The following is a 56,603-nucleotide window of genomic DNA, read 5'->3' as shown; positions in this document are numbered from 1 at the left end:
GGGAACTATTCCGTATTTTGCGATCGCCCCAGCCCGCAACATCATTGAAGAAATCCTCACAGACTCCCCACTACCCGGTTTTTTCTGTTCCGCCACTTCCGCTAGTCGATCGTAAATTGCGGTTGCTACTTCTGCCCAAGTGCGATCGAACAAACCCGCATTATTTTCACCTTTTCGAGCCTTCGCAGAGGAAACATCGGCTAATAAAAGCCAGTTAAAGTCTTGCGGTGCGGTGGTTTGAGCCGATAATGTATTTTTGACCCAAGCCAGTGCGGATTCAGGATTTTGTTCGAGGATGCGATCAATATTTTCGGGGGAAATTGAGTCATAATCAAATAGGCGATCGGCATGAACTAGCAGTTTATATTTGCATTCACAATCTGACTGGCAATTTTTTTAGCAGTTCATTAACAATAATTTGAGCGATCGGACTGTTTTGAGAAAGAGTTTGCAAGCGTTTTAAAACATCAAGACTCAGATCTAAATTTTCTTTGGCTGCATCTATCGACCTTAAAGAATCTGCCGCCGTGAGAGTAAGCTCATCATCCGGTATCTCAAGCATTTCTAGCAACAACGGAATTGCTTGTTGAGAGTCAGCATCGGAAATAATTTCGGCACAGCGCAATTGCCATTCTTGGGAACGATTACACCAACAAGATTTCAGTTCTTCCCAATCAGCAGGTGTAAGTTTTTGCACTTGTTCAATAGCATATATAACAGCATGATCTGACCAATTATCCGGCGAAAATTCTTGATTTAAATATTCATCTAGCTGTGCGAAACTCATCTGAGTAATATTGTGGAAGCTGGCATCGGAATCATAATTTTTACCAGTGCAGTGCTGTCCCCGCTCGCGATCGTCGTCGTGACTTCCGGGAGATTATCCCGGTGCGTCGCTATTGAATCGTTGTCAATAGCCAAAATAGTCACAGCGACGCACCCTACTTTAATTATAAAGCATTATATTATAGAGGCTGTGTAAGTCCCGATCGTCCAATTTGTTCCTATATTTACTAAAAAAATAGCGCCTGAGTTCCCCCAGACGCATACCATAAAATCTACAAATTGTCAACCCTAACTTAACCGTTTAAGGCTTCAGCACCGCCGGAAACTTCCAGAATTTCCTGGGTAATTGCCGCTTGCCGCGCCTTGTTATAAGTCAACGTCAAACTACGGATCAAATCGCTAGCATTCTCACTAGCATTATTCATCGCCGTCATCCGTGCAGCCAACTCGCTAGCAGCAGATTCTTGCAAAGCCCGCAGCAATTGGTTGTTCAAATACAAAGGCAAAAGTGCCTCCAGAATTTGCGCCGGATCTTGCTCGAAAATCATGTCGCGTGGCAAACTCTTCATAGGTGTACCAACTTTCTCCCGCGATACTTGAAACTGTCCGCCTTGCGATGTCAAGCGGAAGATTTCATCATCTGGAGTTTCCAAACCTTGAGGATCGAGGGGTAACAAGGTTTGAATTACTGGACGCGAACTAATTAGTGACACAAACTTGGTGTAAATTAGCTCAACTCTGTCCACAGTTCCCGACAGGAACAAAGACAGCAATTCGTCAGCAATTAGCGCTGCTTCCGGTGCTGTTGGGATTTGTTCTAAGTTAGTGTAAGTAGCATCGATCGGCTGTTCGCGACGTTGGAAATACTGAGTAGCTTTGCGTCCTACTAACACGAATTTGTAGTTTAAGCCTTCAGCTTTGATTTCCTTAGCGCGATTTTCGGCGTATCTAATGATGTTACCGTTGTAGCCACCGCACAAACCCCGATCGCCCGAAACAACCAAAATTCCCACTGTTCTGACTTCGCGTTTTTTCAGCAGCGGTAAATCCTGGCTTTCAAACTTCAAGCGTTCTGCCAAACCGTATAATACTTCTGCCAAGCGATCGGCAAAAGGACGAGTAGCAGTCACCTGTTCTTGAGCGCGGCGCACCTTAGCAGCAGCCACCAAGCGCATTGCTTCTGTAATCTTTTTAGTGTTCTTGACCGACTTAATGCGATCGCGAATAGTTTTCAGATTTGCCATAACTTTCTCCTTTTTCCTTAGCTTTTATTTCTGAGTTCTTAGTTCCCAGCCATCAGTTTTTAAGTTTAGCTACGGTAGAGACACGGCATTTTCTATTGGTATCAATTTTCAGACTGAAACCAGATGTCTCTATCGTTTTTCTCAAAGTCTCGATCCCCCTAAATCCCCCTTAAGAAGGGGGACTTTGAACGATCTTGTCCCCCCCTTATTAAGGGGGGCTAGGGGGGATCTCCGGGTTTAAAACACGCCTAAGGGGGATCTGCGACTTAACTAATGACTAATCACTGATGACGGCAGGACTAATTACGCAGAAACCAAGAAAGTTTGCTTGTATTCTGTGATGCCTTCTTTCAGCAGCTTCTCAGCTTCATCAGTCAAAGCCTTACCGCCTTGAACGATTTCGCCGTACTTCGGCTTGCTAGTCCGCAAATAGTCGCGCAAACCAAGAGTAAACTTGGTTACTTTGTCTACATCGATGTCATCCATGTAGCCGTTAATACCGGCATAGATTACAGCAACTTGTTCGTTCATCGGCAGAGGAGAACTTTGCGCCTGTTTCAACAGTTCGCGCAAGCGTTGACCGCGGGCCAATTGATTTTGAGTAGCCTTATCCAAGTCAGAAGCAAACTGAGAAAATGCTGCCAGTTCTTCAAACTGCGCCAATTCCAATTTCACCTTACCGGCTACTTTTTTCATTGCCTTAGTTTGAGCCGCAGAACCTACCCGCGATACCGAAATACCGGGGTTTACAGCCGGACGCAAACCAGAGTTGAACAAGTCAGAAGAAAGGAAGATTTGACCGTCGGTAATCGAAATTACGTTGGTAGGAATGTAAGCAGAAACGTCGCCTGCTTGGGTTTCAATGATTGGCAAAGCTGTCATGCTGCCTTCGCCCAATTCATCGCTTAATTTAGCAGCGCGTTCTAGCAAGCGAGAGTGCAGATAGAAAACGTCTCCAGGATATGCTTCGCGACCGGGAGGACGGCGTAGCAACAAGGACATTTGGCGGTAGGCCTGTGCTTGCTTGGAAAGGTCATCATAAATGACCAAAGTGTGCTTGCCTTTGTACATGAAATACTCAGCTAAGCTGGCGCCTGTGTAAGGTGCCAAATATTGCAGGGTTGCGGGGTCGCTAGCGTTGGCTGCTACGACGATTGTGTAGGCCATCGCGCCCTTTTCTTGCAGGACGTTGACGATGTTAGCTACGGTAGAAGCTTTTTGACCGATCGCCACATACACGCAAATTACATCTTCCGATTTTTGGTTGATGATTGTGTCGATCGCGATCGCAGTTTTACCTGTTTGGCGGTCTCCAATAATCAATTCCCGCTGTCCTCTTCCCACAGGAATCATCGCATCAATAGCGGTAATCCCTGTTTGCATCGGTTCGTAAACAGAACGGCGAGAAACGATACCAGGTGCCGGAGATTCAATCAAGCGAGACTCAGTAGTTTTGATTTCGCCTTTACCGTCGATCGGACGGGCTAAAGCATCAACTACGCGGCCCAACATTGCTTCACCAACGGGGACTTCAGCAATTCTGCCAGTAGCAGTAACTGCCGAACCTTCTTGAATGCCTAGGCCTTGGCCCATCAACACTGCACCGACGTTATCTTGTTCGAGGTTCAGTGCGATACCCACAGTGCCGTCGGCAAATTCTAGCAATTCGCCGGACATAGCCTTATCCAAGCCATAAATCCGGGCAATGCCGTCGCCTACTTGCAAAACAGTACCGACGTTAGAGACTTTTACATCTTGGTCGTACTGTTCAATTTGCTGGCGAATAATGCTGCTAATTTCGTCAGGTCTGATTGCTGCCATGTCAGTTATTATTTGTCAGTTGTCAGTTGTCGGTCAGTCGATTTTAGATTTTAGATTTTAGATTTTAGATTTACTCGCAGCATTGAATCTGGGAGTTTGAACTCTTAGTCTAAAATTTTGATCTTTCCACGACTTTAAGTCTAGTGCTTGTACCCATTTTTGGGCGGGTGGATGTTTTTGGCAAGAAAGAATTGAGATTTGGCAGTAAGTATTTGGGACTAACAACTCAAAAACAGAAATTCATTGATTTCTGCCTCCTGTTTAATTCTTCCCTTATTCTTTCTTCCTTCTTCCTTCTTCCTTCTTCCTTAAATCAGGAACTCAAGCGAATTCCGAGACGGCGCAATTGTCCCCGCAGGCTAGCATCAATTACTTGAGAGCCTACTTTAATTACCACACCGCCGATTAAATCTGCGTCTATTTTTGTTTCAATTTCTACGCTACGAGCGCTGGTCATCGCCTGCACTTTCTCGCGAACAGTCTGCTGTTGAGCGTCTGAAAGTGGGACTGCCGATGTAACTTCAGCCAATACTGTTTGGTTGAGTTCTCGGAGCTTTGCCAAGTATTGTTGGCCAATCCCTTCTAAAAAAAGAATTCTTCCTTTGTCTACTAAAAGCTTCAGAAAGTTGTGCATCAAGGGGCTCATTTCTTCACCCGCTATTTGCTTAATTACAGCTTTTTTAGTATCCGGTTTAATCAGCGGATTGGCTAAAAATTGACGTAATTCTTCCGAACCTTCTAGCAGGCTAAGCAAAGAACGAATGTCTTCGCCGAACTTTTCTGAGAGATTGCTGGACTGAGCCAGTGACATCAAGGCAGATGAGTAAGGCTGTAAGACTGCTGTGCTAACGATACTCACTTTTTAGCCTCCCAGTAACGCAATGCTGCGATCGATTAAGTGGTTTTGGGCGTTGTCGTCCAAGCGAGTTTTCAACTCACCTTCCACTTTTGCTAATGCCAAAGATACAACCGTCGATCTCAGTTGGGCGATCGCTCTTTCCCGCTCCGCTTCCAACTCTTGACCTGCTGTTGCTTTCATGCGTTCAACTTCCTGCGCCGCTTGAGCTAGAATTGCTTCTTTTGCTACGATCGCATTTGCTTCAGCAGCGGAGCGAATTCGTTCCGCTTCTGCTTGAGCCTGAGTCAATTTTTGCTGTTGTTCTGCTAAAGCTGCCGCTGCATCTTTTTGGCGAGTTTCTGCATCTTTAATCGCCTCTTCAATGGCGGAGCGTCTTTCGCCTAGGATATTTCCTAAGAAGCCGCGCCCGAAGTAAAACAGCAATCCAATAACAATGCTCAGGTTAATCAGGTTGGTTTCTAAAATATCGAAATTTAAACCGAAACCACCTTCTGTGCTAGCTTCTGTGGCTAGCAATAAAACAGTCCCCATGATTCTCTTCCATAATTGCGCGTGCAGGTTGGATGAACCGATTTAAGATTTGAGAATTCACCCAAAATCTAAAACTGTTCGATCGAGCTATTTGGCCAGTGCTGTGCCCAATAGCTTTTCAAGAATTTGTCGGCTCAGAGTATCTACCTCTAGTTCTAGCGAGCGCATTGCCTCTTGTTTTTGCTGCTCAATTTCTTGGCCTGCCTTTTCTCGCGAAACTTGAGCTTCTTTTTGAGCCTCAGCTACTTTTGCCGACGCGATTTTTTTGGCATCCGCTTGAGCCGTAGCAATTACTGCCTGAGACTGTTTGCGAGTTTCTCCCAGTTTTTGGTCGTATTCCTGCGCTAATTTCTGGGCTTTTGCCAAGCGTTCCTGAGCTGACACTTGAGTGGTACGAATGTATTCGTCCCGATCGTCCAGAACCTTAGTCATGGGCTTATAGAAAACCGCATTGAGGACTACCGTCAAAACTAGGAACTGCAATGCCATAAATGGCAAAGTTGCATCAAAATCAAACACTTTTAGTTCCTCCTTGTTTTTGGGGCGGAAAGACATCCGCCCCTTTTTTGCAATCCTTCAATATTAAGCGAAGGGATTAGCAAACAGCAGCACCAATGCAATAACGAGACCGTAGATGGTCAAGGATTCCATGAATGCTAAGCTCAGCAGGAGAGTGCCGCGAATTTTGCCTTCTGCTTCCGGCTGACGCGCAATACCTTCTACTGCTTGACCTGCGGCATTACCTTGACCGATACCAGGTCCAATCGCGCCTAAACCAATAGCTAGACCGGCGGCGATAACAGAAGCAGCAGCAATTGTCGGATTCATGATAAATTTCCTTAATCTTTGTGTACAGAGTTCAAGAGAGATGTTGGGTAATTGGTCATTAGTCATTAGTCATTAGACCGCTGGCTTTTGACTGTTCGCTATTCGCCTTTACCCAATTTTAGAGAGTTAATCGTGATGTTCGTCGCCGTGTCCTTCCAATGCTTCGTGAATGTAAGCTCCTGCCAAGGTGGCAAATACCAAAGCTTGAATCGCACTGGTAAACAGACCCAACATCATTACGGGCAAAGGTACGAACAGGGGAACTAATAACACCAACACCGCCACCACTAATTCATCCGCTAAGATGTTACCAAATAAACGGAAGCTCAGGGAAAGAGGTTTGGTGAAATCTTCTAAAATCGCGATCGGTAACAAAATTGGGGTCGGTTCGATGTACTTACTAAAGTAACCCAAACCCCGCTTACTGAAACCTGCATAAAAATATGCCAAAGAAGTCAGCAATGCGAGTGCTACCGTCGTGTTGATGTCATTAGTCGGAGCAGCTAGTTCGCCCGCTGGCAACTTAATTAGCTTCCAAGGAACTAAAGCGCCCGACCAATTCGATACAAAAATAAACAGGAACAATGTGCCAATAAATGGCAGCCAAGGACGGTACTCTTTCTCGCCGAGTTGATTTCTAGCCAAGTCTCGAACGAATTCTAAGGCGTACTCCATGAAATTTTGCATTCCGCTCGGAATTCTCTGCACATTGCGAGTTGCCGCGAGGGAAGCTATCAGGAGGAGAGCAATCACAATCCAGGAGGTAATAAATACCTGTCCGTGAACTTTGAGACTGCCTATGTGCCAGTAGAAATGCTTTCCTACTTCCAACTCAGCGAGGGGAAAAGCATTAAAGGCATTTAAGACATTTAGCATTTCCATTCACAAGAAGTTCACACAGTGGAGGGTTCACCGACTGCCTGACCCATTGGCAGGGTCGGTAACAAACAGGCTTTGCAGCATATAAAAGACGATCGCGCCCTTATACGTCAGAAATCCCAAAAATATGGGCAAAATCTGTAGCTCTTTCAACTGAGTTGATACTACAATCAACCCAATAAATACAGCTAACCTATTTTTGCTCAGACTCGTTTTTTGCGGGCCGATGCGTTCAACGTCTTTAGCCAACATTCTCAAGTAAACCACACCGGCGATCGCCCCAAGCATATAATTTAGGGCAATGTTGAGTGAATAAAAAATCCACACCGAGATAAAAATTATTCCCGTGAAAGCGAGAGTGACCACAAACAACTGTTGTTGAAGTTTGTAGAAATCTTGCATAGTGTCGGTGGACTCCGGTTCGGACGAACCTGTCTGAGAGATGTCCCCCGTTTCAGCGATGGATGCGCGAGATTGATCTGACAAGGTTACTTGACTTTTAAAGCAGTCGGTGTTAGTTGACTCCCACTACAATTAATTCGGTTGAAACCGTCTTGTAGCGACAAGTGTGACAAAAGCTACAGCTCGTACACTTCAGATCGAATAATACCACGCGCAGGTAACATAACTTAAAAAAAAATGAATTTTTTGATTGGTTTCTGAGAAAAGTCTGGCTGAGTTACCGAACCCAGGTAAGCGTGCCGAACCTTTCCGAAACCAGAAGCTAGAAGGGTTTTATGCAGACAGCCGGAGATTCTCTGAATATTTATCATGTTGTCGTTGTCGAGCGACTCGGAAATCTTTTTGGTCGATCGACATAATTCTACATCTCCCACCGCCCGATCGCACCAACTCACACTTTATATCGCCTGAAGCGCACAAAATCTTTCTTACTTAGTATAAAAAAACGGGAGCTTTTTGGCGAATATAAAGATTTGTAACAAAGCCCAACATTTTGCATAAAAATCGAGTTTTGCACCAGATAGGTCAATAGAACAACAAATTTAACATCGATCTCGGTGCTTACTGTGAAAACTCAAAACCTAATTACATCAACGCTAACAGCCTTTGTGGCAGCAGCAGGTTTCAGTGGCAGCGCGATCGCCGGTACGATTCGGCACGATCGATCCGACGCCCAGTACACAAACTTCGCCAACCAAAACCAATTTGCCAGCGTCGGCCGCCTCGACATGAGATTTGCTAACAACACGTTCACCCTTTGTTCGGGAACCCTGATCAGTGCCAACTGGGTACTAACCGCAGCGCACTGTTTTGAAAACGGTCAACAAAGTCTTGCTGGTGCAGGTTTTTCAATTGGCGGGCGCAGCTATTCAATCAATTTGGGACTTCAGAACGGAGGATGGGCCAGTAGCAACCGGAACGCGAGTGCAGGCGCTGACATAGGCTTGTATCGGCTCAGCAGTTCAATCTCGAACATTAATCCGGCCACCCTGTACTCCGGTACTAACGAAGATTTGCAAGTCGGCAGCTACGTCGGGTTCGGAAATACAGGCAATGGCTTAAGTGGCGAAAATGTAGGAACATACAAAACAAAACGAGCTGGTCAGAATACGATCGGCCTGGGTAGTCGATTAGGTTATTCCAACGGAATACTCGTGTCAGATTTCGACGATCCTCGATCGGTCGATCCCTCACAGCCATTGACTCGCCCTCTCAACCTAGAATACCAATTAGCCCGGGGCGATAGCGGTGGAGCACTGTTCATCGGCGGACTCCTGGCCGGTGTCAACTCTTTTATTACCAGCCAGAACAACCAGAGGTTGGCTGACTACGGCGATATTTCTGCTACTACTCGCGTCTCGTCGCAATACAACTGGATTCGGAATGCCATCAGCGGATTAGCTGGAACAGGAGTGCTCAATAGCTTACCTAGAACTAGCTCAAACTTTGGCCCAACTACTCTCGCGGAGCTCGTAATCGATCAATCCGACAGTATCGGCGACTTGTCACAACCACTGGAAATAGTACAGGATACTTGGGACAACTCCGAACCCGTACCGGAACCGACAACTATAGTGGGTGGATTGCTTTCCTTGGGGGGTTTCATTTTAGCCCGCCGCCGCCAAAAGTTAGCTCAAAAACAAGCTTGAAGCTAGGAGTAGGTGGACGCAGTTAAACGTAAAATCCGCGGCTAGAACCTGCTAGAAGCCGGACTTATTCAATAATTCCGGCTTCTCATGCAACGAGGTGAAATTCTCGAACAGCGGGGAGAAAGTTTTTATTCTCGTGGCTCGATCGACTAAGTTTGATTAAAGCAAACCGCTGTAGCGGCTGCAAACCGCTCCACTGGGCATCGGTAACAGTCAATCCGAGCTCTTGCGCTTTTGCTGTGACGGATTCTGGTATGGTTGCAGCATCCATCCACGGGGGATTTTGGTCGATCGCCAAATCGGTTCCGCATTTTCCAGTATGTTGGATTAATATTTGGTTTAGCTGTTCTCGGTAATCTTGAATTTCTGGACTTGTCAAACAAGGAAGCTCTACAAGTGTTTGGCGTTCTGCTTGAGTAAAATGATTCCAATCTTGCAACTTGAGTTTGATGCCGCAAGTATCTAATTTGAGGCGTACTTGCATTGGGATGCAGCGCAGGGCTTCTACAAAATCGGCTTCAAATTTAAAAAATGTCATAGATATATGGATTTGCAAATTAGATTTTTTTTATTAACCGCAGAGGGCGCAGAGAGCGCAGAGTAAGAGATGAGGGAGAAATCGATGTCGTTTTTTTGCTTCTTGGGTGCATCTCATTTTTGCAAATATCTTCGTAGGGGCGAAGCATTCCGGCAGACGATTTATTAGCTATCGCCAGAGATTGACTACCGGAATGCTTCGCCCTTCCCAAATTGAGATGCACCCTTTTGCTTTCTATCAATAATTGCAGAAAATCGAGTCCGCATTTATAATTAAATAATATTACAAATCATTGACATGAATCCCGTAGACTACCTTCGGATTAGTTTGATAGACCGCTGCAATTTCCGCTGTCTCTATTGTATGCCGGAAGGTAGCGAGTTGGACTATGTGTTGCAGCAGCAGTTGCTAACTCACTCGGAATTGCTAACTTTGCTGCGGGAAGTTTTCATACCTGTGGGATTTACTAAGTTTCGGTTGACTGGTGGGGAACCGCTGCTGCGCCCTGGGGTGGTGGAGTTGGTTGGGTCGATCGCATCTTTGCCGGAAACGCGAGATTTGTCAATGACAACTAATGGCTTTTTGCTGGCGGGAATGGCCGAAAATCTCTACAATGCTGGTTTGCGCCGGATTAATATTAGTTTGGATTCGCTGGAACCGGAGACTTTTGATCAGATAATTGGTAGTCGGGGCCGATCGCGCTGGATGCAAGTTTGGGAAGGAATTCAAGCAGCTTATCAAGTTGGATTTGACCCGCTGAAGTTGAATGTGGTGGTGATTCCCGGTGTGAATGATGGGGAAATATTGGATTTAGCAGAATTAACTATTAACCGGAATTGGCACGTTCGTTTTATTGAGTTTATGCCGATCGGCAATGGCGATTTATTTGGCGATAAAGGTTGGGTAGCATCGGCAGAATTGCGGCAACAAATTAGCGATAAATATGGTTTAGCCGAGTCGGGAGTGCGGGGAAATGGGCCGGCGGATGTGTTTCAAATTCCGGGGGCGAAGGGGACTTTAGGATTTATCAGTCAGATGTCGGAGTGTTTTTGCGATCGGTGCAATCGGATGCGTTTGTCGGCTGACGGGTGGCTGCGGCCTTGTCTGCTGAACGAAACGGGGCAAATTGACTTAAAAACTGCTCTGCGGAATGGGGTGTCTACGGTTGAATTGCGCGATCGAGTGCAGCAGATATTGGAGATTAAACCGGAGATTAATTTCAAGCAGCGGGATTCGGGAACTACTCAAGGAAATTACAGCCGCACAATGTCTCAAATCGGCGGCTGAACTAACCGACATAGAGCGCTGAAGAAATAAAATACTTAAGGCAATACTTGAGTATAATTGTCACAGTATTCGATTCTCAACAAACTCGATGACCATCAAGCCGATTCGGTGGGTTGGCCCTGCCCGCGAAGAAATCCAATCTCTTCCTGAAGAGGCCCGAAAAGAAGCCGGTTTTTCACTTTGGACTCTCCAGCAGGGCATACAACCACCAGACTTTAAACCGATGTCGATCGTAGGTAAAGGCGTTGAAGAAATTCGGATTCGGACAGAAAATGCCTATCGGGTTTTCTATATTGCTAGATTTGAAGAAGCTATTTATGTGCTCCACGCCTTCCAAAAGAAAACTCAGAAAACAGCCAAGAAAAATATCGAAGTTGGGCAGAAACGCTACCAAGAGTTGTTACAAAATCGTTTAAACTCAAGAGAACCGGAACAATGAGCGAAAATACTATTACCCAAGCAGTCGATAATATCTTTCTAGACCTCGGATTCTCATCTGAAGAAGCTGATAACTTACTAATCCGATCGCAACTAATTCTCGCCCTGACTCATCAGATTAAAGAGCGCGGTTGGACTCTCGATCAAACGGCTCAACACCTCCAACAGTCCAACGATCGAATCAAAGCTCTAACTCAAGGTAAAATAGGGCAGTTTTCCGTTGACAGTCTGATTGCAATGCTCAATAAAGTAGGTATGACTGTCAAAGTCGAAATTTGCCCCAAGGTAGCTTAGGTGAAAATTATGCAATTTGGCGCATTCTACAACTAAAACTCTCCTCCCAAAACTTGTCCAGCCGTCAAGTTCAACTGCGGAAAAGTCGGCGATATCAGCGCTTGTTCCCCTTGAAAAAACCCAACTTCGACATACTCACCTGATTCTAGTCGTAGTACCGCTACTATCTGCTCTTGAGGGTCAACAATCCAATATTCAGGGATACCCCGCGCTGCATATTGAGCTCGTTTACTAATGTAATCGCGATCGCGCCCAACTCTACCTGGACTAACAACCTCGACAACCAACTGAGGAGGCGGCATATCAAGGGTGATAGTTAGCCTAGATGCTGTCAGCAAGATGTGTTCGGGGCGCAAAACCACTAAGTCGGGGTAGCGGTTAGCTGCGTCGCCCTCCCGCAGGATCGGAACTTGGATTTCGCACAGGTGAAGTTTGATACACCGCCAAGGGATGCCAGTATTAACAAGCACTAAAAACAGATAGCTGACAATGGCGTTGTTGGGTTCGGATTCTGGCGGCAATGTTACTAAGTCTCCGTTAATTAGTTCATAGCGGTTGTCGGTGTCGTCCTCGTAGGCGAGGTATTCTTCAAAGGTAAGTTTTGACTGGTGGACTTGTATCATCTTTTGCCTTCCAGGATTGCTAAAGTTTTTAAGGCCATGCTTAAGTATAATTGTGACATTATTCGATTCTAACTCAAGGTAAAATTGAGCTATTTTCCGTATCTTCATTTCCTGTCAAATTAATCGGGCCAAAATCATCAGGAACCTCATCAAAAGATTGAATCTGCAATAGGCGCATCATCAGTTTCCACTGACGGGGTGTTGGTTTTGCTTCCGTTTCACCCGAAATCCAACGCTGGTAAGTACGCAGCGGAATCCCGCAATGCACGGCAAATTCAGCCTGAGATAGCTTTGTTCGCTCAATTCTCAAAGCCTCGATCGGCGATGCGCTCTCTTGTGGTCTTGTATCTTTTTTCGTCAAATATTGGCGCGTCATATTGACGTATTCTCCGAAATAACTCTATCATATCGGGTACGCCTTGGCGCAGTGCTCGAATCACTACACCAAAGCGATTCCCCCAATGTTGTCAACTCAACACTCGGAGTAATATCAATAATGCCAAAAAAACCAACTTGGTTGCGTTATGACCCAGATGAGGATATTTCCCGTCACGCAGCCGCCGATGATGAATGCTGCTACGAAATGGAGGCTAAATATGGATGGACACTCAAGAGGATAGAAAAACTTCAGGGTGACACCTTGAGGGCCGATTGCGTGTTCGAGGGTAAGACAGAATTTCCTCAGCCGTTTCACGAACAGGAAGATGACGACGATGCGTAAATACATTGTTTTTAGAGCCGAAGGGCGGCAACCGGGATGGGAAGATAGAATGCTATCTCACACTCATTCTCTGACTCGCATTCTTGCTGAATACTTTGATTCGTCCGATCGCCCGATCCCGCAACCAGGATACAGGCCAACTGAGTTTGTCAGGGTTGAAGCCGAACACGAACCAAATTTCCACGGTTGGAGTACCCATTACAAAACCGGAGATTGGGAAGTTGCGAGAGTGGAAACCTACACCTCTGATACTGAAGGTAGTTCGAGCGAATTCGGCACTGAAGGTAGTTCGAGCGAATTCGGCATGGTAGTTATCTGCTATTGTCGCTACAATCCGATCGGCTCACAGCTCAAACCAATGCCCGATCGCGAGGTGTCGATAGATAGTTTCGGTGGAGACAGGGTAGCCTACGAAACTTGGTTAGAATCTCAAAAAGATCGGCAACCTGCTGAAGTATAGTTAGGTAAATAGAAGAGCGATCGCTCACTCTTTGATTGACCAATTTCAGTCAAGGAATCTCGCCCTTCCACCAACCAATCTAACTGAAGGGCGATGATTGATTTTCAATTTGGGATTGGCGATTCGGTATGTCGGGCGATCGCTACGCACCTGATGGTGCTAACTAACAGTAGATACATTATTTCTGCGCTACAGCATACAAAACATTTACATCTAGTGCAGAAACTTCATTTGTCCGCAGAAATTGCAGATTTACTTGTCGCACGCGTTCCCTGGTAGCTGGATCGAGTTGGTCGATCGTACCCCGGAATCCTGCACCTAAAACTATTGTCCACCAATCCTCTGGAGAAGTCAGTTGGTGAGTGCCAACTTCTTCAAAAACTTTTACGTTTGTTGCACCACCTGATTCTAGTAGTGCTTGCAGCGAAGCAGAATTATTAATCCGATCCCACGGCGTAAATTTCCGATATAAATCTGGTCGTTCAGCCTCAATTGTACTCCAAAACATTTGATTGGCAGGTTCAAATACCTTTTCCCCCCAAGAGGTAATTGCGAGTTTCCCGCCTGGGCGAAGCATACGCCAAAGTTCTTGAACTGCTGCTAGCATATCTGGAACAAAGAAAATCCCGAAAACACAAACAATTGCATCAAAACTGGCGCTGGGGAAACCTAGATTTTCAAAATCGCCATATCGAAACTCAATATTTTCAAGCCCTTGTTGTTGTGACTTGTGACGTGCCAGTGCTAGAAGTGATTCGGCCAAATCTATTCCCAACACTTGTCCGTTAGCGCCTGCACATATGCCTGCTGGAATCGCAGAAGCGCCACTTCCGCAACAAACATCCAAAATGCGATCGCCCGGACGCAGCGAGAGTCGATCGATTGTTTGCTGTCCAAAGCGATTCCAGAAAGATAAAGCTGGAGCGTCAAAGCGATCGGATGCTGCATTAAAAACATTTTCTATTTTGGCGATCGTCTCTTGTTTGTTAAGCATTGATTAAACTGCTCCTTATTTTCAAGACTTGATTCTGTTTTCAGGATTTAATATATGTTGTCACATTCTGATAAGCTGTCGCGCATTTAAATTGCATATTCGGGACGCTGCTCAGAGCAACGTCCCACAATACTTTGATTATTTCTTGACATACATTTTAAATACAGAACAGCTTAGTAAACCAATTCTAGCATAACTTATTTTAGGAATGAGAATTAAATAACTTACAATTTTAATTATTGTGGGATGGGCGTCCCGCCCATCCCACTTTTAAGAGTGTAAGTTATTTAATTTTCGTTTCTTAGTAGCTGTAGGGTGCGTCGCCGTCGAAAATTTCTAAGAAAATAGCGACCATCTCTGAGTGACATACCTCACATAATCGTTAAAAACGATAACATTTTTTGGACGACAATATATTTGAGAAATTGTACTATTTTATCTTGGATATTACCTGAAGTTAATAACTGAAATTAGTGAGGTGCGTCAGTTCGGAAATTGTCGATTTTTAGCGGAAATTATCCAAGCTGACGCACCCTACGACTTAACGGTGTGTCAGTTCGGAAATTGTCAATTTTTAGCGGAAATTATCCAAGCTGACGCACCCTACGACTTAACTGGATTCTTTAATGGAGTAAGATGAAATGAACCGCGAAGACACGAAGGACACGAAGGAAGAGAAAGAAGAAGATGCAGTTCTTGCTTCGCGCTCTTCGCGTCTTCGCGGTTCGTTCAAATAATTAAAAAGCGCTATTAATTCGGTGTTAGCAAAATAAGCTGTTTTGATAAGATCGATCGCACTTCATCCAATCCCATCTCCACATCCGCCAAAATCTCCCCTATGCTTTTGCCAGACGGGCTTCCCTCTTTCTCCCCCCCTTGGTAAGGGCTTCCCTCTTTCTCCCCCCCTTGGCAAGGGGGGGCTGGGGGGGGTAAACAACCTTGCAAAAACTCAAATTCAGCACTTGACAAATTGAGCAATTGGTAGTTGCAATCAAACACTTGTTGACTCGGCCAACCGTGCATACAACCACTCAACTCTGGAATTGCCGCCAAAAGTGCCTGATCGTCCGACCAATCAATTTTATTAACAGGCTTTTTGCCCAAGAAAAACTCGTAATGAGTGATTTCCGTATCCAACAATTCAATTAATCGATAAAGCTCTCGTTCCGTCAAACCCTGAGCTCTTTCTATCAATTCCGGCGCTTTCCCCAAAAGTCTTTCTAATTGCCAATATCCCGGATTTGAAAAACCGATAAATTCCAATCCCGAAGCATCAATTAACTCGAACAAAGTCTCAATATTGTAGTCAATTTCCTGCGGGTGAACGTACATATCAGCAAAACATTCGTCCCGCTGATTTTCTCCGGCCCAACGCTGTTTTTCGTACTTGACAAGACGGTTGTTTTCTGGTAAGGAAGCAAAGATTTTACGACCTACTTTCACGCCATCGGGATAGTCACCTTTTTTAGTTCCTTGCAAAAGCCCGATCGCCCTTTGCATCAATTGAATTTCCCAGCGGCCCAATTCAGCATAAACAAAAATGTGCATCAAACCGCCCGGGGCTAACTTCGCGGCCAGCGATTGAATGCCACGGATCGGATCGGGTAAGTGGTGCAGCACGCCCACGCAGTTGATCAAATCGAACTCGCCTTCTAACTCGGCAGCATCATAAATGCTGAGGTGGCGAAAATCTGCTTCGCGCGCGCCAGATCGCCGGCAGCGTTCTTGTGCTACCTTCAAAGCACCGGAACTAAGGTCGATCGCCGTCACCGACGCTTCAGGATTCAAGTGAATCAGATAATCCGTACTCGAACCCGTGCCGCAGCCAGCATCTAAAATTCGGATATCGAGTTTTTGGGGCTTTTGACCGGTGCAAAAATTGTAAGCATCAGGCCAACTCCAGCGCCAGTTGTAGCCCGGGGGCGGTTCGTCGGACAAAGGATCGGGCGGAAAAGGGAAAGTATCGTAAAGCCGCCGCACGGCAGCACTGATATCGGGCGTAGTATCCATAGGTGAGCGATTAAGTGAGCGAGTTTTGAGATTGCCACGAACTCCGACAGAACGGCGCTAAGCGGTGCACTCCTTTTGCTTCTAGGCGAGTCAATCTAAAATCTAAAATCTAAAATCTAAAATCGACTGACAGCTTCCGCGTAATAAAACTTATCATTTTTTCTCATATAAGCTCTCTTAAATCTATACAATAAATCTCGGCAGGCTTTTTAACAAACGAGGACTGTCCATCACCCAATGCTGAGCTTTCGGGTAAGGCAGCGGCGTCTTTCGGCAGAAAGTAAAAAGCCCAGAAAAAGGCAGAAGAAAATTTTGGATTTTCTTTTTCCTGAATTCACGGCTCTTGCTGCGATCGTCGCAGGAGTCAGCTATCCTGCCTTTGTATTTTTTCCAGGAATGTACGGGCGAAGCAAGCGCGGAGGGAGTGCCCCGTCGGTGTCTTCGGGTCGGACATTTCCCGGCAGGACGAAAGATGAAACCAAAACATTTTAATCTAAGAAAGTAAGCGCCCTAACCTCGTGATAGGTCAAGGCAAAAAGTAAACAAAGCAAAAATACCTAATTTTACCTGCATGAGAAGGCAAGGTTAGTCTGGGTAAATGCTGCAACGATTTAGATAGGGAGCGAAGGAGTCTAATGACTGTAAAAGCAAGTGGTGGAAGCTCAGTTGCCCGTCCGCAACTATATCAAACTGTACCAGTCGCAACGATTTCGCAAGCTGAACAGCAAGACCGCTTCCTACAGCGGGGCGAACTGAGCGAACTGGCAAGTTATTTCAGTTCCGGTGCTCTTCGGATCGCGATTTCTGAGACGCTGACCAGAAACTCGGAACTCATAGTATCCCGCGCAGCCAACCGGATTTTTGTCGGCGGTTCCCCGCTGGCATTTTTGGAAAGACCAGCAGAACCTGTGATGGCTATGGCTGGCGCAACTCGCGGCGGCTCGGTAAATGTCTCTGAAGGCATGAAACTGGGAACTGTTACTTACGTTGAAGGTCGCGCAGGTGGCGGCGGCGGTAACGGCAAAGGCTCAGGTGGCGGCGGATTCTTGGGCTTGGGAAATCTGTTTTCGACTAACGGCGGCGGTGGCGGCCCAATTCCAGCAGGATTCCAGCCGATTAATGTCTCGCGCTACGGCCCGAGCAACATGACCAAATCTCTGCGGGATTTGAGCTGGTTTTTGCGTTACATTACCTACGCGATCGTTGCTGGCGACCCGAACATTATTTCGGTGAATGTGCGCGGATTGCGGGAAATTATCGAAAATGCCTGCTCGTCGGCGGCGACAATTGTGGCAATGCAGGAAATGAAGGCTGCATCCTTGAACTATTTCAAGAATGATGAGGCCGCACGCACGATCGTCGCACAGTATTTTGATGTAGCAATTACCGAATTCAAAGCTCCCACACCTTCGGCTAAGGTGCGTCAGCGCGAAAGCAACGACCAGCAAGGGCTGCAACTGCCTCAAATCTACTTCAACGCAGCGGAAAATCGGGCGAAATTCGTCATGAAGACGGGTCTGTCGTCGGCTGAAAAGATTGAAGTAATCAAAGCAGCTTACCGCCAAGTTTTTGAGCGCGACATTACCCGCGCCTACAGCCAAAGCATTTCTGACCTGGAATCTAAGGTCAAAAACGGCGAAATCTCCATGAAAGAGTTTATCCGCCGCCTTGGCAAATCTCCTCTGTACCGCCAGCAATTCTACGAGCCGTTTGTCAACAGTCGCGCTGTAGAACTGGCGGCCCGCCACTTCCTCGGCCGTGGTTTGAGCTCGCGGGAAGAATTTAGCAAGTATTTTGCGATCGTCACCAAAGGCGGCCTGGCAGCCCTCGTAGACGCGATGGTTTATTCTCAGGAATATTCCGACTACTTCGGCGAAGAAACAGTCCCTTACCTGCGCGGTTTGGGCCAGGAAGCTCAGGAATGTCGCAACTGGGGCCCGCAAATTGATTTGTTCAATTTCAGCGCTCCTTTCCGCAAGGTTCCTCAGTTCATCACCTTGTTCGCAGGCTACACTCAGCCTCTACCAGATCAGCACGTTTACGGTATTGGTAACGATCCGCTGGAAATTCAGTTCGGTGCGATTTTCCCGAAAGAAACTCGTAACCCTAAGAACCGTCCAGCTCCCTTTGGCAAAGACACTCGCCGGATCTTGATCCGTCAAGGTGCGGGGATTGACAATCAATTGAGTAACCCAGCGGCTCGCGGTGCGGCTCCTGGTTCTCTGGGCCCCAAGGTCTTTAAACTAGACCAGTTACCCAGCAACTATGTGGCTTCCAAGAAAACCGCTCGCGGTGCCTCCAGCAGCTACAGCAATGCTTCCAGTGTCAAATATACCGAAAGTTCGACTCAAGCGGTGATTCGGGCTGCTTACCTGCAAGTGTTTGGTCGCGATGTGTTCGACGGCCAGCGCCAAAAGGTGGCGGAAATTAAGCTGGAAAACGGCGACATCCCGATGCGCGAGTTTATTCGGATGTTGGCGAAATCCGATGTGTTCCGCAATATGTACTGGAGCAAGCTTTATGTTTGTAAGGCGATCGAGTATATTCACCGCCGACTCCTGGGACGCCCTACTTACGGCCGCCAGGAAATGAACGCTTACTTTGACATTTGTGCCAAGAAGGGTTTCTACGCGCTGGTCGATAGCATCATGGACAGCATGGAGTACAACGAAGCTTTCGGGGAAGATACAGTCCCCTACGAGCGCTATGTGACTCCGGCTGGTTTGTCGATGCGGACGATGCGATCGGGTTCCTTTGGTGAGAAAAAGGCCAACGTTGAGCCGACTCCTGAAACACCTCGGTTTATCGAATTGGGTACTGCGATCGATGGCGGAGATCTTCAGTTGCAAACTCGGATTGCTCAAGGTGTGAGCAAGCGCCGTGAACAAACTAAGGTGTTCAAGCTAACAACTACTTCGGATAAGGTAGCTTTGAAAACTTTAATTCAAGCTGTTTACCGTCAAATTTTTGAGCGTGACATCAACTCGTATGTTGTGAAGAATGAATTCACGGCGTTGGAAAGCAAACTTGGCAACAATGAAATCAATCTCAAGGAGTTCATTGAGTGTTTAGGTTGTTCGCCGCTGTACGTGAAACAGTTCTATGCACCTTATCCAAATACTAAGGTGATTGAGTTGGGTACGAAGCACTTCTTGGGCCGTGCTCCTCTGAATCAAGCGGAGATTCGGACTTATAACCAAATCTTGGCAAGTAAAGGGATTAAGGGCTTTATCAATGCGATGTTGCTGACTGTTGAATATGCTGAGGCTTTTGGTGAGGATACTGTTCCTTATCGTCGCTTCCCAACTCTACCGAATTCTGATGTTGTGGTTCCGAGTTTTGAGCCTGCGACTGTTACTGACAGAAGTTAGATTAATTTGAGTTTTTGGATGTTAAATTACTGGTAATTTAACGTCTCAAATAGTTGAAGGGCTGGTATAGTTACCGGCCCTTTTTTGGATAATTTGGATTTTTTTAACCGCAGAGGGCGCAGAGAGCGCAGAGTGAGGAAAGAGAGAGTGTGGTAGTGGAAGTTGTTTCCTTTATCGCGTGTTCCTCAACGTGAAAGTGTCAATTATAATGGATAGAATAAATTGGTATAAAAATTGGGTTCTATAATATAAATTATGTGAATGCGCCCCGGTGAGTGAGGACACACTCAACCGAGACGACTTCTCCAAAGTTCGACTATCCGAACTAGGAGTAACTTAAGTATGACAAAACCCAGATACGACGAGGAGAAAGATGAAACCCGCCATGCGGCAGCGAATGAAGAATGCTGCGAGGATATGGCAGATAATTACGGGTGGACGCTGAAGCAGGCAGAGCTAGTCGCAACTGATGTTTTACCTGTGGATTGCGTTTTCGATGGCTACTGCGAGTTTCCACCCTCTCGCATGGATTTAACGCAAGGCGACTATTTCAAGGAGGACAAAGAAGATGCGTAAACTGATTCTGTTCAAAGCGGATAAAGGTGAAATTGAAAAGTATCGTCAGAAAACTGAGACACAAATCGGAAAGTCATTTTACCGCATTGCAAATGTGGATTCAGTACCTTCTTTAACTAACACCATTGCCGAACACTACGACTCTAGTGGCAAACCTGCTCCTGCGATCGGACACCGACTGACGGAAACAGTGCCAGAAAACCGGGACTCCTTTCGAGATAGTGGCTGGGAAGTTGTGCGGGTGGAAGAATACACCCCTGAAATCCCGCCTCCCTATGGTGCAGGATTTGATACAATTTGCATTTGCTACTGCGCCTATAAGCCTTTAGCACCTGAAAATGTCTGGATGAAAAAGGCTCATCGCTTTGCTCCATCCCTAGATTCCTTTGGTGGTGATGAAAAGGCTTATCAGGAGTGGCTAGCTACTCAGTCGGAGGACGTGCAGGCTGAATCGAAATCGGCAATGGAGTGGCTCAAGACTCAAGAAAAACAGCATTAAAACCAAGCTCGCAGGTCGCGTATTGCCGCAATTTCATCTTCTTTTGCCTGTTCTAGAAAAGCAATTAGCCTTTCTTTCGGCACTTGAGGAAAGGTAGGACTCGATTCAACCTCCATATACTCGCCCTCGTGCAATTGATAAATTCGCCACACTTTGCCATTGAACCGCCAAAACTCCGGTACACCAATAGCAGCGTAGAATTTGTTTTTCTCAATATCAGTATGAGTAATATCTACTTCTACCACTAAATCAGGCGGAGGATCTTTGGTAAAATCAACATTTCGGCCTTTGACGAGGGGTTGATTTTGAATATAGTAGGCATTATCTGGTTCGGCTCCCTTTTTCAGAAAAGGATAGTTCATAGTTGTTGAACCCATCGTTTTCATCCGCATCCCCATGAGTTCAATCAGCGTCCGAATAAAACACTCGATTAATCGACTTGAAAATTCGTGTTCTTCTAAGGGCATGGTGATTTCTAGAATCCCGTTGTCATAGATCAAATGACAGCCTCGTGACTGGGGTAAGGCATTGAGAATTTGTAGATAACCGTCCCAAGATAACCCCCAAATTACGACGCGCTGTTCGCCAATAGGTTTTTGCAGTTCTGCTGTAGCTTCTGGTGCAGATGTTACCACAAGTGACCTCCAAGTGGAATTGATATTGATGGTTTACTCTAAGGCTAACTTAGTTTACATTGATTTGGCAAATTTCTAACATCCGTTTGACTTTTGGCAACTGTCTTTCCGATTTCCGAAAAGCCAGCCAAATCCGATTGGTAACAGCCTGTGTAGGTTTAAGCACAAGTGTCAAACGATTTTCTGTCACCCAATCTGCACACAAGTAATCGGGAAGCACGCTAAAGCCAAATCCGCATTCAACGGCTTGTCTAATTGCTCTTAAATCGGGAATAATTAGTTTGGGTTGAACATCGATTCTTTTGCCAAACACGACGCGCCAAAAGCGGCGGGCGATCGGTAATTCTTCGCTGTAAGCAATCCAAGGTTGAGTTAATAGCCATTGAGAAAGTGGGTTTAAATCTGCTTGACTGATTCCTTCAGCAATCGGAATCGCCATATTTGGCGGCCCGACTAGCCAGAAGTTTTCCTCGAATAGTAGTTCATATTCAATGTCAGACAAGGTAATTTTTTGGGTAGCAATTACGATGTCTAGTTTTCCGGCTTTGAGTTGTTGGATCAACTCCGATGTTAGTCCAAATTGGATTGTGTAAAAAGTGTGATCGTCTTGGGGTAATTGACTGAGGATGCGATCGGTAAAAAATTCTTGTGGTGTACCGATTCTGATGGTTTGTGGTGTTTCGGCGCTGGAGTTTTTGTGGGGAATTGATTCGAGTTTCTCGATCGCACTTGCAACTTGACTATACAGTCTTTTTCCCGCATCCGTCGGCACCATCCGTCTCGGAGTTCTTTGAAACAACGGATTTCCCAAAGCTGACTCTAGGGCTGCGACGTGTTGGCTGACAGCCGGTTGCGTCAGATGGAGAACTTGGGCCGCCCCGGATACGGTTCCGACGCGGTAAACCTCGATAAAGCTGCGATACCACTCAAAGCTAATCATAAATAAGGCAGTTCGGCAATGGATTTTAGGAACGGGCAAGATGCCCATTCCACAAGAAATGCACTTTTTGTGGAACAGGCCGGAAAGCCTGTTGCTAAGCCCCCACAAGAAATGCACTCTTTGTGGAACAGGCCGGAAAGCCTGTTGCTGACAATGGTGAAATATCTCAGATTTAACGGATGTTAGGAAGTTCGGCATTGGGATTTGGTATAACTAGATTTATAGTTACACGAAACTTTCATAATTTGTATTTTAGATGAATTCGACCTAGGATAAAAACAACGAGCACAAAGACACCCACAACAGGAATCGAATATGACTAGCCAAAAAGTTCTGATTGTTTTAACCAGCCACGATACTCTTGGTGACACTGGTAAAGAAACTGGTTTCTATCTCCCAGAAGTAACCCATCCCTTGGACGCATTTACTAAAGCCGGATTAATGGTAGATTTTGTCAGTCCAAAAGGTGGCAAAGCCCCAATGGTTGGGATTGATTTAGAAGACCCGCTAAATAAGGCTTTTTTAGATGATTCTGAACAGGTTTCACGAGTCGAAAATACTCTGAATCCTGCACAAATTAAACCCGCAGAATATGCTGCTATTTTCTATGCTGGCGGACATGGAACCATGTGGGATTTTGCTGATAACCAGGAACTTGCTGAGATTGCGGCTGCGATTTATGAAGCAGGCGGAATTGTCGGTGCTGTCTGTCACGGGCCTGCGGCGTTAGTCAATATTAAGCTGTCTGACGGTACATACCTGGTTGCTAACAAGACTGTGGCTGCTTTTACTAATGAAGAGGAAGCGGCTGTGGGATTGACTGATATCGTGCCGTTTTTGCTGGAGGCGAAGTTAATTGAGCGTGGGGCTAATTTTACTAAGGTTCCTAATTTTCAAGTTTGTGTTGTGGCGAGCGATCGACTCGTCACAGGGCAAAATCCCGCTTCCGCCGCAGGTGTAGGCGAACGAATGGTAGAATTAATTAATGCAAAATAGCACTTTGAAATCTGGTGAATCGGTACAGCCAACAGTTTCGGCAAATTAATCTTGCTCGGTGATAAATCTGTTACGGGATTCGCTGATGCAATTAGATTTGAGGTTGGAGATCCCCGCCAATCTTAACTGGATAATCCATCGGGGCGAGTGCAAGTGCTCGCCCTTTCTGCATTCGGTTAACCCTACTCAAATACCCAATTTTACTGGAGAACATTACCGCCCACAGTTCGTCTTTGATTTTAGCAGACAAATTCGCGATCGCCTGTGTCAGATGCTGTTCGGCAAATTCTCCGCAATCAATCTGTTAGTTGTGATGACTTGAGTCCTCTGATTTTGGAGAGAACTCAAGTCCTCACGCTCGAAGCAATCAAGTTATTACTGACTTTTGTTCATTCCGTGACTGCAAAAAATAAGTGGGATTTGTGATTGCGGATTCCGATCTACATTTAGATATTGAAAGACCAATAAAACATCAAAACAACTAGCAATTTGTGCGGAGCGGTCAAATTGCTCAATGAAGAAGCTCTTAGGGCATAATATTATAAAACAGAGAACAGGGTATGGAACTAAATTTACAGAAATTTTATACGGCCTGCAATCCCAGCTACACCCTGGCAGTAGCAAATCAAGAAGACCGACAATACTATATCGATTTTTCGTCAGTGCGGGGCGGCACAATCGTAGAACAATTGGAGCGCACCATCAGCCGTCTCTCGCCCGATGTACCTACCTGTCAATTATTTACCGGTCACATCGGCTCGGGGAAATCCACAGAATTGCTGCGGCTGCAAGCTCAATTGCAGGAGCAAGGTTTTCATGTGGTTTATTTTGAGTCGAGTAAAGATTTAGACATGGCTGATGTCGATATCACTGACATTTTGTTGAGCGTGGCGCGTCAGGTGAGCGAAAGCATTGAGAAAATGAAAATCAAGCTGCAACCGACGGGTTTTAAAGCTTTGCTCAAGGGCGTTGCTGATGTTTTTCAAACTCAAATAGATCTGAAAGCGGGAGCTTCTGTCCCCGGTTTGGGTGAGGTAAATGCTAGCACGGATGGAGAGTTTTCTTTGTCTTTGGGTATTGGCAAAATTACTGCTAAGGCGAAGGATGCTCCGAATTTGCGATCGGAGTTGAGGCAATATTTGGAGCCGCGGACTAATGTAATTTTAGATGCGCTCAATAAGGAGTTGCTGGAACCGGCTAATCAAGAACTCAAGCGCCAAGGTAAACAGGGACTTGTGGTAATTATCGACAATCTCGATCGCATACACCTGTGCGCGAAACCAACGGGGCGGATGCAGCCGGAATATCTGTTTGTCGATCGCGGGGAGCAGTTGGCAAGACTGAACTGTCATGTCGTGTATACAATTCCTTTGGTGCTGATTTTCTCTAACGACTTGGGTCAGCTTAGCAATCGCTTCGGGGTAGATCCAAAGGTTTTGCCGATGGTGCCGGTGCAATTGAATGACGCTTCTGAGTGTGCAGAGGGTGTCGAATTGCTGCGACAGATGGTTCTGGCGCGCGCTTTTCCAACAGTGGAGGCGTCGCAGCGCTATGCTTTGGTTGGCAAAATTTTCGATTCTGCCGAAACTCTCGATCGCCTCTGTCGAGTTAGCGGGGGTCATGTTCGCAATTTGTTACAACTACTCTATAGCTGTCTGCAAAAACAAGACCCTCCTGTGTCGCGGGAAACTTTGGAAAATGTGATTGTCCAACGCCGTCACCAGCTTACTTTGGCGATCGAACCTGATGAGTGGCAATTACTCCGCCAAGTATCTGCTACCAAAACAGTGAATGGTGAAACTAAATACCAAATTTTGCTCCGCAGTCTTTGGGTATTTGAGTACCGTTACGGCGAGGATTACTGGTTTGATGTCAATCCGATTTTGGCTGACGCAAAGGAGTTTTTGATTGATAGTTGATTAATGTTATTGGTTATTTGTTATTGGTTATTCGTTATTAGCGTCCCTAAGCGTAGTAACCCTTCGACCCTTCGACTCCGCTCAGAGCGCCGCAAGTAACAAGTAACAAATAACAAATAACAAATAACAAGTAACAAATAACAAATAACAAAAATGATTAAAGGCACTACTAAACTGCTCGGAGTAATTGGTCATCCGATCGCACATTCTCTGTCCCCGGTGATGCACAATGCTGCCATTTCTCACTTGGGTGTCGATTTTGTTTACCTGCCGTTTCCGGTAAAACCAGAGGATTTAAAGGCTGCGCTGGCAGGATTTGCCGCGATCGACCTTCGGGGATTTAGCATCACGATTCCTCACAAACAGGCAATCTTACCGCTGCTGGCGGAGGTTTCTCCCATTGCTAGGGCGATCGGCGCAGTCAACACCGTCTACCGCACTGACAAAGGTTGGTGCGGCACAAATACCGACGTAGAAGGCTTTCTCGCGCCGTTGCTAACCCTTCCAACCCCCCCTTGCCAAGAGCCAAATTCACCCCCCCCAACCCCCCCTTGCCAAGGGGGGGAGCAAGAGGCAAGCTATACCTTAGAAATTAGCAATAGGGTTGTCGAATCCTGTCCGCCCCCTTACCAAGAGGGAGCTTTGGAATCCTGTCCCCCCCCTTACCAAGGGGGGGCTAGGGGGGGTTCCGATTGGAGTCAGAAAGTAGCGGTAATTTTGGGGAATGGCGGGGCGGCGAGGGCTGTTGTGGCTGGATGCGCTCAATTGGGATTTGCAGAGATTCACGTTGTCGGCCGCAACGCCCCCAATTTAGCGGAATTTCAACAGAGTTGGGTGAATTCTCCGATGCCGATGCAGAATTTGCAGGTGCATACTTGGGATAATTTGTCAATGTTGATTTCGCAGGCCGATTTGCTGGTGAATACAACTCCTGTGGGAATGCACCCGCACGGGGAAAAGTCGCCGGTTGCTGCTGCTGCGCTCGATCGAATTTCCGCAGGTGCGATCGTTTACGATCTGATTTACACCCCGAATCCTACTCAGTTGCTCAAAGATGCACAGCTTCGCGGTGCAATACCGATTGACGGACTAGAAATGCTAGTTCAACAAGGAGCAGCAGCCTTGAAAATTTGGCTGGACACAGAATATGTCCCTGTGGATGTAATGCGCCAAGCCTTGCGCCAGCATTTAGGTTTAGACTAATGCCGTCTCCTCCTGGAGCCGGACACGGCAGTGCTGTTTCCCGGAGGAGGTTAAGAATTTGACCTTGAATTCGCGCTAAGCTGAGTAAAATATATTTACGCTGCAATTGTTATGAAATTTCGAGCTATCAGTCTTCTTTTTGCCACTTGGGCGATCGCAATTTTGAGTTTGGTATTCACTCCACCAGCTTGGGCTACCACACAGATTAAACTTTCCGATCTTTCCTATCACGAATGTCCCGCAGAAATGGCAGAAGGAACAGTCACCAGCGGCAGTTCTATGGAAGCTAATTGCTTTTTGATTACTGGGAAAGCTGAAAATACTAGCGGCAAACCTGTTTTTGATGCTGATATTTTCGGTCGTATTTATGATGCAGATGAAAATCCAGTGATGCAAAACCGGACTCGCTTAGGTTCTATCGAAGAAGTTCCTCCCGGAATTAGCGATTTTCAGCTCAGAATTTCGGTTGCAGCCAATCAACGAACACCTTTGCAGCTCAAGCAGTTTAAAGCTACAGGTTTTACTGGCGTGGTTCGCCGTTAGTGAAACTATAGCCTTTCGAGCGAAATATGAGGTGCTCATGGGCATAGGGCATAGGGCATAGGGCATAGGGCATAGGGCATACCTCACTTTTTCGAGAACGGCTATAAATGTAAATTCCCCCTATAAGGGGGAAGTTTTAAACCCTATTTTTCTGATAACTAAAAAGCGGTTTGCAAGCTGCCCAAAAGACCGATCAGAAATTGCGAGCCAAACTGAAGTACAAAAAACGCAATCATTGGAGAAAAGTCAATACCTCCCAAGGGGGGAATAATTGAGCGGAAGAGATTGAGGTAAGGATCTGTTAACTGACTCAAAATCGAAAACGGGGGGTCGTACCAATTGATGTTGGGGAACCAGCTTAACAGTACCCTAATAATCATCAGGACTAGATAGATTTGCAGAAATGTCGCTAGCGTGTTTGCCAAAAGGCCTATTGAATAACTCATAAATTTTGGTTGTCGTTTGAGTAAAGTTTACAGACACTTTAACTTTGAGTTTAGCATAGCTGCGGAAGAGGGAAGGCACTGAGGGTAGAGGCTGAGCAATTTTGTGGTTCCTTTTTACTTTTGCCTTGGTTTTTAATGGGAAAGTTGAACAGAGAAATGTGCGACAGTTGGTCGATCGCCCGCATTCTACTCCCCGACTGCTCTAAAATCTTCAATCTTATTCAGGAGTCAGGGGCGATCGAACCCTCGCTGTTGTGGGCTGGCGCGTTCCCGTTGACATCGCCGAGTTGCAGCCGCACGTCATCAATTGCCTGATTTAGCTGGGCAATTTTATCTTCCAAACTCAGCCTTGCTACTTCCATCCCTTCGGCTTCGAGTTGGCTGGCTTTCCTCTGGCGCATCTTTCTGGTCTTGGCATCGGAAGGATCGCTCAGCAAAGCTTCAGCAGCGCGCCTCGACAGCACCGCACCCAAAACTGCCCCTACCAAGCCCCCAACTGCGGCTCCCGCAATAAATCCGCCTGTAAAACCCTCTCGATTGCTCATGGCTCAACTCAACTGCGCGATATTTCCTTGATTTGTCTATTTTTACACTCTCTGGAGCGATCGACCTGGAGAGGATTTTAGATTTTAGGTTTGAGATTTTAGGTTTGAGATTGAAATACGATCTCGAAAAATGCTTCGGAAGCACAAAGCCCACAGGGACATCAAGTCGGTTAATTGTCGGGTAAGGCGATCGTTCCAACTTCAGAGTTGAAGCGAATCATCTCCAAAGATCGATCGCCATACATATCTTCAATGTGCTCCAAACAGCAGTCGATCGCAAAATCGTTCAACTCAGCAGGCTCAATCCCGTACATATCCTGAAACACTTCCTCGTCTACCCGACAAAAGCGCGGGCGATCGGCATAAATTCCGCATTCCCTCGTTTCTTTGTCAAAGTTTATACACCAACCGTCATCTCCCACTAAGCTCAAGTAGAGCGCCAATTGCTCGGTAGATAAATACTCGTCCAGGTCAGGGCGCTCTGTTGGTTCTAGGTAACAACAAGCACCGCACTGCTTTACGCAACGCCAAGTAGCCATAATTTGATTTTAGATTTTAGATTTTAGATTTTAGATTTGGAGCATTATCTGGAAAATGCCCAACTTTAAGAGAGATTAAAGCCTTTCAAGTATACCAAGTGCCAGCGCCGCAGAAGGAGTTCGCGAAAAGACGGTTCGATTTTTGATTGCGAACACTCTCCGGTAAAGGCATCCAGCCCTGGTTCCTGTACGGATGACTGTTTTATGCTTGGGGCTGGCTCTTTTTTGGCTGTGAGCTTTATCAAAATCTACAAGTACATCACTTGTCAAGTATGATGTACCTGATGGTAAATTGAAGCCTCGGTAGACAGTCGCGGATAATGTTGATATGTATAGACAACCGCGCGATATGGCTACCAAGCGACCAAGAACTACCATCAGCTTTGACTTTGACGAGTACAAGGAGTTAAAAATTTGGGCTGATTCTGAATTTCGTTCCATTCCTCAACTGGTTCTTGTCTTGGTCAAGAAAGCCTTGATAGAGAGGAATAAACGATCGTCAGATCCAGCCAGCGCACCTCCGAGTGAACCTGATAGCTCCGGACTCACATAAACCAAACCCCCGCCAACTACCAAAGCTAAGCGGGGCAAGGAAAGTAAGGAAGCTGGCTAATATCTAGTATAAATCTAGCAAAGGAGGAACAACACCATGATCCAAGCCCAAACAATCCCCAAAACAGTCACTTTTGATGAGTTCGCAGCCTGGTATCCAGAGAACTCAGTTCACCGCTACGAACTACACAATGGAGTAATTGTCGAAATGCCTCTAGGAACTGGCCGCCATTCCGGTGTTACAGGTTTTATCAGCTTAAAAGTAGGAGTTGAAATTGACCGACGCGAATTACCTTACTGCATCCCTGGTGACTGCCTGCTTAAACCCACTCGCGATGAGGCTGGTTATCAGCCCGATGTAATTGTCCTCTGGCTGTAGAGGTCGTCAGCACGAACTGGCGAGATGATTACCATTTCAAATTTGCTGATTACGAAGAAATTGGCATCCCTGAATACTGGATTGTGGACTATTTGGGTTTAGGTGGCCGCAAGTTCATTGGGAATCCCAAACAACCCACCCTTTCAGTTTGCCAGTTAGTAGATGGGGAGTACCAGGTAAAGCAGTTTCGGGGCGATGACACTGTTGAATCGCTGGCTTTCCCAGAATTGAGGTTGACTGCTGAGTTGATTTTTCGGGCAGGTTTGCCTCCAAGCAGGCCGATCGATGAACCGGACTAATTGCGATCGCCCAAACTCAGGGTTTTTTAGCCGAATTTGCGATCGCCCGCAGGTCGATCGTTCTTTACATTTTGTTGAATTTTGTAAACTTCCTTAAAAAAGAGGGCCGATCGCCCGGTAAAATCAGAAGCGGATTTTCTCATCAATCTAGACTTACTCACTACAGTCAGGAGGACACATGGACTTTATAACGGATCTTTTTAACGGCGGAGGCCCTGTAAACTTGCAACTTATTGTTCAGGTAGCTTTACTGGCAGCAGTCGTGCTTTCTGGCCCGATCGTGATTTTTCTGTTGGCAGCTAAAGGCGGCGACCTGTAATTATACCACGGCTGGCGATCGATACTTGGAAGTTTTGGATAATTTAAAATTCAAAATTCCCAAAGATCGATCGCCACTCAAGTCAATTTGAGATTTTAGATTGTAAATTAGACTTCTATAGTTAGGACGGGCTAGAAGCCCATCCCACAAAAATCTTTTTTCTTGTGGGATGGGCTTCTAGCCCGTCCCAAAATTTGATTAAAAGGACTTTTGCAATCTTGTCTATTGACTTGCAGCGCAGTAAATCTGCGAGGTTGAATTTTGGTCTCAAATTGTCGATTCGATCCTAACCTTCGTGTTGGGGGCTTGTACCTGTTTTTGTGCGGGCGAATTTTCCCTAAATTTCACCCCGATGAATTAGGTTTACCAGAAAGAATTGGTTGAAAGCCGGAACACGAGTGAGGGAGAAATTAAAATAAGACTATTCATTGCTTCAATCCTCGGACTTCCAGGTAGAGGTAGCTGTCAACTGTCAACTGTCAACTGTCAACTGAAGATCAAATACCGAGGGCGTGTTTAGCCGTTTGAATCAAATTCTCGAAAAAAGGTAGAGATACATCGACTTCCCTAGCATCCTGGCGGGAGTTACCCAACAAACCCATGCTTTGTCCAGGTTCAACAACCAAAACTTGCCCTTGAGAATTGCGAATTCTCAATTCCTCTTGAGAACCGGCGGGAGACAGACTACAAGAATAAGTGCGATCGCAATAATCAAACTCAACTTTTCCAAACACCGACGGCCTCGAACTAGCAGCACTGGCCACTAAGCGGACACCCAACAATTCCAACTCAACCGAAGTCTTGCCATTAAAACTATTTTCCCGCAAGCGGTAAGCAATATCAACCCGCCGAGGCAACGGAAAATATTCGCCCCAACGCCACGCAATCCCCTTCAAACTAGCCGAACCTTTTTCATCTTGAGTTGCAGTTAGTTTAACATGACCTCCCTTACCAACAATTTTTTGTTCAGTAATACAAACATTAGGCGTCCAAAATACAGGAGCCTTATTTTCAATCCCGCAAGGTTCTAGAGCATCAATTTGTCGGTAAAGGTCAAGATTAATCTCAGCCAAATCCGCTCGCACATCTACTGAAACCAACGGCTTGAGGTGTTCCGGCTGCAAACATTGATTCGCAAAAATTGACAGTTGCTTGCGGAATTGTTCGAGATTCTTGGCAGGCATCGAAAAACCGCCAGCCGCCTTATGTCCACCAAATTTAGTTAATAAATCAGCGCAAAAATTTAGCCCGTCAAATACATTAAATTCAGGAATTCCCCTCGCCGAACCCCGGATGATATTACCCGTTTCGCCACCCTCATCCTCAAAAGTACCGATAAAAACGGGTACGCCGTAACGTTCGAGCAACCGAGATGCTACAATCCCAATCACCCCGTGGTGCCAACCGGGCTGCACGACAACTAAAACTCGTTCCTGCTGTAAATTGAGCGCACTTTTCTCGCACCAAGCAATCGCTTCCTGCTCAATTTCCTGACACAACTCCTGACGGCGCTGATTGATTTGTTCGCACTGCATCGCGTTTTTGAGTGCCAATTCGCGATCGTCCGTTGTGAGCAACTCTATCACAATTTGAGGGTCAGCCAGCCGCCCCACAGCATTAATCCGCGGGCCCAGCCGAAAACCAATATCTTCAGGCTTTAAGGTATTGTTAGCTTGAGTTTTTGAATTAAAAAGAGGTAAACTTTCCGCATTTGCCGCCTGCACTCCCGCCACCTGAATCAAAGCTTGAACTCCGGCTAATTGCGAGTGAGGCAAAAGTCGCAAACCCCGCTTTACCCAGCGGCGGTTAACTCCTGTCAGAGGCGCCAAATCTGCAATAGTTCCCAAGGTAAATAATTCCAGCAGCGGATTCACCAAGCCGCCAACTTTCTTCAAATCTTGAGCCAAAGTAATCGCCAAAACATAGGCAACACCTACCCCAGCCAAACCCCGATAAGGCGAAGATTCTGCAATTAATTTTGGGTTGAGAATAGCATCAGCCGGGGGCAGTTTTGGTGGCAAATCGTGGTGGTCTGTAATAATAACTTTTACACCGAGTTCTCGTGCTCTGTCAACTGGGCCATAGGCTGCAATCCCGTTGTCTACCGTCAGAATCAGAGCCACACCTTCGGCATGAAATTCTTCTACAATGCGATCGTTAATCCCGTAACCTTCGTGCATCCGGCTGGGAATCGCATAATCAACATTCGCGCCCAAAGCCCTCAGAGCTCGCAGCAACAAAGCCGTGCTCGTCATTCCATCAGCATCGTAGTCGCCGCAAATCGCAATTTTCTGGCCTGTCGAAATCGCTTCCCGCAACAATTTGACACTCGCAGCCAAATCGGGAAATTCATCCAGTGGCGCCGGCAAAACCAGAGATTCCGGTTCGATAAACCCTTGCACTTCTTCGAGAGAATCGATACCGCGATTAATAAGTACCTGTGCTAGCAAGCATGACAAACCGATTTCATTGGCAAACTGTTCGGCTTGCTGTGGTTGAGGCGAATAAATTTGCCACCGTTGGTTCGGCAATCGGGGAGAATGCGGGGGTACAGATGTCGGTAGCTCTGGCACGGAAGCTGAGGTCTAAAGATACATAACCAATCTTACCTAATTAAGTGTCTAATGAAATCAATATTAGATTGGCGATCGATCGCAAAGATGAGTTTTTTCGGTAAAATCCGAAGGTTGTGCGGATAAAAGCAGCGTGGTGAACAGTTGACAGTTGACAGTTGACAGTTGACAGCGAAGTGATAATAACGGAGATTTAAACTCGGTTCTTATCACAATCTGCCGACCTGAGTAAGGGCTTCAAACCCTTGCTATTCGGTGAAAGTGCGATCGCATCTGAAAACAATGTCTAGCAGGCATTTGTCACGCCCATACAGTCCCCAGTGCTGGATTTTATTTTAACAGGAGATTGTGATGATTACAGAAAAGCGGCCCTGGTTTAAAGTTGCCTTCCAGTTTCAAGGGTCGATCATTTTTTTCATTTGGCGCCGCGTCATGCTGTGCGCTAGTTTTGGGTTGTTGATTTCGGTACTGTACTTTTTTAACTTCCCAGTATCCTTGCCCATCCTATCAAGCATTGTTCCCAGTATAGTCCTCGGCTTATTGTTAGTGTTTCGGACAAATACAGCTTACGATCGATTTTGGGAAGGCCGGAGGTGCTGGGGAACCTTAATTATTGCAGTCAGAAATTTGGCACGTCAAATCTGGGTATCTATTAGCGATCGAGAACCGGATGATTTAGCGAAAAAAAAGTCTACTTTGCGATTATTAGTGGCTTTTGCCATAGCAATGAAATTGCACTTGCGCCAAGAACCAATTAGCTCAGAAATAGAGCCTTACGTACTACCCCAACAGTATGAGAATCTCAAAAAGATGAACAATCCTCCCCTCGAAATTGCTTTTTGGATTGGGGATTATTTGACGATACAGTACGAGGCAAATAACCTCGATGTCTATCGGCTAACTGCGATGAATCAGTTAGTAAATAACATGATTGAGGCCTTGAGCGGTTGCGAGCGGATTTTGAGAACTCCGATGCCTCTTGCTTACGCGATTCATCTCAAACAGCTACTCTTGCTTTACTGCTTGGCACTGCCTTTTCAAATGGTGAAGGAGTTAACTTGGGGGACAGGCCCTGTGGTAGCTTTAATTAGTTTTGCTTTGTTCGGTATCGAAGAAATCGGCATTGAAATTGAAAATCCTTTTGGACACGATGCCAATGATTTGCCTTTGGATAATATTTGTGCTACTATGCAGCGCAATATCAACGATTTAATTACTTTATCTCCTAGCGTTCATGCTCGGGCAAAAGAGCATTAAAGTCATTAGTGATTAGTCATTGGTTATTGGTTATTGGTTATTAGTTATTGGTTATTGGTCATTGGTTGTCGATCGTTAGTCATTGGTGATTGGTTACGCTTTTGTGCATTTAAATTGTATTTTTACGGCGGGCAGGATTCCCGCCCCACAAAAGTTTAACTTTATTCGGACGTGCAATTTAAATGCCTCGGAGCTTATTTGTCTTATGTTTCTTGTTCGTTCTAATAACCAATAACCAGTAACTCATGCCCTATGCCCTATGCCCATGAGTACCTCATATGGAGATCGAAATGCTATAGCTTCCGCCTAACGTTAATTTCTAGCAATTAACCACATTAACCCAGCTAAAACCAACAATAAAGGCGTCAGCCAATCTCCCCACCGCACGTACAAAGTCCGAGTTTGCCGCCGATAAATAGTAGCATCTCGGACTTCATAGGTATTAATTCCAGACTTCCAAATCGTCTCGCCGCGAGGATTTACAAAAGCAGAATAACCTGTATTAGTTGCGATCGCAGCCCATCTATCAGTTTCAATGGCCCGCATCACATCCAAAGCGTGATGCTGAGCCAGCATTGGCGGTTTGTAATGGGCATTGTTGGAAGCTGTGAGTATAAATTCACCTCCATTTGCCGCCTGATATCGGAAAACTTCAGCAAACGCTGAATCGTAACAAATTCCGACAATAGCGTGGCCAAACGGCGTATTAAACCATTGTTTTGAGTTCCCTGGTACTAAATGAGTATCTAAGGGAGACAGCCGATTAATAATGCCGCCTAAGATTTCGTAAAAAGGGATGTATTCGCCTAAGGGCACTAGCTTGAGTTTATCATACCGGCTGACAATTTCTCCTGTTTTGTCGATCGCCAATAAGCTATTAGTCATGCTATCTCCTTCCTGTCCGAATCCTCCAACCCAAGCCAGAACACCGCGTTGGAGAATCGCTTGGTAAAAAGAAAGAGTAGAACGTTGATACTCGTTTGTCCAGATAAAAGGCAAAGCCGTCTCTGGAAGCAACACAGCATCTACTCCTCTGTCAGCTAACTCCTTATATCCAGCCGTGTAACCTTCCAAAGCGCGCCGCCAACCACCTGAGTCAAACTTAATCTCGTTAGGAATATTGCCTTGAATAATCCCAATTTTTAATCCTGTTCCCGCCTCTTGAATTAACGGGCGATTGTACAAACTCCAGCCGACAATATGCAAAACTAAAAATAAACCCGCAGGCAAAATATAAGCAACCCACTTCTTCCATCTTCCTTCTCCCTTCTTCTTTCTTCCCTCCTCCTTCCTCCCATCCGTTACATCCCGTACATTGCTCGTTGCCGAACTTCCCTCTTCCTTCTTCCTTCTTCCTGCGATAAAAGCTTCAGCAATTAAGCCATTTACTGCTACAATTGCCGCTGTTACTGCGCTGGGCCCGGAGAGTTGACCGAGGTGCAATATGGCTAAGTTGTGCGGGCTTTGGGTGTATGATAGTGATGTCCACCACAGCGAACCCATACTCCAAATACTTTCTAAGGCGCACCACAAAGCTGTACCAATTAACACGCGGGCCAACCCTGATAATTTAGATCTACCCCCCCCTGCCCCCCCTTGTAAAGGGGGGGAGTTAAGAATAAGAAGAGGATTTTTGCGTGGTAAAGTGAGGGAGTTGAGAATTATAAATAGCCACGCCCAAACAGTGACTAATCCGGCTCCCCAGAGGGTGATGAATGCCCAGCAAAAAAGTGCGATCGCCAAACTGGGCCACCAAGGAACTCCCAACCAAGTCATTGGGTGTATTCCCATAATCCAAGATATGGCTAATCCGTGATAGCCGATTCCCCAGAGAGCAGGAAGAAGGAAGAAGGAAGCAGGAAGAATGAATAGGAAAGAAGGAAGAACTTTTTGTTTTTTTTCTGTGATTATTGCTCGTTCATAACTGACAACCAAAACCCACAGGGGTGCTAATGCTACCCAAGCCAATAGCCAAGCATTGAATGGTGCTGTTGTCAATGCCATCAAAATGCCGCTGAAAAATGCGTTAGCGAAGCCCTCGAAGAGGATCGCCCCGCCGAATATTTGAGATTTCTCAACCGCGAGTTTTTCAAATGTAAGTCTTTTAAATATCGCCACTTTGATGATTACCAATTAAATATATAGCGGTTCTCAGAAAGATAAGGTACGTTGTTGGGCTTCAGCCCTCTTGGTTTCAGTGGTTATATAACCTGTCAGTCATACCTCACCTTTTTGATAAAGGCTATAATAATTCTTAATCAATATATCATATCATAAAGGTTTGTAGTGAGGACTTTAGTCTGCATCCAAGAAAGGACTAAAGTCCTCACTACAAACCAATTTGATTCTGGTCAGTGTAGCGGAAACAATATCAAAAATAAATCTCTTAATTTATGCTTTCCAAAACAAAAAGCGCCCTCATTTGGAGAGAGCGCTTTTTATTAATCAACAGCTAAATTTAGCCGTTGATGGAAGGAGCAACCAATGCTACTGGGGTGACAGCACCGGCGGCCAAGTCGAGGGGGAAGTTGTGAGCGTTGCGCTCGTGCATAACTTCCATACCCAAGTTGGCGCGGTTGATGACATCAGCCCAAGTATTGATGACGCGACCTTGGGAGTCGATAATCGATTGATTGAAGTTGAAACCGTTGAGGTTAAACGCCATCGTGGAAATACCTAAAGCGGTAAACCAGATGCCGACAACTGGCCACGCACCTAATAAGAAGTGCAAGGAACGGCTGTTGTTAAAACTTGCATATTGGAAGATCAAACGACCGAAGTAGCCGTGGGCTGCAACGATGTTGTAGGTTTCTTCTTCTTGACCAAATTTGTAACCGTAGTTTAGCGATTCGCTTTCACTTGTCTCGCGAACCAAAGAAGATGTTACTAAAGAACCGTGCATGGCAGAAAACAAAGCACCGCCGAAGACACCAGCAACTCCCAACATATGGAAGGGGTGCATTAGGATGTTGTGCTCGGCTTGGAACACGATCATGAAGTTGAATGTGCCGCTGATACCCAGGGGCATTCCGTCAGAAAAGCTGCCTTGCCCGATCGGGTAAATCAAAAATACTGCGGTAGCAGATGCCACAGGTGCAGAGTAGGCTACGCAGATCCAAGGACGCATTCCTAAGCGATAGCTCAGTTCCCACTGGCGGCCCATGTAGCAAAAAATGCCGATGAGGAAGTGGAAAATGACGAGCTGGTAAGGGCCGCCGTTGTACAACCATTCGTCTAAAGAGGCTGCTTCCCAGATGGGATAGAAGTGAAGCCCGATCGCATTAGACGAAGGAACAACAGCACCACTGATCAGGTTATTGCCGAACATCAAGGAACCAGCAACTGGTTCGCGGATGCCGTCAATATCCACAGGAGGAGCTGCTACAAAGGCAATGATGTAGCAGGTGGTTGCGGTCAGCAGAGTTGGGATCATGATTGTCCCAAACCAACCAACATAAATCCGGTTATCGGTGCTAGTTACCCACTCGCAGAACCGTTCCCAAACGTTGCCGCTTTCGCGACGCTGTACGGTTGTTGTCATTTGTTTTATGATTGCTTAATTGAATTTTCAACGTTCTGTTGTGGAAATCTCCACGCTTATATTAGTAACACTATTCACAACAGTTTGCAAAGGGATTAGTGCTTATATTTGAATAAATTTATAATCCTTTACATAACTTGATTCTTGATGAATTTTTGTGGCTGTTTGCAAAGTAATATTACAGAATAAATACGGTTAAAATAAAGCGGGCAGAAGAGCTGAATCTTTATTCTGTAGGTTGGTTCAGCAGTTAAGTCAAATTATTTTTGTTGAGGTCAAACTTCTTTATAGTTAAACATATCTTAATTGGCGATTGAGCAGATGAATTTTAATATTTGTTTACATATCCTAGGTGGATTGACTGTTGACAGTTGACTGTTGACGGTTGACTGTTGACGGTTGTAGAACGAGAATCAAATCATTGATGCTTGAGGAGTATCGGCTCTATTCAAGAAGTTATTTATGTTCTCACGGATGTGGCGATCGCACTAAATTCTCCAGAATCCGCAATCAACCGGATTCATCAACTAAAAACCCGGTTCATAAGGCGCTTTGCAATTGCCATAAACCGGGTTTCTGAGGATGAGTTCGTAAATTGTGCCTAAAAATTAGCCTTTAGCCTGGGGGCCACTTCATGTGCCGTCCGCCGAGAATGTGAAGGTGCAGGTGATCTACGGTTTGGCCACCGTCATTGCCGGTATTAATCACGACGCGATAGCCGTTACTGAGTCCGAGTTGTTCGGCTACCCGTTTTACAGTCAGCAGCAGGTGTCCCATGAGGGCATGATCTCCCGATTCGGCATCGGCTAATTTGGGAATAGGTTTTTTGGGAATGACGAGGATGTGGACTGGCGCTTGCGGATTGATATCTCTGAAGGCGAGGGCTAAGTCGTCCTCATAAACGATGTCTGCGGGAATCTCTTTGCGGATGATTTTGCTGAAAAGCGTTTCTTGGGTTGTCATGGGTGTTAACGAAGTTCGGCAACGGGCAATGTACGGGATGTAACGGATAAATTTTCAGGGAAGGGGGAAGGCGGAGGGGACAAGGGGAGGGAGGAAGGGGGAAGAGGCAGGAGGAGAGAAGGAAGAGAAGAGGAGAAAAGGAAGAGGCAACGAAAAGTTTTTCTTGCCTCTTCTGATATTCATTAGTCATTGTTAATCATAATAGATGATGGATCGAAGACAGGCAAATTGAGGATAAAAAATAATGCTTGCGAGGGTTTGGAGTGCATCTATCGTAGGAATTGACGCGGTAAAGGTGGGTGTGGAGGCTGATGTATCGGGGGGACTGCCGAAAATTGTGGTTGTGGGGTTGCCGGATTCGGCGGTGCAAGAGGCTAAAGAAAGGGTTAAGGCTACGCTCAAAAATTCGGGATATGGTTTTCCGATGCGGAGTATTGTGATTAATTTGACTCCGGCGGATTTGCGTAAGGAAGGCCCGAGTTTTGATTTGCCGATCGCCATTGGCATTTTAGCAGCATCCGAACAGGTCAGCGCCGAGCTGTTGGGAGATTATTTGTTTTTGGGGGAACTCTCTTTGGACGGGAGTTTGCGGCCTGTGGCGGGGGTTTTGCCGATCGCCGCTGCTGCTGCCAAAATGGGTATTTCGGGGTTAATTGTACCAGCAGCCAATGCAAAGGAAGCGGCTTTAGTAAAAGGAATATCTGTTTACGGTTTTGAAAATATATTTGCAGTTACTGATTTTTTGAACAATCCTCAAGTTTATTCACCGATACAAGTAAACGGTAGAGAAGAGTTAGGAAAAACTAGGTTTCAGGGTCTAGATTTAAAAGACGTAAAGGGGCAAATTCACGCGCGGCGGGCTTTGGAAATTGCGGCTGCCGGTGGACACAATTTGATTTTTGTGGGGCCGCCAGGAAGCGGCAAGACGATGCTGGCGAGACGTTTGCCGGGTATTTTGCCACCGCTGACTTTTGATGAAGCTTTGGATGTGACTCAAATTCATTCGGTGGCTGGTTTGTTGAAGGATAAGGGTATGCTGGTGAGCGATCGACCTTTTCGCAGTCCTCACCATTCAGCATCCGGGCCTTCTCTCGTTGGCGGGGGCAGTTTTCCGCGTCCGGGTGAAATTTCCTTAGCACATCGCGGCATACTTTTTCTGGATGAATTAACTGAATTTAAAAGAGATGTTTTGGAGTTTTTGCGACAGCCTTTAGAAGACGGTTATGTGACGATTTCTAGAACCAGACAATCGGTGATGTTTCCGGCACAATTTACATTAGTTGCTAGTACGAATCCTTGCGCTTGCGGTTACTATGGCGACTCGATCCAACAGTGTACTTGTTCGCCCCAAAAGAGGGAACAATATTGGGCAAAACTTTCGGGGCCTTTGATGGATCGGATTGATTTGCAAGTGGCGGTTAATCGTTTGAAACCTGAGGAAATTACCAGACAGGCGACGGGGGAGGAGTCGGAACCGGTGCGGGTGAGGGTGCAGCGGGCGCGAGAGATGGCGACTCGCCGTTTTCAGTCAGAAGCTGGCTTGCGGTGTAACGCGCAGATGCTAAGCAGCCACATTAACCAATGGTGTCAGTTGGATGATGCTTCGCGGAATTTGTTGGAGATGGCGATTCGGAAATTGGGGCTTTCGGCGCGGGCTAGCGATCGCATTTTGAAGGTTGCTAGGACTATTGCGGATTTGTCGGGGGATGACAGCTTGAAGACTAATCACGTGGGGGAGGCGGTGCAGTATCGGACGATCGATCGGATGCAGTAAGGAGGATTTGTGCGATCGGGCGTAGGGAAAATGAGACATTAATTCATCTAAAATATCAGAATAAACGTTGATATAACCCTTCTCAGATAAGTGAGGTATGTTGTTGGGCTTCAGCCCTCTTATAGTGATTATATACTTAGCGAGTTCGCATCAAAAAATCCATTTCATTCATACCTCATCTTTCGCTCGAAATGCTATATTATATCATTTACGGCTGCATCGGAATAATATATTTGGATGATATCAGTGCGAGCGTCTCGCTCGTGGCATAGATCGCGAGCGAGACGCTCGCACTCTCATAATTCCGATGCTGCCGGATTTGATATTACTCAACTAAATTGGATATATAAAAATAAGCTTGAGTTAACACAGTCCGGTTTAGAAAACTCTGTGAAAAATAGACACACTTGATTGCTTGGCTTTTCGCTCGCAATCATAAAAAAATCTTAACTCAACCTTATTGGAATATGCGTGGGTCTTGGCATTATAGCCTTTCTCAAAAAGATGAGGTATGACTGACAGCTTATATAACAACTAAACTAAGGATCGCAAATTGAATAATTTACACTCTTGAAAGTGGGATGGGCGTCCCGCCCGTCCAGAAAGGACGGGCGGGACGCCCATCCCACAAGAATAATAAAGATTGTAAGTTATTTAATTCTCATTCCTAAGAGGGCCCAAGCCCAACAACATACCTCATTTATCTGAAAAAGGCTATATACCAAGCACAAACAAATATTGCTACAACACAATTATTTAGTGGAATGAACGTCCAAGTTGTTTCCTCAAATATTCTCGCCTGTGCGTCGTTAGCTCGATTTTAGATTTTTTCGGGTACGAGCGATAACGACACACCCTACAAAATAAATTTGGAAAATTGCTATTATTTACGACCAGTCAACAAATAAGTAACCATGTATCCCTTGCCCTTAACTTGAATCGCCCCTCGCTTCTGAAAAGTGTATTTATTCTTTAATATTTCGTAGGTTTCGGCGGTGACTTGAATGCAGCCGGTAATCCCGTGGGATTCCATGCGCGAAGCAATATTTACTGTGTCGCCCCAAAGGTCGTAAATAAACTTTTTTAAGCCGATGACGCCGGCAACTACAGGGCCACTGCTAATTCCGATCCGAATGCTGAATGGTTCGGAATGATTTAAGCTCAGAAACCGGATTTCTTGTAGCATATCGATCGCCATATTCGCCACCGCCTCGGCATGATCCTCTCGCGGAGTAGGTAAACCGCCGACAACCATGTAAGCATCACCAATAGTCTTAATTTTCTCCAAACCGTGGCGATCGGCTAAATGATCAAAAGCTGAAAAAATATCATTGAGCACGGACACTACCGCAGTCGCTGAAATTCTCGACGAAAGCTCTGTAAAGCCCACAATGTCGGCAAACATCACCGTTACTTCCCCAAAACTTTCGGCGATATTATGTTCATTGTCTTTCAAACGCAGGACGATCGCCGCCGGCAAAACATTCAGCAACAGTTGCTCGGATTTCGCTTGTTCCACTTCCAACTGTTGGTAAGCAGCCTGCAACTGTTCGGTTTGGAGAATTCTTTCTCGGGCTAGCTTTTCGATTTGGGCGGTGCGACTCAACGCTGTCAGCATATATGTCACCGGCAGCAGAGTCCACAACATCCCCATACTCAGAGTTCCCCAAGAACGCCAGTGCTTGCGAGTCTTCCGAATTTCCGGCGTTGCAGACACGTATAAAGACCACTGGCTGCCGCTAATTTTCAGCACCCTTTGGCAAGCCGCATACTGCGGGCCTGGATTGTCCAGAATCGGGCAGTTTGACCTTTGAGTTACTTTCGCAGCGGCCGATGCGGTGAACACTTGTTGGGTGGAGGATTGGAACAAAGCCGCAAATTGCGGAATTTGCCCGTCAGCAGCCCGATTTTGCAGAACGGGGTCGGGCGTTGGCGGTAACAACGGCAGTGCTTCTGGCTTGTCTGGAGGCTCGCTGGCGAGATAAATGGTGAGGTAGTCGGTATTGCGTCCTTTTAAAGAGGTTTGGAAAATATCTTTGCCTTGAAATACGCCCAGAACAAATCCTTGTAGCAGTTGGCGGCGGGATTCCAGGGTAGTCGGTTTAGTGCTGTTTTCGTAAATCGGAACTATTACCAAAAGACCCACTTCCGGCGAATTGCGCTGAATTAGACCGTCGTAGCTGGTGACAATCATTTCTCCAGTATCGCGCGCGCGATCGATCGCAGCGCGAATTTCTGGGTGGGAAGTGAGGTCAAATCCCAATGCTGTCTCGTTTCCCGCCGTTGGTTCGACGTAAAAAGCTGGGAAATATTCCGAACGCTGGCCGGCCTTGCGGAGTTCTCCCTGGGGGCCGCGCTCTGTAATCTGGAAGCTGGAGTCAGTTTCGGTTCTGGCTTGGGCTTCGTAGTTGGCGCGCTGGGAATTGGGAACGCGGGGGGCCCAAGCCAGCAGTTGCAGGCTGGGGTGAACGGATAGGGGACGGCCGACAAACCGAGCAAAAGAAGAACGTTCGACGACGCTAAACGCTTTCATGTAGTCGCTGAGGGCGAGAACTGCGTCTAAGTCTGAGTTGAGTTGGCGTTCAATGCCGATCGAAATATCGTCGATGCGGCGGTGCATTTCGTAGTCGTGGCGCCTGTCTTCCCAGTCCCAAACCAAGGCAAATGCCAGGGCCGAGAATCCGACACCCAAAACAAGTGTCAACCCGGCTGGAATGTAGCGAGACCAGGATAAAGGTAGTTTTTTCAGCATAATTGCCTAGCGAATAAGGGCAGCAGATGAGCACACCGCACAAATGAGATTAATTTCGGCGTCTCAGTGCCGTTAATTCAAAACCCTGATAACTCAAGCACCGACGGCAATTGGGGATTAAAAGAAGACCGTACGTTTTATCTAAATTTTCATCCTTTACCAGAAAGAATTGGTTGAAAGCCCGCCCGCCGGAGCGGGAGAAATTAAAATCAGAGTATTCATTACTCCAATCCTCGGACTTAAGGGTAGAGGTCGCTCTCAAACTGTCAACTGTCAATTGTCAACTGTCAACTGTTGAAACCGGAATTTCAATCCAGAATTCTGCTCCTTGTCCGGGCGCTGAGATGCACCGCAGACTTCCCTTATGTTTTTCTACCACAATCTGATGGCTGATGGACAATCCCAAACCTGTTCCAGACCCAACCGGTTTCGTGGTAAAAAAGGGGTCAAACAGGCGCTTGCTAACGTCTTCGGTCATTCCAGGGCCGCTGTCGGCGATGCAAATGACCACGCGATCGCACTCGCCGACATTGCTTTTACTATTGTTCAACCCAGCTTTTTTCATTTCAGTACGAATCACGATCGTCCGGGGTTGTTTGCGGTTTTCCACAGCGTCAATTGCATTGCTGATAATATTAAAAAACACCTGATTTAACTGCCCCGCACAACAGTAAATTTTCGATATAGTTCCGTAGTCTTTAATGATTTCAATTCGTTTTTCTTGAGTGTCGTGGTGCAATCGATGCTGCACAATTAACAGCGTACTCTCAATTCCTTCGTGAAGGTCTGCCAACTTTATTTCTGATTGATCTAATCGCGCAAAATTCCTCAGCGACAATACAATATCACTAATTCTTTCTACTCCTACTTTCATAGAATTTAGCATTTTTGGCAAGTCTTCCTTGAGGAAATCAAACTCTATTTGCTTCAGTGTTTCGGTAATTTGCTGAGCAGGAGACGGGTAATAGTGCTGGTAGAGATTCAAAAGTTCTATTAAGTCGTTAAAATAGATGTTGGTGTGAGAAATATTGCCGTTAATAAAATTTGCAGGATTGTTGATTTCATGGGCGATACCAGCCACCATCTGCCCGAGGCTAGACATTTTTTCTGATTGAATTAATTGGATTTGAGTATGTTGGAGTTGTTCGTAGGCTTCTTGCAATTGAGTTGCTTGTTTTCTCAATTGAGATTCCGAAGCTTGGAGTGCTGCTGCGGAAATTTTGCGGTTAGTAATATTTTCAATCATCCCTAAGTTGTAAATAGCTTTTCCTTCCCCGTCTCGGATCAAAGTAGCTGTCACATTTACCCAAACAGTTTTACCTGTAGCCGAAATATGGCGAATTTCGATTTGATAGCTCGGAATTTCTCCCCGATTGAGAGCGGCAGCAGCTTCGAGATTGTTTTGACGATCTTCGGGATGCCCAATTTCTATGAATGTTGTACTCAGCAATTCTGCTGCTGTATATCCCAGCATTTCGCAGTAAGTTTTATTGACTCGCACCAACTGGCGATCGTCTAAATTGGCTAAATAGATACCGATGGGTGCATCTTCAAATATTTTGCGAAATAGTTCCTCGCTGGCCCGGACTTTAGCTTCAAGTGAAAGCCGATCGGTGATGTCTTCCAAAGTACATAAAATGCCGACGACATTGCCGTAATTGTCATGCAAAGGTATTTTATTTGCATCCATCCAGCGCTGGGTGCCGTCGGCTTGCATTTGAGGTTCAATAATGTGATATTCAGCGGTATTTTTTGCCATGATCCGGCAATCGCAATCTCGGAAAAATTGTGTTTCTTCTGGCTTCCAGGGCATATCGTAGTCCGTGAGACCGGTGATTTCAGTGGGATGATTTAAACCTGCGATTGTGGCAAAGTTTTTGTTACCTCCCAAGTAAACTGAATCTAGATCTTTCCAGGCGATTAACTGAGGGATGTTGTCGATCACCAACCACAGCATTTTTTTGGATTTTTGCAAAGCTTCTGTGCGTTCTAGGACGCGCTTTTCTAGTTCTTGATTGGCTTGTTCCAGGGCAACTTTTGACTCGCTGAGGGCGATTTCTGCTACCTTGCGATCGCTAATATCGATTGTCACCCCTTCCCAAAGTATCTCGCCGCCCGGTTGCAGTTCGGGGCGAGCAATGGCGCGAATCCATTTCAGTTTTCCCGATCGCGTAACGATCCGCCCTTCATATTTCCAAGGTTGTAAATTTTTCCCGCAAATTGTGAGTGACTCTTGCATCGGTTGTAGGTCTTCTGAATGCACCAACGACCACATTGAATTTGAGTTTTTTTGAACTTTTTCTGGAGTTAATTCATAGAGTTCCCAACAGCCGGGACTGACATAAATGAATTCATTGGTACCGTCGAGATGCTGCAAGTATTGATAAATCATTCCCGGCAGGTTGCCGGCCATTTTTTGGAATCGGGCTTCGCTTTGTCGCAGTGCTGATTCGGCAAGTTTGCGATCGCTAATGTCGATCAACAAACCATCCCAAATAATGTCACCTTTTTCGCTCAGTTCGGGTCTGGAAGCCCCGCTAACCCACTTGATGCGATCGCCCGGTAACACTAATCTGCCTTCCCACCGCCAAGGATCTAAAGTTTTAGCTGAGATAGCCAGAGTTTCGTGGAAGTTTTGTGCATCCTCTGGGTGAATCATTTCGATCGCAGGAATAGCTGACTTTTGCAGCACCTCTGGTTCTAATTCGTAGAGTTCGCGACAGCCAGAACTGATGTAGGGGAATGACACAGCGCCGTCGGCTGCTAGCTGAAATTGATAAATCATTCCCGGAACGTTGGCGGCTAGTTTTTGCAACCTCGCTTCGCTTTGGCGGAGTGCGGTTTCTGCTTCTACGCGATCGGTAATATCATAAAATGACGATAAAATTGATGCTTCGCCCTTAAAATTAATCGCTCGCATCGACATCTTTGCCCAAAAGCAACTGCCATTTGCTTTCTTGAGGCAGATTTGATCGCTGTCGCTAAAGCCGTGTTTTTTGACTGATTCTAGCAATTGATGGCGATCGCCCGCATTAGCATAAAAGTCGATCTTTTTGCTAGCGATCAGCTTGTCTGAACTCAAACCGAAAGTTTCTCCGAGGGCAGAATTTGCGTACAAAATTGTGCTGTCTGAGCGGCGCGTAATGATCGTAGGAATGGGAGTCGCAGTAGCGATCGCCCGCAATCTTTCTTCGCTTTCTTGCAGGGCTGTTTCGGCTGCGACTCTTTGGGTAATATCGTTCTGAACTCCGATAAAATGAGTGAGGTTTCCGTCGCCATCGAGGACGGGGGAAACAGTTAATTCGTTCCAAAAAGGTGTTTTATCCTTGCGGTAATTCTTGAGAATTACCTTAACTTCTGTTCCCGATCGCAAACTGCTGCGGAGTCTGTCTAATTCGGCGCGATCGGTATCCGGGCCTTGCAAAAACCGGCAGTTGCGTCCAATGACTTCTTCCCGGGTGTAGCCAGTCAGTTTCTCAAAAGCAGGATTGCAATATATAATAGGTCTGTCGAGCCTGCCAGCATCTGCGATCAGGATGCTGTTGCTCGACGCTGCGATCGCCCTTTCTAGGAGAGACAGGTGGAAAGAGTCTGTTGTCATCGGTGGCAATACACACACTCCGAGGGAGCGGACATGAAAATAAAAAAAATATAAATAGCTTCAGGCATTCTTATTTTATTATCTTATTTTTAATTTAGCCTAACAAACTCAGGAGCTCCAAAAAGCCGACGGGGAAATTAAGAGCGGGCGAATCAAACAGCGGGCGAATCAAAGAGCGGGCGAATGGATGAGTCCGAGCGGGCGAATCGGGAACAGCGAATCGATCGGGAACAGCGAATCGATCGGGAACAGGAACAGCGGGCGAATGGAATTCGCGCCTATACAAACAAAACCCGCCTCCGCGGGTTGAAGAGCGGGCGAATGGAATTCGCGCCTATACAAGAATACGCTTGGGTTAACGTTTTTTTATCATTGCGAGCGTCCCGAGTATTGCAATCGCAGCCTATACAAACGAAGTCCGCCTCCGAGGTGTCAAGAAAATAACATAATTTCAACCGTACGTCCGATCTTCAACCCGCGGAGGCGGGTTTCGTCTGTGTAGACGCGGTTTCAACCGCCGTCCGATCGCCAATCGCCAATCAAAAATCGAAAATCGAAAATCGAATAATCCATCTAGATTGACAAGGCCAGGCTAGAACCCTGAGCAGTTTTGGTGACTTCTATCCTGGCTTGAAAAGCTTCTTTGAGGTGCGGCATATGGGTAACGGTGAGGATGCAGGCGAAGTCAGAGGCGATCGCATTAATGGCAGCAATTAGGCGATCGCACCCTTCCGCATCCTGAGTCCCAAACCCCTCATCAATAATCAACATTTGCAAAGCCGTACCCGCCCGCTGAGACAGCAATCTCGCCAGCGCCAGCCGAATCGCAAAATTAATCCGAAAAGCTTCGCCACCCGAGTAAGTTTCATAGGGACGAGTACCGCGAGCATCAGCAATGAGAATGTCTAAAGTGTCAATCAATTTAGTTGCTTTTTTAGAAGCAGCCGCCCGCTGAGTAATAAATTGTACGTGCAACTGATTCGCGCTCAATCTCGACAATATCTGATTGGTTTCAGCTTCCAGTTGAGGCAAAACATTTTCAATCATCAAAGCTTGAATCCCGTTCTTGCCAAAGGCTTGACCCAACTCTTGATAAACTTTGTATTGGCGTTTAGCAACCTGCATTTGCTCTTTTTGAGCGACTAACTGAACTTGCAAATCTTCTAGATTTTGCTGCTGTTGTTGGAGGCGTCCGAGACTTCCCAAATGTTGGTCTAGCTGCTGGCGGCGGCGGCCCATTTGTTGTTCGATCGCACTTATTTGAGCAGTCGGATCGGGATGTTCTTGCAACTGCTGGTTCATCGCTGAACTTTGAGCGGTGACAGCTTGCAAATCGCGATCGCGCACGGCGATCGAACTGGCGATTTCATTAACCCGCTGCTGCACTTGCGGGAATTGCTGAGTTGCCGATCGCAATTTTTCAGCACGGGCGATCCAAAACTGCGTTTTACGCATTTCGCTACGGACGTGTTCGTGCTGTTCCAAGTTATAGCCAACTTCCGCGATATATCTATTTAAAGACAGAATTTGCTGCTGAATTTCCGAGCTATTTTTTTGCTGTTCAAACTGTTGCTGTACGGCGGCTAATTGAGTTTGCAAATCCGGGCGGCGGCTGTTAATTTTATTAAGTTTCTGCTGAGCGTCTTTGATTTGAGCTTGCTTAATTTCCGCCCAGCGCAAACGCTTTTCATCGCTGCGGGCGAGGGAGTGGCTGCGATCGCTATAATTGAGCTGTTGCAGTTGCTGTTCAATTTGCTGAAGTTCCCTCAAATCATCAGATCCATACTCGCCAGTACGCAACAACCGCTCGATTTGGGCAGCATCTTGACGCATACTTTGCAGTCGAGTTTCATCTTGGCCCAGGCCATCCAATTGAGCTTGCAAATGGCTGCGGCGTTCCCGCAATTCTTGGTAAGGCGCTAATTCCTGTTCTAGTTCGCGGTATTCGTGTCTGAGGACTTGAATTTCGCGCTCGGAAACTGCCAACTGTTCGCGGACAACCCACAGTTGATTCCAGATTTCTTGCTGTTGGGAGTGGTGCTTGGTGACTACCAAATTCCAGTAGTGTTCGTCTAAAGGTCGATCGCACAAAGGACAGGCGCCAAAACCCGAATCGCGCACAATTAAAGGCGAATTCGCTTCCTGAGTTTCCCCAAACTGGGCAGCTTTACCTTCCCCCGCGCTAGTTTCTGCTTCATTTTTCCGCAACAGTTGGAGTTTTTGGTCAATTTCCGCGAGTCGGGTTTGATAGTCGCGGCTTTTAGCTTGCAGATTTTCTAGAAAGCTGTGCCTTTCTTGGCCTTTTTCGCGGACTCGTTCCTGATAAACTCGCTTGTTTTCCAACTGGACAATTTGATGGGCGATGGCCGAGATTTCCTGCTGCAATTTCGGCTGTCGCTGCTGTTGCTGAACTTGCACCTGTCGGTTGATTTCGGCTAAGCGGGCGGTTAAACCGGCATGGGCGCGATCGAGCTTAGTTTGCGCCTGCTGCTGCTGTTGGAGTAGCGGCGAAACTTGCAGTTGCAGTTGTTCTAGTTCGTTAAGGCGCGATCGGGCTGCTTGCAACTGTGCGAGTCCTTTGTCAACCTCCGGCTGCTGCTTGAGAACATCTAGAACATCTTTTTCATCTTGTTCTAAGACATCTAATTGAGCTTGCAACTGCTGAATTTTGTTTTGCAAAAGGCTCAATTCTTGCCGTTGCTGTTCTTGCAAGTTTTGGCGCTGATTTTGCGCTTGTTGGTGAGCTTTGAATTTTCCAGCCTGCGTCTCTTCTGTGGATTGTAAACTCTGAAAATAGGCAATTCCTGCTGTTATCTCATTTTCTTGGGCGAGCAGGGCTTGCAGCTCGTGTTGCTGCCGCTTGGCGGCTGCGAGTTCTTGCTGCAAGCGACGGCATTCTTGAGAGATATTATAGTGTTGTTGCTGGTGGCCGGCGAGGAGTTTTTGCCAAGTTTGGCGGTTGTGGTGCTGGAGTTGCAGTTGCTGCAAATGTGCTGTGTCGGCTTGCTGCTGCGAAGAGAGCAAATCGGTTGCTTGCTGCAATTGAATTTGTTCGGATGCGATCGCTTCTTTTTGTTGCAGTTGCTCTTGGGTTGTCTGCAAGCCGTGTTTTAGGACTTCGACTTTGGCTTTAAAATCTCTGGCTTTTTCCTTGGCTTGTTCGGATAAAGTGTCGTATCGATCGAGTTTGAGGAGGTTGGCTAAAACTTGCTTGCGCTCGATCGGCTTTTTGAGCATAAACTCATCAGCACGCCCCTGCCGCAAATAAGCCGAGTTAATAAAAGTATCGTAATCTAGCTTGATATGTTCGAGAATTTTCTGCTGAGTATTTCTCAGCCCCTTGTCAGTGAGAGTGCGAAAACTGAGTCCATCCTGAGTTTCGGCGCAATTCAAGCTAACTTGAAATTCCAAACTTCCCGATTGTCCGCGCCGGCGGTTGCGAATCACCCGGTAGATTTGGCCGCCCGTAGAGAAAGTGAAATCAACTCGGACATCAATTTCGCCGATATGGATGATATCGTCTTCTGTATCGCTGCGACAACTGCCCCAAAGCGACCAGGCGATCGCCTCTAGGAGAGAAGATTTACCAGCACCGTTAGGCCCGCAAATGCAAGCAGTGTGAAGTCCGCGAAAGTCTAAAGCAGCTTCGCGATAGCTGAGAAAATTTTTGAGTGTAAGTTGTATAGGAATCATTTAAGGCCATCGCGCCATACAATCTATTTATAAATAACACTATTTGTACGCTGTTGGCTAGTTATTCAATCCAGATCCAGCACAATTGTCAGTGTATCTGCAATTTCTTCCATAATTGTTTCCGAAAGGCTTCCGAGTTGTCGGACAAATCTTTGTTGGGAAACGGAACGGACTTGAAAAGTGTCGGCGGCTGAGAGTTTAGCCAAGCCATTTTCGCTACTTGGTTCTAGTCGAACCATCCAATTTCTCTCTGTATATCGTTCTTTCCAGTCAGTGATGGGGACAATCACTTCAAGCAGCAAAATTCCCACCGTCTCATCGCTGACAATAACTGCGGGACGGGTTTTGCCGATTTCTGCACCAACAGTAGGTTCAAGTGTAACCAGCCAGATTTCGCCTCTACGCATTAGTTTTTATCCCAGCGTTCAGGTATTCTTCCTCGGATTCAAAATATGGTTCGCTGTCTGGCGACCACAAATCATGTAAAGCACCTCCCGGCATATAATCCTTGACTGCTGCTTCTGCTGCGGCTCTGAGTTGGCGCTTTTTCTCGGCTTTGCGCTGGGCTTTTTGTTCTATGTCGTCGCGCATCATCCGCGAAGCTGTTTCGATGATTTCTAGGCGTTCTTCTGCTGTCAGATTTTTGAGTGCTGCTAAGATTTCTGTTTTGGTCACGGTTTTTTTGGGTGGTGGGTAAGAAAGTGCGATCCAACCATCATTATATCTTTGAGGAAAATCCATATCGGCGATCGCACTTCAATTTTCACCTAGGGTATGAAAAAAATAAGTTAAAAATCCCCAAGCTTTGTCGATACTGGTTTCTATGACTGGCATATTTAGCCTTTCATACCGTAAATCAGCAACGCCCGCAATAGTTCGTTGCTGGACGAAAGGCTCGATCGGATTTGTCAAACCACTGTTCTTGGGTATGATAGCGTTCTCGCTGGTAGACTTCCAAGGCACTCCAGTTTTCCTTTTCCCTAGGTAAGAATGTGCCGCGTTCGAGAATTAAGATCTTTTTACCGCTAGGAGCCAGATGATGTGCCAGCGTTCCACCGCCTGCACCAGTGCCGATAATGATAACATCGTAATGTTGGTTAAGCATGGTTTTCATCTCTATTGTTCTTGATAGTTCCACAACAAACCACCATCAACGACTACTGTCGAACCAGTGATATACCGAGCGTCATCTGAAGCTAGAAAAGCAACTACCGCCGCAATATCATCTGGTTTTCCAAATCGACCTAATGGAATATTTTTAAGCAAAGGTTGCAATTGAGCGGGGTTATTTAGTAGCTGTTGATTGATTGGCGTTTCGATCGCACCTGGAGCCACATTATTGATAGTAATACCCAATCTTCCCAGCTCTACCGCCAGATTTCGCATCATCATTTTCACGGCACCTTTACTAGCACAGTAAGTAGTGAAGTGTGGAAATGGTAATTCTTCATGAACGGAACTAATATTAATAATACTGGCGCGATTTTTGCCCGTATCGATTTGATGTTTGACGAAAAACTGTGTAGCAAAGAAAACTCCTTTGAAATTGATATTCATAACCGCATCAAAATCTTGCTCTGTTATATCCCAAAAGTCAGAATGTTTTTCAATCCCAGCATTATTAACCAAAATATCGATCGTGCCAAAATGTTCGATACTTTCAGCAACTAAACGCCGTACATCATCAACCATTCCCAAATCTGCACCGATACTATAACCCCGATCTCGATCGCAAAATCCATCAGCCATCAAGCAATTACCGCCGATCTCATTAATTGCCTTCAGCGTTTGTTCCGCGCCTTCAGGATTGGAACGATAATTGACAACAACTTTCGCGCCTTCCTGTGCCAATCGAATTGCAATACCTTGACCGATACCGCCACTACTACCAGTGACTAAAGCAACTTTTTCATTCAGTTTCATGATTTTTATTGTGAATTGATAGTTTGACAGCAAATCGGACTGATACACTCAGTAGTATGATTCGGGCAAAGCTTACTGCAAATTTGTCTCTGCACCTTCCGCTGCCCACTGCGTAAAAGCTGGTCAAGCTGCAATAAATTTCATTGCCACCCCATTCATGCAATAGCGTTTACCCGTCGGTTTGGGGCCATCTGCAAAGACATGCCCCAAATGTCCGCCACAGCGACGACAATGTACCTCAGTTCGAGTCATTGCAAAAGCTCGATCGATCGTCGTTCCAATAGCACCCTCGATCGGGGCATAAAAGCTCGGCCAACCCGTACCACTGTTATATTTAGTAGTAGAGGTAAATAGTGGCAAATTGCAGCCAGCACAGGCAAAAGTGCCGTTACCATGCTCCAAATCCAGGGGGCTACTACCCGCACGTTCGGTGCCATGCTGACGCAACACTTCAAATTGAGCTGGTGTCAAAATTTTCCGCCATTCTTGCTCTGTTTTCATAATTGCAAACTGATGATTTTCAGCTATTTTTATGGTTTTTCCTTGAACTTTGTTCGGTAAATAATCCGACAACCAAATCGAACCGATCGTCGCAATTCCAGCAGATAAAAAATAACGTTTTTTCATAGGATTAATCTACAGATCGAGAACTACCCTTGCCGTTTTGGGATGAGAAATACAGATGAGTACCGAACCTCGCTCTACAGTCGCACTTGGTTGTTCTTGATACTCCACTTCTCCTTCAGCAATCTTGCACGTACAGGTACCGCAAATCCCTGCACGACAGCTATATTCAGGTCGCAGACCATTTGCTTCGGCAAACTCTAAAATCGTCCCATCGGCAGGATTCCAAGTATGAGTTCGACCAGATTTACTGAAGACAATTTCTTTAGTATCGCTAGTTGCTGTGGTTACAGATTCACCCGCTTTTGCTGGTTTTGGCATTGCCTTGGCAAAGGATTCAAACATTACTCGCTCGTCTGCTACCCCCCACGTTCTCAATCCATTTCTAATCGCATCCATAAATGATGCCGAGCCACACAGAAAGTAATCTGCTTCAGTGGAACCACACAATTGCTGCATTTCTGGTGCCACTATATTTTGAATCAGAGCAGCATCGACATATCCACGCTGGTGATAATGTCCGATATCTGTTGCCATCGGTTGGCTATAGCAGTAGATAATATGTAAATTAGAATGACTGGCAGCGAGGGCATTAATTTCATCGCGAAAAGCATGATTTTGGCTATCTCTAGCACCATGTAAAAACCAAATGTGTCGCAATGGATTTAGTTGCATCGCCGCTTTTGCCATACTAATCATCGGCGTAATTCCCACACCATTACTAATTAAGATCGCAGGTTGGGGATGGTGAAGATTGAGTACGAATTTGCCAGCCGGAGGTTTTACCCAAATTATCGAATCTTCTTGGATGCGATCGTGCATAAAATTAGAAGCAATTCCTGGAGGTAGATCGGTACCGACTGGTGCAATTTCTCGCTTAATCGACAGGCGATAATAAAGTGGAGATTGATGATAATCGGATAGAGAATAAGTGCGGATTACTGGCTCGGCTCGCTCTGGCAAATCGAGTTTTATCGTCAGAAATTGTCCCGGCATAAAAGCCGGAATCGGCTCGTTATCTTCAGGATGTAAATAGAAAGATGTAATATTATCGCTTTCGCTTACTTTCCGCATGACGATAAATTTTCGCCAATCATGCCATCCCGAATTTAATGATTCTCGATCGCCTAAATCGTTAGACTCAACTTCATTATCTTTATTACGCTTACCCGAACTCAAACCGATCGCCGCACCGATAACAGAACTCGCTAACGAGGTGTAGACAACTAGCTTACTTGCAGATTCGGGAGTTGTCTGCTTTGGAGATTTGAGTAATTCTAAGGCAAGTCCAGCAGGAATTGTGACTAAACTGCCTAGAAAGATACCAGCAGCGATCGATCTAATAATGGGATTGGAAATTTGTTGTATATTTTCTAGCATTTTCTAATTCCTCGTTGGTATAGCTTCTTTCCAATAGAATCAAATTAATGGGCAAATATTTGACTGAATTCTATTTTGGTTATAGATATTACTTGTTGGCATCAACGATCTTCAGAGCAGGTTTATCCAAGTTTTCATGGCAGTAAATTTTGCTAAAATATAGATAGTGGGCAACAGCTCCCGCTCGTCCGAAAACCCGACGATTTTGGTTAAGATAATGCCCACTATCCAGTTCGATCGAGAGACTAAGAATACTAAATTCTAGAATCGATCGCAGAGGATATTACTTAACTTCACTGGGATTGAACCTAGCGATCTTGCCTTTTTTGACTGCCACAACCACATCGTAAACAGTACAGAGTGAGAGTGTAGTGTCATTGTTTTTACTGTACAGATTAACTACCATGCCCGCACCACCTGGTTGCACGCCAATTGGACTGAGATCTTTGGGATATAGTTTGCGGAGTAAGTCTCCACTACCTGGTTTACCTTTAACCGCTGTAATTTGGTCGATCTTTTCTTGCGTAGTTTCAGTTTGAGCGATCTTAACTTCTTGGGCAGATGCTTGGAGAGAATTAGGAGCGAATGATTGGAAGGGAACGGTGGCGATGGCGATCGTACCCAGAGCGATTGTTGTCAGCAGAAAAGAAGTAGCTTTCATGTTGTAAATCCTAGAATTGGGTTGTAAAAATTAGAAGTGAAGTCGAGTATAAAGATCGACTATTTTGGGATCGATGGCGCAGACTGAGGTTGTACCAGACAGGTTTGTTTGTCACATTCATATTTGTATAGCGATTCTACATAGGGCTTTTGCCAACTCAGCGGAATTTCCAACAAATCTCGCGTGCCAGTAAACCCCTGACCGATAAATAATAGTAGTGCCAAGCAGTTGAGAATGATATGGACGTTGCGCCAACGATTGCTGCGATCGCGATAAATATCTTGAATAATTGCTAATGAAAAAATCATTAACATCGCAGCAACGATCCCATAGTAATAATGGGAGACATACCATTCAGATTCGCGTCGATAGATCTCTGGTTGAGAACCGATCACTACTAAGCCCATTCCCGTTAATGTCGCAAATATGCCCAGCCAAATCTTTTCGCTCGATCGATATAAAAAGAACAGCGCTCCGCTAGTGGCGACGAACATCATCAGGATAAATACCACCCGAAATGGTTCTTTAATCCAAGCTTGTTGTTCGAGTATTTTTGAGAAGATCGGATGTGCCAGTCCAATTAAGGACAGCACTACAACCGAGCCGCTCAGCCATCGACCCAAATCTACGTGCTCTTTGCCTACAACTCCAGGAATTTGACTTTTCCCACCAGTTGCCACAGCTAGCCGTCGTTGGCGGGTTTGCCATGCCATTCTCACTACCATGCCGATGAGGGGGAAAACTACGGCAACGGCGAAAAAAGGATGCAATAGCAAGAATAGATCGTTGGCATTCATAAAAATAAATCCACAGCAGAAGATCGACTATTAACGTCAGTTAGCAGTTCGTTTTCGACTGGCGGACTGGGGAACATAGATGCTCCCAAAATCCCAACTTCTCACTCGAAAAATGCTACTAGCAACTTGGGTTATTAGTATCATCGCAATGGTTTTTTAAGCACGCCTGAAATGAACTTAATAATTTCCTGAATTTTTGGGTATAGATCTTTCAGCCGATTCTCAGCTAATTCTCAGTAACTGTCACGACACGTCAATTCACTGACATCTAACATCTAATCCTCGTCACGATCTAAGATTGCATCAGCCAGCGTCTTTGCCGCCTTACCCTGCAAGGCATCACCGTGCCGGTAGTGCCCTGAAGGAAAGGATCGACAGAATAAAACTGAATTCAAATAAAAGTAGACATTTAGAGTTGTAAATTATCATTGTAATGATGTACAAAGCGCCAAATTGCAGCAATATGATTTTCTAATTTTTTAGAGAAGGCTAAGCTCTTTCTTACCAACCCTTGATACTCGTTGTCGAATAGTACAGTTGAAGCGCTCGATATAGCTAGTAAAACCACTATCTTTATCTACACGGCGTGATGACGTTTGCTGGGCAATACAGAATCATAAGCACAAAGCGTGATCGGTATAAATTACTGCACATTGACGGTACACTGGTGGCATTGAATTCCATAAAGATTGAGCCGATACTGCGCTACGATCTCCAATATGTACACCAACAATTTCCCTAGTCTGGGCATCCAATGCCAGCCAGACACACTGCTGATTTCCTTTACTATCAACGAATGACCATAACTCATCCATCTGAACATTCAAGCGCTTTTTTTCTTTGGGAGTCACTTCCACTTGCTTCTTAACAGCAGCCGCT

General features: G+C 45.9%; 58 protein-coding genes and 1 pseudogene (1 of these 59 running past the window's edge). 22 read left to right on the top strand and 37 right to left on the bottom strand.

The genetic code is table 11. The features are described 5' to 3' along the window. The 10 genes from JGK20_RS18840 to JGK20_RS18795 form a co-directional block, all read right to left on the bottom strand. A protein-coding gene (locus JGK20_RS18840) for a hypothetical protein (RefSeq protein ID WP_293231708.1) crosses the window boundary here: on the bottom strand, window positions 1–153 show its 5' end (the start). Its footprint begins 240 nt before the window's first position; the window shows 153 of its 393 coding nt (coding positions 1–153); the start codon lies at window positions 151–153; its stop codon lies beyond the left edge, outside the window. A 220-nt stretch (window positions 154–373) separates the two neighbouring features. After that, window positions 374–787 (bottom strand): hypothetical protein, encoded by a 414-nt coding sequence (locus JGK20_RS18835; RefSeq protein WP_293197042.1) that lies wholly within the window; start codon window positions 785–787, stop codon window positions 374–376. 292 nt (window positions 788–1,079) lie between these two features. Beyond that, complete coding sequence (locus JGK20_RS18830) at window positions 1,080–2,030, bottom strand: F0F1 ATP synthase subunit gamma (RefSeq protein WP_293180380.1); 951 nt, start codon at window positions 2,028–2,030, stop codon at window positions 1,080–1,082. Window positions 2,031–2,333: 303 nt separating this feature from the next. Further along, window positions 2,334–3,851, bottom strand: coding sequence for a F0F1 ATP synthase subunit alpha (gene atpA, locus JGK20_RS18825; protein ID WP_293180383.1), 1,518 nt, complete (start codon window positions 3,849–3,851; stop codon window positions 2,334–2,336). A 313-nt stretch (window positions 3,852–4,164) separates the two neighbouring features. After that, on the bottom strand, window positions 4,165–4,710 hold the full coding sequence (gene atpH, locus JGK20_RS18820) for an ATP synthase F1 subunit delta (protein ID WP_293231706.1): 546 nt from the start codon (window positions 4,708–4,710) through the stop codon (window positions 4,165–4,167). Between the two features lie 3 nt (window positions 4,711–4,713). Then, on the bottom strand, window positions 4,714–5,241 hold the full coding sequence (locus tag JGK20_RS18815) for a F0F1 ATP synthase subunit B (protein ID WP_293180389.1): 528 nt from the start codon (window positions 5,239–5,241) through the stop codon (window positions 4,714–4,716). 87 nt (window positions 5,242–5,328) lie between these two features. Further along, window positions 5,329–5,796, bottom strand: coding sequence for a F0F1 ATP synthase subunit B' (locus tag JGK20_RS18810; protein ID WP_293180392.1), 468 nt, complete (start codon window positions 5,794–5,796; stop codon window positions 5,329–5,331). 27 nt (window positions 5,797–5,823) lie between these two features. Continuing rightward, complete coding sequence (gene atpE / locus JGK20_RS18805) at window positions 5,824–6,069, bottom strand: ATP synthase F0 subunit C (protein ID WP_193972048.1); 246 nt, start codon at window positions 6,067–6,069, stop codon at window positions 5,824–5,826. Between the two features lie 126 nt (window positions 6,070–6,195). After that, window positions 6,196–6,951 carry a F0F1 ATP synthase subunit A gene (gene atpB / locus JGK20_RS18800; RefSeq protein ID WP_293154916.1) on the bottom strand — a complete coding sequence of 252 codons (756 nt, stop codon included), beginning with the start codon at window positions 6,949–6,951 and terminating at the stop codon, window positions 6,196–6,198. Between the two features lie 27 nt (window positions 6,952–6,978). Continuing rightward, window positions 6,979–7,350: an ATP synthase subunit I gene (locus tag JGK20_RS18795; protein ID WP_293180536.1), complete on the bottom strand. Its 372-nt coding sequence runs from the start codon at window positions 7,348–7,350 to the stop codon at window positions 6,979–6,981. A 626-nt stretch (window positions 7,351–7,976) separates the two neighbouring features. On the opposite strand from JGK20_RS18795, the gene JGK20_RS18790 reads away from it, so the two are divergent. Continuing rightward, window positions 7,977–9,059: a trypsin-like serine protease gene (locus JGK20_RS18790; RefSeq protein WP_293231704.1), complete on the top strand. Its 1,083-nt coding sequence runs from the start codon at window positions 7,977–7,979 to the stop codon at window positions 9,057–9,059. An 85-nt stretch (window positions 9,060–9,144) separates the two neighbouring features. Here JGK20_RS18790 and JGK20_RS18785 read toward each other — a convergent pair whose 3' ends face one another. After that, window positions 9,145–9,597, bottom strand: a complete 453-nt coding sequence (locus tag JGK20_RS18785; protein ID WP_293231702.1) for a nitrate reductase associated protein — start codon at window positions 9,595–9,597, stop codon at window positions 9,145–9,147. 297 nt (window positions 9,598–9,894) lie between these two features. On the opposite strand from JGK20_RS18785, the gene moaA reads away from it, so the two are divergent. From moaA to JGK20_RS18770, 3 genes are all read left to right on the top strand, one after another. Beyond that, window positions 9,895–10,884: a GTP 3',8-cyclase MoaA gene (gene moaA, locus JGK20_RS18780; RefSeq protein ID WP_293231700.1), complete on the top strand. Its 990-nt coding sequence runs from the start codon at window positions 9,895–9,897 to the stop codon at window positions 10,882–10,884. An 88-nt stretch (window positions 10,885–10,972) separates the two neighbouring features. Then, entirely contained in the window at window positions 10,973–11,323 is a 351-nt protein-coding gene (locus JGK20_RS18775; protein WP_293180405.1) for a type II toxin-antitoxin system RelE/ParE family toxin, read from the top strand. Then, window positions 11,320–11,616 (top strand): XRE family transcriptional regulator, encoded by a 297-nt coding sequence (locus JGK20_RS18770; protein ID WP_242717105.1) that lies wholly within the window; start codon window positions 11,320–11,322, stop codon window positions 11,614–11,616. The genes JGK20_RS18775 and JGK20_RS18770 overlap by 4 nt, the downstream gene beginning before the upstream one ends. Before the next feature lie 32 nt (window positions 11,617–11,648). Here JGK20_RS18770 and JGK20_RS18765 read toward each other — a convergent pair whose 3' ends face one another. Together JGK20_RS18765 and JGK20_RS18760 are read right to left on the bottom strand one after the other, a co-directional pair. Further along, the gene (locus JGK20_RS18765) at window positions 11,649–12,239 is read right to left on the bottom strand and encodes a Uma2 family endonuclease (protein WP_293180410.1); all 591 of its coding nucleotides are present in this window, start codon (window positions 12,237–12,239) and stop codon (window positions 11,649–11,651) included. Window positions 12,240–12,312: 73 nt separating this feature from the next. Beyond that, window positions 12,313–12,615 carry a helix-turn-helix domain-containing protein gene (locus tag JGK20_RS18760; RefSeq protein ID WP_293180413.1) on the bottom strand — a complete coding sequence of 101 codons (303 nt, stop codon included), beginning with the start codon at window positions 12,613–12,615 and terminating at the stop codon, window positions 12,313–12,315. A 120-nt stretch (window positions 12,616–12,735) separates the two neighbouring features. Here JGK20_RS18760 and JGK20_RS18755 point away from each other — a divergent pair, with 120 nt between their 5' ends. After that, complete coding sequence (locus JGK20_RS18755) at window positions 12,736–12,960, top strand: hypothetical protein (RefSeq protein ID WP_293180416.1); 225 nt, start codon at window positions 12,736–12,738, stop codon at window positions 12,958–12,960. After that, complete coding sequence (locus tag JGK20_RS18750; RefSeq protein ID WP_293180419.1) at window positions 12,953–13,420, top strand: hypothetical protein; 468 nt, start codon at window positions 12,953–12,955, stop codon at window positions 13,418–13,420. The genes JGK20_RS18755 and JGK20_RS18750 overlap by 8 nt, the downstream gene beginning before the upstream one ends. Before the next feature lie 178 nt (window positions 13,421–13,598). On the opposite strand, the gene JGK20_RS18745 is transcribed toward JGK20_RS18750, so the two are convergent. Then, window positions 13,599–14,414 carry a class I SAM-dependent methyltransferase gene (locus tag JGK20_RS18745; RefSeq protein ID WP_293180422.1) on the bottom strand — a complete coding sequence of 272 codons (816 nt, stop codon included), beginning with the start codon at window positions 14,412–14,414 and terminating at the stop codon, window positions 13,599–13,601. 478 nt (window positions 14,415–14,892) lie between these two features. Here JGK20_RS18745 and JGK20_RS18740 point away from each other — a divergent pair, with 478 nt between their 5' ends. Next, window positions 14,893–15,054, top strand: coding sequence for a hypothetical protein (locus tag JGK20_RS18740; RefSeq protein ID WP_293190977.1), 162 nt, complete (start codon window positions 14,893–14,895; stop codon window positions 15,052–15,054). Between the two features lie 110 nt (window positions 15,055–15,164). Here JGK20_RS18740 and JGK20_RS18735 read toward each other — a convergent pair whose 3' ends face one another. Beyond that, the gene (locus JGK20_RS18735) at window positions 15,165–16,424 is read right to left on the bottom strand and encodes a class I SAM-dependent methyltransferase (RefSeq protein WP_293231698.1); all 1,260 of its coding nucleotides are present in this window, start codon (window positions 16,422–16,424) and stop codon (window positions 15,165–15,167) included. 312 nt (window positions 16,425–16,736) lie between these two features. On the opposite strand from JGK20_RS18735, the gene JGK20_RS18730 reads away from it, so the two are divergent. From JGK20_RS18730 to JGK20_RS18715, 4 genes are all read left to right on the top strand, one after another. Further along, window positions 16,737–16,916 carry a hypothetical protein gene (locus JGK20_RS18730; RefSeq protein WP_293180428.1) on the top strand — a complete coding sequence of 60 codons (180 nt, stop codon included), beginning with the start codon at window positions 16,737–16,739 and terminating at the stop codon, window positions 16,914–16,916. 143 nt (window positions 16,917–17,059) lie between these two features. Next, entirely contained in the window at window positions 17,060–19,795 is a 2,736-nt protein-coding gene (locus JGK20_RS18725; protein ID WP_293231696.1) for a phycobilisome rod-core linker polypeptide, read from the top strand. Between the two features lie 342 nt (window positions 19,796–20,137). Beyond that, window positions 20,138–20,371 carry a hypothetical protein gene (locus JGK20_RS18720; protein WP_293180433.1) on the top strand — a complete coding sequence of 78 codons (234 nt, stop codon included), beginning with the start codon at window positions 20,138–20,140 and terminating at the stop codon, window positions 20,369–20,371. After that, a complete protein-coding gene (locus tag JGK20_RS18715; RefSeq protein ID WP_293180435.1) occupies window positions 20,364–20,870 on the top strand; it encodes a hypothetical protein in 507 nt (168 codons plus the stop codon). Before JGK20_RS18720 ends, JGK20_RS18715 begins: the two co-directional genes overlap by 8 nt. Here JGK20_RS18715 and JGK20_RS18710 read toward each other — a convergent pair. Together JGK20_RS18710 and JGK20_RS18705 are read right to left on the bottom strand one after the other, a co-directional pair. After that, window positions 20,867–21,505, bottom strand: a complete 639-nt coding sequence (locus JGK20_RS18710; RefSeq protein ID WP_293180438.1) for a Uma2 family endonuclease — start codon at window positions 21,503–21,505, stop codon at window positions 20,867–20,869. The genes JGK20_RS18715 and JGK20_RS18710 overlap by 4 nt on opposite strands. Window positions 21,506–21,554: 49 nt before the next feature. Beyond that, window positions 21,555–22,445 carry a LysR family transcriptional regulator gene (locus JGK20_RS18705; protein WP_293180441.1) on the bottom strand — a complete coding sequence of 297 codons (891 nt, stop codon included), beginning with the start codon at window positions 22,443–22,445 and terminating at the stop codon, window positions 21,555–21,557. A gap of 18 nt (window positions 22,446–22,463) precedes the next feature. Between JGK20_RS18705 and JGK20_RS18700 the strand changes: the two genes are divergently transcribed. From JGK20_RS18700 to JGK20_RS18675, 6 genes are all read left to right on the top strand, one after another. After that, complete coding sequence (locus tag JGK20_RS18700; protein WP_293180444.1) at window positions 22,464–22,631, top strand: hypothetical protein; 168 nt, start codon at window positions 22,464–22,466, stop codon at window positions 22,629–22,631. Between the two features lie 129 nt (window positions 22,632–22,760). Next, window positions 22,761–23,441 carry a type 1 glutamine amidotransferase domain-containing protein gene (locus JGK20_RS18695; RefSeq protein ID WP_293197039.1) on the top strand — a complete coding sequence of 227 codons (681 nt, stop codon included), beginning with the start codon at window positions 22,761–22,763 and terminating at the stop codon, window positions 23,439–23,441. An 85-nt stretch (window positions 23,442–23,526) separates the two neighbouring features. Then, on the top strand, window positions 23,527–23,763 hold the full coding sequence (locus tag JGK20_RS18690) for a hypothetical protein (RefSeq protein WP_293180450.1): 237 nt from the start codon (window positions 23,527–23,529) through the stop codon (window positions 23,761–23,763). Between the two features lie 238 nt (window positions 23,764–24,001). Continuing rightward, window positions 24,002–25,360, top strand: coding sequence for a P-loop NTPase fold protein (locus JGK20_RS18685; protein WP_293206192.1), 1,359 nt, complete (start codon window positions 24,002–24,004; stop codon window positions 25,358–25,360). Window positions 25,361–25,513: 153 nt separating this feature from the next. Then, window positions 25,514–26,563, top strand: coding sequence for a shikimate dehydrogenase (locus JGK20_RS18680; RefSeq protein WP_293231694.1), 1,050 nt, complete (start codon window positions 25,514–25,516; stop codon window positions 26,561–26,563). 111 nt (window positions 26,564–26,674) lie between these two features. Then, on the top strand, window positions 26,675–27,106 hold the full coding sequence (locus JGK20_RS18675) for a hypothetical protein (RefSeq protein WP_293180459.1): 432 nt from the start codon (window positions 26,675–26,677) through the stop codon (window positions 27,104–27,106). A 158-nt stretch (window positions 27,107–27,264) separates the two neighbouring features. Here JGK20_RS18675 and JGK20_RS18670 read toward each other — a convergent pair whose 3' ends face one another. The 3 genes from JGK20_RS18670 to JGK20_RS18660 form a co-directional block, all read right to left on the bottom strand. After that, window positions 27,265–27,552 carry a YggT family protein gene (locus tag JGK20_RS18670; RefSeq protein ID WP_293180462.1) on the bottom strand — a complete coding sequence of 96 codons (288 nt, stop codon included), beginning with the start codon at window positions 27,550–27,552 and terminating at the stop codon, window positions 27,265–27,267. Between the two features lie 221 nt (window positions 27,553–27,773). Beyond that, window positions 27,774–28,097, bottom strand: coding sequence for a hypothetical protein (locus JGK20_RS18665; RefSeq protein ID WP_293197038.1), 324 nt, complete (start codon window positions 28,095–28,097; stop codon window positions 27,774–27,776). A 170-nt stretch (window positions 28,098–28,267) separates the two neighbouring features. After that, window positions 28,268–28,636 carry a YkgJ family cysteine cluster protein gene (locus JGK20_RS18660; protein WP_293180468.1) on the bottom strand — a complete coding sequence of 123 codons (369 nt, stop codon included), beginning with the start codon at window positions 28,634–28,636 and terminating at the stop codon, window positions 28,268–28,270. A 328-nt stretch (window positions 28,637–28,964) separates the two neighbouring features. On the opposite strand from JGK20_RS18660, the gene JGK20_RS18655 reads away from it, so the two are divergent. From JGK20_RS18655 to JGK20_RS18645, 3 genes and pseudogenes are all read left to right on the top strand, one after another. Next, complete coding sequence (locus tag JGK20_RS18655; RefSeq protein ID WP_325315843.1) at window positions 28,965–29,189, top strand: hypothetical protein; 225 nt, start codon at window positions 28,965–28,967, stop codon at window positions 29,187–29,189. Window positions 29,190–29,285: 96 nt separating this feature from the next. Next, window positions 29,286–29,866: pseudogene (locus tag JGK20_RS18650) on the top strand (Uma2 family endonuclease). 178 nt (window positions 29,867–30,044) lie between these two features. Further along, window positions 30,045–30,185, top strand: coding sequence for a photosystem II reaction center protein Ycf12 (locus JGK20_RS18645; RefSeq protein WP_293180474.1), 141 nt, complete (start codon window positions 30,045–30,047; stop codon window positions 30,183–30,185). A gap of 497 nt (window positions 30,186–30,682) precedes the next feature. On the opposite strand, the gene recJ is transcribed toward JGK20_RS18645, so the two are convergent. Continuing rightward, window positions 30,683–32,758 carry a single-stranded-DNA-specific exonuclease RecJ gene (gene recJ / locus JGK20_RS18640; protein ID WP_293231692.1) on the bottom strand — a complete coding sequence of 692 codons (2,076 nt, stop codon included), beginning with the start codon at window positions 32,756–32,758 and terminating at the stop codon, window positions 30,683–30,685. Window positions 32,759–33,109: 351 nt separating this feature from the next. Here recJ and JGK20_RS18635 point away from each other — a divergent pair, with 351 nt between their 5' ends. Continuing rightward, window positions 33,110–34,015 (top strand): bestrophin family ion channel, encoded by a 906-nt coding sequence (locus JGK20_RS18635; RefSeq protein ID WP_293197036.1) that lies wholly within the window; start codon window positions 33,110–33,112, stop codon window positions 34,013–34,015. Between the two features lie 312 nt (window positions 34,016–34,327). Here JGK20_RS18635 and lnt read toward each other — a convergent pair whose 3' ends face one another. From lnt to JGK20_RS18620, 3 genes are all read right to left on the bottom strand, one after another. Beyond that, window positions 34,328–36,019 (bottom strand): apolipoprotein N-acyltransferase, encoded by a 1,692-nt coding sequence (gene lnt / locus JGK20_RS18630; RefSeq protein ID WP_293197049.1) that lies wholly within the window; start codon window positions 36,017–36,019, stop codon window positions 34,328–34,330. Window positions 36,020–36,473: 454 nt separating this feature from the next. Then, window positions 36,474–37,556 carry a photosystem II q(b) protein gene (gene psbA, locus JGK20_RS18625; protein WP_293180485.1) on the bottom strand — a complete coding sequence of 361 codons (1,083 nt, stop codon included), beginning with the start codon at window positions 37,554–37,556 and terminating at the stop codon, window positions 36,474–36,476. 615 nt (window positions 37,557–38,171) lie between these two features. Continuing rightward, a complete protein-coding gene (locus tag JGK20_RS18620; RefSeq protein WP_293180488.1) occupies window positions 38,172–38,519 on the bottom strand; it encodes a histidine triad nucleotide-binding protein in 348 nt (115 codons plus the stop codon). A 244-nt stretch (window positions 38,520–38,763) separates the two neighbouring features. On the opposite strand from JGK20_RS18620, the gene JGK20_RS18615 reads away from it, so the two are divergent. Continuing rightward, window positions 38,764–40,293 carry a YifB family Mg chelatase-like AAA ATPase gene (locus JGK20_RS18615; protein WP_293190961.1) on the top strand — a complete coding sequence of 510 codons (1,530 nt, stop codon included), beginning with the start codon at window positions 38,764–38,766 and terminating at the stop codon, window positions 40,291–40,293. Between the two features lie 883 nt (window positions 40,294–41,176). On the opposite strand, the gene JGK20_RS18610 is transcribed toward JGK20_RS18615, so the two are convergent. From JGK20_RS18610 to JGK20_RS18550, 13 genes are all read right to left on the bottom strand, one after another. Next, complete coding sequence (locus JGK20_RS18610; protein WP_293190959.1) at window positions 41,177–43,045, bottom strand: adenylate/guanylate cyclase domain-containing protein; 1,869 nt, start codon at window positions 43,043–43,045, stop codon at window positions 41,177–41,179. Between the two features lie 280 nt (window positions 43,046–43,325). Next, window positions 43,326–46,646, bottom strand: a complete 3,321-nt coding sequence (locus JGK20_RS18605; protein ID WP_293231690.1) for a PAS domain S-box protein — start codon at window positions 46,644–46,646, stop codon at window positions 43,326–43,328. A gap of 94 nt (window positions 46,647–46,740) precedes the next feature. After that, window positions 46,741–46,932, bottom strand: coding sequence for a hypothetical protein (locus JGK20_RS18600; protein ID WP_293180499.1), 192 nt, complete (start codon window positions 46,930–46,932; stop codon window positions 46,741–46,743). 287 nt (window positions 46,933–47,219) lie between these two features. Beyond that, on the bottom strand, window positions 47,220–50,339 hold the full coding sequence (locus tag JGK20_RS18595; protein WP_293190955.1) for an SMC family ATPase: 3,120 nt from the start codon (window positions 50,337–50,339) through the stop codon (window positions 47,220–47,222). Window positions 50,340–50,404: 65 nt separating this feature from the next. Continuing rightward, window positions 50,405–50,746 carry a type II toxin-antitoxin system PemK/MazF family toxin gene (locus tag JGK20_RS18590; protein WP_293180505.1) on the bottom strand — a complete coding sequence of 114 codons (342 nt, stop codon included), beginning with the start codon at window positions 50,744–50,746 and terminating at the stop codon, window positions 50,405–50,407. Beyond that, window positions 50,739–51,080, bottom strand: a complete 342-nt coding sequence (locus JGK20_RS18585; RefSeq protein WP_293180509.1) for a hypothetical protein — start codon at window positions 51,078–51,080, stop codon at window positions 50,739–50,741. The genes JGK20_RS18590 and JGK20_RS18585 overlap by 8 nt, the downstream gene beginning before the upstream one ends. 115 nt (window positions 51,081–51,195) lie before the next feature. Then, window positions 51,196–51,444: an NAD(P)-binding protein gene (locus tag JGK20_RS18580; protein WP_293197031.1), complete on the bottom strand. Its 249-nt coding sequence runs from the start codon at window positions 51,442–51,444 to the stop codon at window positions 51,196–51,198. An 11-nt stretch (window positions 51,445–51,455) separates the two neighbouring features. Beyond that, window positions 51,456–52,262, bottom strand: a complete 807-nt coding sequence (locus tag JGK20_RS18575) for a glucose 1-dehydrogenase (protein WP_293180515.1) — start codon at window positions 52,260–52,262, stop codon at window positions 51,456–51,458. 123 nt (window positions 52,263–52,385) lie between these two features. Then, window positions 52,386–52,889 (bottom strand): peptide-methionine (R)-S-oxide reductase MsrB, encoded by a 504-nt coding sequence (gene msrB / locus JGK20_RS18570; RefSeq protein ID WP_363319228.1) that lies wholly within the window; start codon window positions 52,887–52,889, stop codon window positions 52,386–52,388. A gap of 9 nt (window positions 52,890–52,898) precedes the next feature. Next, on the bottom strand, window positions 52,899–54,266 hold the full coding sequence (locus tag JGK20_RS18565; RefSeq protein WP_293224604.1) for a 2Fe-2S iron-sulfur cluster-binding protein: 1,368 nt from the start codon (window positions 54,264–54,266) through the stop codon (window positions 52,899–52,901). A gap of 283 nt (window positions 54,267–54,549) precedes the next feature. After that, entirely contained in the window at window positions 54,550–54,927 is a 378-nt protein-coding gene (locus JGK20_RS18560; RefSeq protein WP_293180521.1) for a hypothetical protein, read from the bottom strand. 59 nt (window positions 54,928–54,986) lie between these two features. Further along, window positions 54,987–55,724, bottom strand: coding sequence for a DUF4079 domain-containing protein (locus JGK20_RS18555; protein WP_293180524.1), 738 nt, complete (start codon window positions 55,722–55,724; stop codon window positions 54,987–54,989). Window positions 55,725–56,338: 614 nt separating this feature from the next. Then, a partial coding sequence (locus JGK20_RS18550; RefSeq protein WP_293207972.1) for an IS1 family transposase occupies window positions 56,339–56,603 on the bottom strand: 265 nt, incomplete at its 5' end.

Source organism: Microcoleus sp. PH2017_05_CCC_O_A (assembly GCF_020738785.1).
GTDB lineage: Bacteria > Cyanobacteriota > Cyanobacteriia > Cyanobacteriales > Microcoleaceae > Microcoleus.
Note: the sequence above shows the minus strand (reverse complement) of the source record. Positions and strands in the feature narration are given on the sequence as shown.

Bases quoted from the DNA above. Each gene is read 5' to 3' on its own strand.
- JGK20_RS18835 (WP_293197042.1), bottom strand. From the start codon at position 787: ATGAGTTTCGCACAGCTAGATGAATATTTAAATCAAGAATTTTCGCCG.
- JGK20_RS18830 (WP_293180380.1), bottom strand. From the start codon at position 2,030: ATGGCAAATCTGAAAACTATTCGCGATCGCATTAAGTCGGTCAAGAAC.
- atpA (WP_293180383.1), bottom strand. From the start codon at position 3,851: ATGGCAGCAATCAGACCTGACGAAATTAGCAGCATTATTCGCCAGCAA.
- JGK20_RS18815 (WP_293180389.1), bottom strand. From the start codon at position 5,241: ATGGGGACTGTTTTATTGCTAGCCACAGAAGCTAGCACAGAAGGTGGT.
- JGK20_RS18810 (WP_293180392.1), bottom strand. From the start codon at position 5,796: ATGTCTTTCCGCCCCAAAAACAAGGAGGAACTAAAAGTGTTTGATTTT.
- atpE (WP_193972048.1), bottom strand. From the start codon at position 6,069: ATGAATCCGACAATTGCTGCTGCTTCTGTTATCGCCGCCGGTCTAGCT.
- atpB (WP_293154916.1), bottom strand. From the start codon at position 6,951: ATGGAAATGCTAAATGTCTTAAATGCCTTTAATGCTTTTCCCCTCGCT.
- JGK20_RS18795 (WP_293180536.1), bottom strand. From the start codon at position 7,350: ATGCAAGATTTCTACAAACTTCAACAACAGTTGTTTGTGGTCACTCTC.
- JGK20_RS18785 (WP_293231702.1), bottom strand. From the start codon at position 9,597: ATGACATTTTTTAAATTTGAAGCCGATTTTGTAGAAGCCCTGCGCTGC.
- moaA (WP_293231700.1), top strand. From the start codon at position 9,895: ATGAATCCCGTAGACTACCTTCGGATTAGTTTGATAGACCGCTGCAAT.
- JGK20_RS18775 (WP_293180405.1), top strand. From the start codon at position 10,973: ATGACCATCAAGCCGATTCGGTGGGTTGGCCCTGCCCGCGAAGAAATC.
- JGK20_RS18770 (WP_242717105.1), top strand. From the start codon at position 11,320: ATGAGCGAAAATACTATTACCCAAGCAGTCGATAATATCTTTCTAGAC.
- JGK20_RS18765 (WP_293180410.1), bottom strand. From the start codon at position 12,239: ATGATACAAGTCCACCAGTCAAAACTTACCTTTGAAGAATACCTCGCC.
- JGK20_RS18760 (WP_293180413.1), bottom strand. From the start codon at position 12,615: ATGACGCGCCAATATTTGACGAAAAAAGATACAAGACCACAAGAGAGC.
- JGK20_RS18755 (WP_293180416.1), top strand. From the start codon at position 12,736: ATGCCAAAAAAACCAACTTGGTTGCGTTATGACCCAGATGAGGATATT.
- JGK20_RS18750 (WP_293180419.1), top strand. From the start codon at position 12,953: ATGCGTAAATACATTGTTTTTAGAGCCGAAGGGCGGCAACCGGGATGG.
- JGK20_RS18745 (WP_293180422.1), bottom strand. From the start codon at position 14,414: ATGCTTAACAAACAAGAGACGATCGCCAAAATAGAAAATGTTTTTAAT.
- JGK20_RS18735 (WP_293231698.1), bottom strand. From the start codon at position 16,424: ATGGATACTACGCCCGATATCAGTGCTGCCGTGCGGCGGCTTTACGAT.
- JGK20_RS18725 (WP_293231696.1), top strand. From the start codon at position 17,060: ATGACTGTAAAAGCAAGTGGTGGAAGCTCAGTTGCCCGTCCGCAACTA.
- JGK20_RS18720 (WP_293180433.1), top strand. From the start codon at position 20,138: ATGACAAAACCCAGATACGACGAGGAGAAAGATGAAACCCGCCATGCG.
- JGK20_RS18715 (WP_293180435.1), top strand. From the start codon at position 20,364: ATGCGTAAACTGATTCTGTTCAAAGCGGATAAAGGTGAAATTGAAAAG.
- JGK20_RS18705 (WP_293180441.1), bottom strand. From the start codon at position 22,445: ATGATTAGCTTTGAGTGGTATCGCAGCTTTATCGAGGTTTACCGCGTC.
- JGK20_RS18700 (WP_293180444.1), top strand. From the start codon at position 22,464: ATGGATTTTAGGAACGGGCAAGATGCCCATTCCACAAGAAATGCACTT.
- JGK20_RS18695 (WP_293197039.1), top strand. From the start codon at position 22,761: ATGACTAGCCAAAAAGTTCTGATTGTTTTAACCAGCCACGATACTCTT.
- JGK20_RS18690 (WP_293180450.1), top strand. From the start codon at position 23,527: ATGCAATTAGATTTGAGGTTGGAGATCCCCGCCAATCTTAACTGGATA.
- JGK20_RS18685 (WP_293206192.1), top strand. From the start codon at position 24,002: ATGGAACTAAATTTACAGAAATTTTATACGGCCTGCAATCCCAGCTAC.
- JGK20_RS18680 (WP_293231694.1), top strand. From the start codon at position 25,514: ATGATTAAAGGCACTACTAAACTGCTCGGAGTAATTGGTCATCCGATC.
- JGK20_RS18675 (WP_293180459.1), top strand. From the start codon at position 26,675: ATGAAATTTCGAGCTATCAGTCTTCTTTTTGCCACTTGGGCGATCGCA.
- JGK20_RS18670 (WP_293180462.1), bottom strand. From the start codon at position 27,552: ATGAGTTATTCAATAGGCCTTTTGGCAAACACGCTAGCGACATTTCTG.
- JGK20_RS18665 (WP_293197038.1), bottom strand. From the start codon at position 28,097: ATGAGCAATCGAGAGGGTTTTACAGGCGGATTTATTGCGGGAGCCGCA.
- JGK20_RS18660 (WP_293180468.1), bottom strand. From the start codon at position 28,636: ATGGCTACTTGGCGTTGCGTAAAGCAGTGCGGTGCTTGTTGTTACCTA.
- JGK20_RS18655 (WP_325315843.1), top strand. From the start codon at position 28,965: ATGTATAGACAACCGCGCGATATGGCTACCAAGCGACCAAGAACTACC.
- JGK20_RS18645 (WP_293180474.1), top strand. From the start codon at position 30,045: ATGGACTTTATAACGGATCTTTTTAACGGCGGAGGCCCTGTAAACTTG.
- JGK20_RS18635 (WP_293197036.1), top strand. From the start codon at position 33,110: ATGATTACAGAAAAGCGGCCCTGGTTTAAAGTTGCCTTCCAGTTTCAA.
- lnt (WP_293197049.1), bottom strand. From the start codon at position 36,019: ATGGCATTGACAACAGCACCATTCAATGCTTGGCTATTGGCTTGGGTA.
- psbA (WP_293180485.1), bottom strand. From the start codon at position 37,556: ATGACAACAACCGTACAGCGTCGCGAAAGCGGCAACGTTTGGGAACGG.
- JGK20_RS18620 (WP_293180488.1), bottom strand. From the start codon at position 38,519: ATGACAACCCAAGAAACGCTTTTCAGCAAAATCATCCGCAAAGAGATT.
- JGK20_RS18615 (WP_293190961.1), top strand. From the start codon at position 38,764: ATGCTTGCGAGGGTTTGGAGTGCATCTATCGTAGGAATTGACGCGGTA.
- JGK20_RS18610 (WP_293190959.1), bottom strand. From the start codon at position 43,045: ATGCTGAAAAAACTACCTTTATCCTGGTCTCGCTACATTCCAGCCGGG.
- JGK20_RS18605 (WP_293231690.1), bottom strand. From the start codon at position 46,646: ATGACAACAGACTCTTTCCACCTGTCTCTCCTAGAAAGGGCGATCGCA.
- JGK20_RS18595 (WP_293190955.1), bottom strand. From the start codon at position 50,339: ATGATTCCTATACAACTTACACTCAAAAATTTTCTCAGCTATCGCGAA.
- JGK20_RS18590 (WP_293180505.1), bottom strand. From the start codon at position 50,746: ATGCGTAGAGGCGAAATCTGGCTGGTTACACTTGAACCTACTGTTGGT.
- JGK20_RS18585 (WP_293180509.1), bottom strand. From the start codon at position 51,080: ATGGATTTTCCTCAAAGATATAATGATGGTTGGATCGCACTTTCTTAC.
- JGK20_RS18580 (WP_293197031.1), bottom strand. From the start codon at position 51,444: ATGCTTAACCAACATTACGATGTTATCATTATCGGCACTGGTGCAGGC.
- JGK20_RS18575 (WP_293180515.1), bottom strand. From the start codon at position 52,262: ATGAAACTGAATGAAAAAGTTGCTTTAGTCACTGGTAGTAGTGGCGGT.
- msrB (WP_363319228.1), bottom strand. From the start codon at position 52,889: ATGAAAAAACGTTATTTTTTATCTGCTGGAATTGCGACGATCGGTTCG.
- JGK20_RS18565 (WP_293224604.1), bottom strand. From the start codon at position 54,266: ATGCTAGAAAATATACAACAAATTTCCAATCCCATTATTAGATCGATC.
- JGK20_RS18560 (WP_293180521.1), bottom strand. From the start codon at position 54,927: ATGAAAGCTACTTCTTTTCTGCTGACAACAATCGCTCTGGGTACGATC.
- JGK20_RS18555 (WP_293180524.1), bottom strand. From the start codon at position 55,724: ATGAATGCCAACGATCTATTCTTGCTATTGCATCCTTTTTTCGCCGTT.